This window comes from Bacillus sp. YBsi01, assembly GCF_038406745.1.
GTDB classification, from domain to species: domain Bacteria; phylum Bacillota; class Bacilli; order Bacillales; family Bacillaceae; genus Bacillus; species Bacillus siamensis.
Genome location: NZ_CP151679.1, coordinates 2581289 through 2636788 on the forward strand (window position 1 = coordinate 2581289; position 55500 = coordinate 2636788).

Annotated in this window: 67 protein-coding genes and 1 pseudogene (2 of these 68 only partly in view); 13 read left to right on the top strand and 55 right to left on the bottom strand. The window is 46.5% G+C overall.

Features of this window, described 5'->3' with window-relative positions; all coding sequences use genetic code 11:
- A protein-coding gene (locus AADZ70_RS12910) for an MFS transporter (protein WP_045926374.1) crosses the window boundary here: on the bottom strand, positions 1 to 1068 show its 5' portion. Its footprint begins 297 nt before the window's first position; 1068 of the gene's 1365 nt are visible here — the first part of the coding sequence; the start codon lies at positions 1066 to 1068; the stop codon falls past the left edge of the window.
- The gene (locus AADZ70_RS12915; protein WP_045926373.1) at positions 1065 to 1631 is read right to left on the bottom strand and encodes an isochorismatase family protein; all 567 of its coding nucleotides are present in this window, start codon (positions 1629 to 1631) and stop codon (positions 1065 to 1067) included. Before AADZ70_RS12915 ends, AADZ70_RS12910 begins: the two co-directional genes overlap by 4 nt.
- 252 nt (positions 1632 to 1883) lie before the next feature.
- Between AADZ70_RS12915 and AADZ70_RS12920 the strand changes: the two genes are divergently transcribed.
- Positions 1884 to 3095 carry an ammonium transporter gene (locus AADZ70_RS12920; RefSeq protein ID WP_016937674.1) on the top strand — a complete coding sequence of 404 codons (1212 nt, stop codon included), beginning with the start codon at positions 1884 to 1886 and terminating at the stop codon, positions 3093 to 3095.
- 17 nt (positions 3096 to 3112) lie between these two features.
- Positions 3113 to 3463, top strand: coding sequence for a P-II family nitrogen regulator (locus AADZ70_RS12925; protein WP_003151222.1), 351 nt, complete (start codon positions 3113 to 3115; stop codon positions 3461 to 3463).
- A gap of 53 nt (positions 3464 to 3516) precedes the next feature.
- On the opposite strand, the gene ftsW is transcribed toward AADZ70_RS12925, so the two are convergent.
- Positions 3517 to 4671, bottom strand: a complete 1155-nt coding sequence (gene ftsW / locus AADZ70_RS12930; RefSeq protein WP_045926372.1) for a putative lipid II flippase FtsW — start codon at positions 4669 to 4671, stop codon at positions 3517 to 3519.
- A 164-nt stretch (positions 4672 to 4835) separates the two neighbouring features.
- On the opposite strand from ftsW, the gene AADZ70_RS12935 reads away from it, so the two are divergent.
- Complete coding sequence (locus AADZ70_RS12935) at positions 4836 to 5411, top strand: undecaprenyl-diphosphatase (protein WP_047475852.1); 576 nt, start codon at positions 4836 to 4838, stop codon at positions 5409 to 5411.
- Between the two features lie 16 nt (positions 5412 to 5427).
- Here AADZ70_RS12935 and AADZ70_RS12940 read toward each other — a convergent pair whose 3' ends face one another.
- Together AADZ70_RS12940 and AADZ70_RS12945 are read right to left on the bottom strand one after the other, a co-directional pair.
- Positions 5428 to 5850 (bottom strand): VanZ family protein, encoded by a 423-nt coding sequence (locus AADZ70_RS12940; protein WP_342007149.1) that lies wholly within the window; start codon positions 5848 to 5850, stop codon positions 5428 to 5430.
- A gap of 91 nt (positions 5851 to 5941) precedes the next feature.
- Positions 5942 to 6811 (bottom strand): M23 family metallopeptidase, encoded by an 870-nt coding sequence (locus tag AADZ70_RS12945; RefSeq protein ID WP_016937669.1) that lies wholly within the window; start codon positions 6809 to 6811, stop codon positions 5942 to 5944.
- 137 nt (positions 6812 to 6948) lie between these two features.
- Here AADZ70_RS12945 and AADZ70_RS12950 point away from each other — a divergent pair, with 137 nt between their 5' ends.
- The gene (locus AADZ70_RS12950) at positions 6949 to 7440 is read left to right on the top strand and encodes a GNAT family N-acetyltransferase (RefSeq protein WP_095241277.1); all 492 of its coding nucleotides are present in this window, start codon (positions 6949 to 6951) and stop codon (positions 7438 to 7440) included.
- Entirely contained in the window at positions 7437 to 7889 is a 453-nt protein-coding gene (locus tag AADZ70_RS12955; RefSeq protein ID WP_342007150.1) for a DUF5362 family protein, read from the top strand. The genes AADZ70_RS12950 and AADZ70_RS12955 overlap by 4 nt, the downstream gene beginning before the upstream one ends.
- 31 nt (positions 7890 to 7920) lie before the next feature.
- Here the strand turns inward: AADZ70_RS12955 and AADZ70_RS12960 are convergent, their stop codons facing one another.
- A complete protein-coding gene (locus AADZ70_RS12960) occupies positions 7921 to 8358 on the bottom strand; it encodes a DUF5392 family protein (RefSeq protein WP_016937666.1) in 438 nt (145 codons plus the stop codon).
- 220 nt (positions 8359 to 8578) lie between these two features.
- Here AADZ70_RS12960 and cls point away from each other — a divergent pair, with 220 nt between their 5' ends.
- The 3 genes from cls (at position 8579) to xynA (ending at position 11591) form a co-directional block, all read left to right on the top strand.
- Positions 8579 to 10027 (top strand): cardiolipin synthase, encoded by a 1449-nt coding sequence (gene cls / locus AADZ70_RS12965; RefSeq protein ID WP_342007151.1) that lies wholly within the window; start codon positions 8579 to 8581, stop codon positions 10025 to 10027.
- 137 nt (positions 10028 to 10164) lie between these two features.
- Complete coding sequence (locus AADZ70_RS12970) at positions 10165 to 10551, top strand: DUF5362 family protein (protein WP_045926366.1); 387 nt, start codon at positions 10165 to 10167, stop codon at positions 10549 to 10551.
- A gap of 398 nt (positions 10552 to 10949) precedes the next feature.
- A complete protein-coding gene (xynA, locus tag AADZ70_RS12975; RefSeq protein ID WP_016937663.1) occupies positions 10950 to 11591 on the top strand; it encodes an endo-1,4-beta-xylanase XynA in 642 nt (213 codons plus the stop codon).
- A gap of 286 nt (positions 11592 to 11877) precedes the next feature.
- Here the strand turns inward: xynA and AADZ70_RS12980 are convergent, their stop codons facing one another.
- From AADZ70_RS12980 to AADZ70_RS13055, 16 genes are all read right to left on the bottom strand, one after another.
- Entirely contained in the window at positions 11878 to 12282 is a 405-nt protein-coding gene (locus tag AADZ70_RS12980; RefSeq protein WP_016937662.1) for an Rrf2 family transcriptional regulator, read from the bottom strand.
- Positions 12283 to 12422: 140 nt separating this feature from the next.
- The gene (gene ureC, locus AADZ70_RS12985; RefSeq protein ID WP_016937661.1) at positions 12423 to 14132 is read right to left on the bottom strand and encodes an urease subunit alpha; all 1710 of its coding nucleotides are present in this window, start codon (positions 14130 to 14132) and stop codon (positions 12423 to 12425) included.
- Entirely contained in the window at positions 14129 to 14503 is a 375-nt protein-coding gene (gene ureB, locus AADZ70_RS12990) for an urease subunit beta (RefSeq protein WP_016937660.1), read from the bottom strand. The genes ureC and ureB overlap by 4 nt, the downstream gene beginning before the upstream one ends.
- Positions 14500 to 14817 (bottom strand): urease subunit gamma, encoded by a 318-nt coding sequence (ureA, locus tag AADZ70_RS12995; RefSeq protein WP_016937659.1) that lies wholly within the window; start codon positions 14815 to 14817, stop codon positions 14500 to 14502. The genes ureB and ureA overlap by 4 nt, the downstream gene beginning before the upstream one ends.
- A 351-nt stretch (positions 14818 to 15168) precedes the next feature.
- On the bottom strand, positions 15169 to 15357 hold the full coding sequence (locus tag AADZ70_RS13000; protein ID WP_016937658.1) for a CsbD family protein: 189 nt from the start codon (positions 15355 to 15357) through the stop codon (positions 15169 to 15171).
- A 73-nt stretch (positions 15358 to 15430) separates the two neighbouring features.
- Entirely contained in the window at positions 15431 to 15910 is a 480-nt protein-coding gene (locus tag AADZ70_RS13005; protein WP_016937657.1) for a hypothetical protein, read from the bottom strand.
- 121 nt (positions 15911 to 16031) lie between these two features.
- Complete coding sequence (locus AADZ70_RS13010) at positions 16032 to 17162, bottom strand: tetratricopeptide repeat protein (protein WP_016937656.1); 1131 nt, start codon at positions 17160 to 17162, stop codon at positions 16032 to 16034.
- A 189-nt stretch (positions 17163 to 17351) separates the two neighbouring features.
- Positions 17352 to 18377, bottom strand: coding sequence for a GTP 3',8-cyclase MoaA (gene moaA, locus AADZ70_RS13015; RefSeq protein WP_326351173.1), 1026 nt, complete (start codon positions 18375 to 18377; stop codon positions 17352 to 17354).
- Between the two features lie 17 nt (positions 18378 to 18394).
- On the bottom strand, positions 18395 to 19183 hold the full coding sequence (fdhD, locus tag AADZ70_RS13020) for a formate dehydrogenase accessory sulfurtransferase FdhD (protein ID WP_099744607.1): 789 nt from the start codon (positions 19181 to 19183) through the stop codon (positions 18395 to 18397).
- A gap of 94 nt (positions 19184 to 19277) precedes the next feature.
- A complete protein-coding gene (locus AADZ70_RS13025; protein ID WP_007407587.1) occupies positions 19278 to 19442 on the bottom strand; it encodes a hypothetical protein in 165 nt (54 codons plus the stop codon).
- An 86-nt stretch (positions 19443 to 19528) separates the two neighbouring features.
- A complete protein-coding gene (locus AADZ70_RS13030; protein ID WP_016937653.1) occupies positions 19529 to 20209 on the bottom strand; it encodes a VWA domain-containing protein in 681 nt (226 codons plus the stop codon).
- A 310-nt stretch (positions 20210 to 20519) separates the two neighbouring features.
- Positions 20520 to 21206 carry a VWA domain-containing protein gene (locus AADZ70_RS13035; protein WP_045927230.1) on the bottom strand — a complete coding sequence of 229 codons (687 nt, stop codon included), beginning with the start codon at positions 21204 to 21206 and terminating at the stop codon, positions 20520 to 20522.
- A gap of 263 nt (positions 21207 to 21469) precedes the next feature.
- Complete coding sequence (spoIID, locus tag AADZ70_RS13040) at positions 21470 to 22501, bottom strand: stage II sporulation protein D (RefSeq protein ID WP_342007152.1); 1032 nt, start codon at positions 22499 to 22501, stop codon at positions 21470 to 21472.
- Between the two features lie 202 nt (positions 22502 to 22703).
- A complete protein-coding gene (gene murA / locus AADZ70_RS13045; RefSeq protein WP_016937650.1) occupies positions 22704 to 24014 on the bottom strand; it encodes a UDP-N-acetylglucosamine 1-carboxyvinyltransferase in 1311 nt (436 codons plus the stop codon).
- 33 nt (positions 24015 to 24047) lie between these two features.
- Complete coding sequence (locus AADZ70_RS13050; protein ID WP_064777922.1) at positions 24048 to 24788, bottom strand: YwmB family TATA-box binding protein; 741 nt, start codon at positions 24786 to 24788, stop codon at positions 24048 to 24050.
- Between the two features lie 141 nt (positions 24789 to 24929).
- Positions 24930 to 25160, bottom strand: coding sequence for a DUF1146 family protein (locus AADZ70_RS13055; protein ID WP_007614366.1), 231 nt, complete (start codon positions 25158 to 25160; stop codon positions 24930 to 24932).
- Between the two features lie 171 nt (positions 25161 to 25331).
- Between AADZ70_RS13055 and AADZ70_RS13060 the strand changes: the two genes are divergently transcribed.
- On the top strand, positions 25332 to 25802 hold the full coding sequence (locus AADZ70_RS13060; RefSeq protein ID WP_045927227.1) for a hypothetical protein: 471 nt from the start codon (positions 25332 to 25334) through the stop codon (positions 25800 to 25802).
- A 44-nt stretch (positions 25803 to 25846) separates the two neighbouring features.
- Here the strand turns inward: AADZ70_RS13060 and AADZ70_RS13065 are convergent, their stop codons facing one another.
- The 18 genes from AADZ70_RS13065 to spoIIR all read right to left on the bottom strand — a co-directional run bounded on the left by AADZ70_RS13065 (position 25847) and on the right by spoIIR (position 40027).
- Positions 25847 to 26245 (bottom strand): F0F1 ATP synthase subunit epsilon, encoded by a 399-nt coding sequence (locus AADZ70_RS13065; protein ID WP_013353907.1) that lies wholly within the window; start codon positions 26243 to 26245, stop codon positions 25847 to 25849.
- Positions 26246 to 26268: 23 nt separating this feature from the next.
- Positions 26269 to 27690, bottom strand: a complete 1422-nt coding sequence (gene atpD / locus AADZ70_RS13070; RefSeq protein ID WP_045927226.1) for a F0F1 ATP synthase subunit beta — start codon at positions 27688 to 27690, stop codon at positions 26269 to 26271.
- 25 nt (positions 27691 to 27715) lie between these two features.
- Positions 27716 to 28579 (bottom strand): F0F1 ATP synthase subunit gamma, encoded by an 864-nt coding sequence (locus AADZ70_RS13075; RefSeq protein ID WP_045927225.1) that lies wholly within the window; start codon positions 28577 to 28579, stop codon positions 27716 to 27718.
- 75 nt (positions 28580 to 28654) lie between these two features.
- Positions 28655 to 30163: a F0F1 ATP synthase subunit alpha gene (atpA, locus tag AADZ70_RS13080; protein WP_016937645.1), complete on the bottom strand. Its 1509-nt coding sequence runs from the start codon at positions 30161 to 30163 to the stop codon at positions 28655 to 28657.
- 16 nt (positions 30164 to 30179) lie between these two features.
- Positions 30180 to 30725 carry a F0F1 ATP synthase subunit delta gene (locus AADZ70_RS13085; protein WP_003151169.1) on the bottom strand — a complete coding sequence of 182 codons (546 nt, stop codon included), beginning with the start codon at positions 30723 to 30725 and terminating at the stop codon, positions 30180 to 30182.
- A complete protein-coding gene (gene atpF, locus AADZ70_RS13090) occupies positions 30722 to 31234 on the bottom strand; it encodes a F0F1 ATP synthase subunit B (protein WP_016937644.1) in 513 nt (170 codons plus the stop codon). The genes AADZ70_RS13085 and atpF overlap by 4 nt, the downstream gene beginning before the upstream one ends.
- Before the next feature lie 141 nt (positions 31235 to 31375).
- Complete coding sequence (atpE, locus tag AADZ70_RS13095; RefSeq protein ID WP_003151167.1) at positions 31376 to 31588, bottom strand: F0F1 ATP synthase subunit C; 213 nt, start codon at positions 31586 to 31588, stop codon at positions 31376 to 31378.
- Positions 31589 to 31634: 46 nt separating this feature from the next.
- Positions 31635 to 32369, bottom strand: a complete 735-nt coding sequence (gene atpB / locus AADZ70_RS13100) for a F0F1 ATP synthase subunit A (protein ID WP_016937643.1) — start codon at positions 32367 to 32369, stop codon at positions 31635 to 31637.
- A gap of 7 nt (positions 32370 to 32376) precedes the next feature.
- Positions 32377 to 32760, bottom strand: a complete 384-nt coding sequence (gene atpI, locus AADZ70_RS13105; protein ID WP_013353910.1) for an ATP synthase subunit I — start codon at positions 32758 to 32760, stop codon at positions 32377 to 32379.
- Positions 32761 to 33179: 419 nt separating this feature from the next.
- Positions 33180 to 33809 carry a uracil phosphoribosyltransferase gene (gene upp, locus AADZ70_RS13110; protein WP_016937640.1) on the bottom strand — a complete coding sequence of 210 codons (630 nt, stop codon included), beginning with the start codon at positions 33807 to 33809 and terminating at the stop codon, positions 33180 to 33182.
- 134 nt (positions 33810 to 33943) lie between these two features.
- A complete protein-coding gene (gene glyA / locus AADZ70_RS13115) occupies positions 33944 to 35191 on the bottom strand; it encodes a serine hydroxymethyltransferase (RefSeq protein ID WP_016937639.1) in 1248 nt (415 codons plus the stop codon).
- A gap of 147 nt (positions 35192 to 35338) precedes the next feature.
- Complete coding sequence (locus AADZ70_RS13120; RefSeq protein WP_016937638.1) at positions 35339 to 35881, bottom strand: TIGR01440 family protein; 543 nt, start codon at positions 35879 to 35881, stop codon at positions 35339 to 35341.
- A 13-nt stretch (positions 35882 to 35894) separates the two neighbouring features.
- On the bottom strand, positions 35895 to 36344 hold the full coding sequence (gene rpiB / locus AADZ70_RS13125; RefSeq protein WP_016937637.1) for a ribose 5-phosphate isomerase B: 450 nt from the start codon (positions 36342 to 36344) through the stop codon (positions 35895 to 35897).
- A gap of 133 nt (positions 36345 to 36477) precedes the next feature.
- Positions 36478 to 36933 (bottom strand): low molecular weight protein arginine phosphatase, encoded by a 456-nt coding sequence (locus AADZ70_RS13130; RefSeq protein ID WP_016937636.1) that lies wholly within the window; start codon positions 36931 to 36933, stop codon positions 36478 to 36480.
- A 73-nt stretch (positions 36934 to 37006) separates the two neighbouring features.
- A complete protein-coding gene (locus tag AADZ70_RS13135) occupies positions 37007 to 37564 on the bottom strand; it encodes a manganese efflux pump MntP family protein (RefSeq protein ID WP_016937635.1) in 558 nt (185 codons plus the stop codon).
- Positions 37565 to 37633: 69 nt separating this feature from the next.
- Positions 37634 to 38674 carry an L-threonylcarbamoyladenylate synthase gene (locus AADZ70_RS13140; protein ID WP_342007153.1) on the bottom strand — a complete coding sequence of 347 codons (1041 nt, stop codon included), beginning with the start codon at positions 38672 to 38674 and terminating at the stop codon, positions 37634 to 37636.
- 156 nt (positions 38675 to 38830) lie between these two features.
- Positions 38831 to 39274, bottom strand: a complete 444-nt coding sequence (locus AADZ70_RS13145; protein WP_029575296.1) for a hypothetical protein — start codon at positions 39272 to 39274, stop codon at positions 38831 to 38833.
- 72 nt (positions 39275 to 39346) lie between these two features.
- Entirely contained in the window at positions 39347 to 40027 is a 681-nt protein-coding gene (spoIIR, locus tag AADZ70_RS13150) for a stage II sporulation protein R (protein ID WP_047475866.1), read from the bottom strand.
- Positions 40028 to 40187: 160 nt separating this feature from the next.
- Between spoIIR and AADZ70_RS13155 the strand changes: the two genes are divergently transcribed.
- Positions 40188 to 40562 carry a UPF0715 family protein gene (locus tag AADZ70_RS13155; protein ID WP_045926574.1) on the top strand — a complete coding sequence of 125 codons (375 nt, stop codon included), beginning with the start codon at positions 40188 to 40190 and terminating at the stop codon, positions 40560 to 40562.
- Here AADZ70_RS13155 and AADZ70_RS13160 read toward each other — a convergent pair.
- The 3 genes from AADZ70_RS13160 to prfA form a co-directional block, all read right to left on the bottom strand.
- Positions 40549 to 40827, bottom strand: a complete 279-nt coding sequence (locus tag AADZ70_RS13160; protein ID WP_029575295.1) for a DUF5316 family protein — start codon at positions 40825 to 40827, stop codon at positions 40549 to 40551. The two genes, AADZ70_RS13155 and AADZ70_RS13160, sit on opposite strands and share 14 nt — an antisense overlap.
- A gap of 70 nt (positions 40828 to 40897) precedes the next feature.
- Complete coding sequence (gene prmC / locus AADZ70_RS13165; RefSeq protein WP_198698184.1) at positions 40898 to 41758, bottom strand: peptide chain release factor N(5)-glutamine methyltransferase; 861 nt, start codon at positions 41756 to 41758, stop codon at positions 40898 to 40900.
- Position 41759: 1 nt separating this feature from the next.
- A complete protein-coding gene (gene prfA, locus AADZ70_RS13170; protein WP_029575294.1) occupies positions 41760 to 42830 on the bottom strand; it encodes a peptide chain release factor 1 in 1071 nt (356 codons plus the stop codon).
- A 111-nt stretch (positions 42831 to 42941) separates the two neighbouring features.
- Between prfA and AADZ70_RS13175 the strand changes: the two genes are divergently transcribed.
- Together AADZ70_RS13175 and racA are read left to right on the top strand one after the other, a co-directional pair.
- The gene (locus tag AADZ70_RS13175; RefSeq protein WP_045926575.1) at positions 42942 to 43325 is read left to right on the top strand and encodes a VOC family protein; all 384 of its coding nucleotides are present in this window, start codon (positions 42942 to 42944) and stop codon (positions 43323 to 43325) included.
- Positions 43326 to 43436: 111 nt separating this feature from the next.
- Positions 43437 to 44000: a chromosome-anchoring protein RacA gene (racA, locus tag AADZ70_RS13180; RefSeq protein ID WP_342007154.1), complete on the top strand. Its 564-nt coding sequence runs from the start codon at positions 43437 to 43439 to the stop codon at positions 43998 to 44000.
- 33 nt (positions 44001 to 44033) lie between these two features.
- Here the strand turns inward: racA and AADZ70_RS13185 are convergent, their stop codons facing one another.
- The 11 genes and pseudogenes from AADZ70_RS13185 to spo0F form a co-directional block, all read right to left on the bottom strand.
- Positions 44034 to 44990, bottom strand: a complete 957-nt coding sequence (locus AADZ70_RS13185; protein ID WP_016937625.1) for an AEC family transporter — start codon at positions 44988 to 44990, stop codon at positions 44034 to 44036.
- Between the two features lie 85 nt (positions 44991 to 45075).
- Complete coding sequence (gene malS / locus AADZ70_RS13190) at positions 45076 to 46773, bottom strand: oxaloacetate-decarboxylating malate dehydrogenase (protein ID WP_016937624.1); 1698 nt, start codon at positions 46771 to 46773, stop codon at positions 45076 to 45078.
- Positions 46774 to 47049: 276 nt separating this feature from the next.
- A complete protein-coding gene (locus AADZ70_RS13195) occupies positions 47050 to 47640 on the bottom strand; it encodes a thymidine kinase (protein ID WP_016937623.1) in 591 nt (196 codons plus the stop codon).
- Positions 47641 to 47723: 83 nt separating this feature from the next.
- Positions 47724 to 47924 (bottom strand): 50S ribosomal protein L31, encoded by a 201-nt coding sequence (gene rpmE, locus AADZ70_RS13200; RefSeq protein ID WP_003151132.1) that lies wholly within the window; start codon positions 47922 to 47924, stop codon positions 47724 to 47726.
- 122 nt (positions 47925 to 48046) lie between these two features.
- A complete protein-coding gene (rho, locus tag AADZ70_RS13205) occupies positions 48047 to 49333 on the bottom strand; it encodes a transcription termination factor Rho (RefSeq protein WP_003151107.1) in 1287 nt (428 codons plus the stop codon).
- 100 nt (positions 49334 to 49433) lie between these two features.
- Positions 49434 to 49539, bottom strand: a pseudogene (locus AADZ70_RS13210) (hypothetical protein); the annotation flags it as partial.
- A gap of 203 nt (positions 49540 to 49742) precedes the next feature.
- Positions 49743 to 50708: a class II fructose-bisphosphatase gene (glpX, locus tag AADZ70_RS13215; protein WP_016937621.1), complete on the bottom strand. Its 966-nt coding sequence runs from the start codon at positions 50706 to 50708 to the stop codon at positions 49743 to 49745.
- Positions 50709 to 50741: 33 nt separating this feature from the next.
- Positions 50742 to 52031, bottom strand: coding sequence for a UDP-N-acetylglucosamine 1-carboxyvinyltransferase (locus tag AADZ70_RS13220; protein WP_016937620.1), 1290 nt, complete (start codon positions 52029 to 52031; stop codon positions 50742 to 50744).
- Positions 52032 to 52323: 292 nt separating this feature from the next.
- Positions 52324 to 52962, bottom strand: coding sequence for a fructose-6-phosphate aldolase (fsa, locus tag AADZ70_RS13225; RefSeq protein WP_016937619.1), 639 nt, complete (start codon positions 52960 to 52962; stop codon positions 52324 to 52326).
- A gap of 118 nt (positions 52963 to 53080) precedes the next feature.
- Entirely contained in the window at positions 53081 to 53938 is an 858-nt protein-coding gene (locus tag AADZ70_RS13230; RefSeq protein ID WP_342007155.1) for a class II fructose-bisphosphate aldolase, read from the bottom strand.
- 176 nt (positions 53939 to 54114) lie between these two features.
- Positions 54115 to 54489 carry a sporulation initiation phosphotransferase Spo0F gene (spo0F, locus tag AADZ70_RS13235; protein WP_095241197.1) on the bottom strand — a complete coding sequence of 125 codons (375 nt, stop codon included), beginning with the start codon at positions 54487 to 54489 and terminating at the stop codon, positions 54115 to 54117.
- Positions 54490 to 54653: 164 nt separating this feature from the next.
- On the opposite strand from spo0F, the gene AADZ70_RS13240 reads away from it, so the two are divergent.
- Entirely contained in the window at positions 54654 to 55175 is a 522-nt protein-coding gene (locus AADZ70_RS13240; RefSeq protein WP_045926576.1) for a DUF2529 domain-containing protein, read from the top strand.
- Positions 55176 to 55222: 47 nt separating this feature from the next.
- Here AADZ70_RS13240 and pyrG read toward each other — a convergent pair whose 3' ends face one another.
- On the bottom strand, positions 55223 to 55500 hold the 3' end of the coding sequence (pyrG, locus tag AADZ70_RS13245) for a CTP synthase (glutamine hydrolyzing) (RefSeq protein WP_016937615.1). It continues 1330 nt past the right edge of the window; only the last 278 of its 1608 coding nucleotides appear in the window; its start codon lies off the right edge, out of view; the stop codon is at positions 55223 to 55225.

Below are 55500 nucleotides of genomic sequence, written 5' to 3' on the forward strand. Positions count from 1 at the left end.
CATAGGCGCCTGAAGGAAAAAGAACGTTAACAGCACCGCCCCGATCGCAGTCAGGCAGGTTCCGGCAACAATCGGCTGAAGAACCCCTTTCTTATCTATCCATTTTCCGGTCAAAGGCGACACCAGAATGCTCATGCCTGACATAAACAGCATAATCATTCCGCTTGTCTGGACGGACAAATGCATTTCATCCTGAAAATAGCTCGGAAGTCCGAAAAAGATGCAGTAAAAGAATATATTCAGCAGAATAAATTGAATATACACCGACGATAGTTTCCGATGCGTTTTAAACAGCCTGACATCAATAAACGGCTTCTCCGTTTTCAGCTCGCGCCAGATAAACAGCCCGACAAACAAAAGCCCGAATACGCCTTCTGTATAGTGAGGCTTCGTACTGAAGGACAACAAAAATGACAAAAGCAGAATAATCGCCCCGGCAAACAGGAGTATCCCGATCGTATCAAGCTGGCGGAGCACGGCTTTCAAGCCGCCGATCTCGCGCTTTTCATCTTTCGGAAACATATACATCCCGAGAAAAAAGCTGAGAATGATAAACGGCAGATTGACGAAAAAGATCGCGGGCCACCCTCCCCAAACGATCAGAAAACCGCCGAGTGTCGGACCGAGCGCCGTCATAGCTGATGCAAAGATCGACAGGACGGCAAGCGCCGACGCCTGCTTCTCCTGTATATTCGAACGGATCAACCCGACGCCGGACGGATATATCGCGCTGCTTCCGATCGATTGAAACAGTCTCATCATTAACAACGTCATGAAAGTCGGCGCAAACGGCGCGCCGACGGCCGAGACGGCAACAAGCAGAAGCCCGATCAAAAACAGCTTCTTCCTGCCGAGCATATCACCGAGCTTTCCGGTAACAGGCTGCGCCACCGCACTGGCCAGATAAAAGGACGATATCAGCCAGGACACCGTTGTAAACGACAGGTGAAATTCATGCTGAATACTGTGAAGCGCAAGAGAAATCATCGACGAGTTCAATGGGTTCAGCATTGTCCCCGAAGCCACGGCCGTTAAAAACAGAACGCGGCTTTTTTTGGAGATTGTCATTTGGTCTCTTCGATGAACTCTTCCGTCGTCCGGCTTCTGCCGATTCTCGGGAAGATAAACTTGAGTGTCGCTTCGTGCTGTTCATCGCTGAACGTCGCCATCGCGTCAGTCACGAAAACTTGCTGATACCCGAGCTGAAAAGCTTCCCGCGCCGTGCTTTCCACACCGATGTTTGTCGCAATCCCGCATAATACAATCGTGTCGATTCCCCGTCTTCTGAGCTGAAGATCCAGATCCGTGCCGAAAAACGCGCCCCACTGCCGTTTTGTCACCGTATAATCATCTTCTTTCACTCCGATTTCAGGCACAAATTCAGCCCAATCCGCCGCCGGAGCCGAATGGCCCGCCGCCCCTTCATCCGTCAGCGGCTTCAGCGCATCAGCCCCGTCATGAAAATCAACGTTCACAAAGCTGATAAAACCGCCTTTTTCCCGAAACACATCAATTAATTTTTTCGCGTTTGGCACAACGGCCCCGCTTTTATCCATCGGCACAATGCCTTTTTGTAAATCAATAAGGACCAAAGCCGTTTTTTCAAATTGCAGATTCAATGATGTTGTCATATTCAATTCCTCCTGATGCAGTTAGTGTTTCTCACCCCGATTATTTTACTCTTTCCCGGACAGGATTTCTTCTTCCGTGCTCCGATGCTCTTTTTATGGATACAAAGTCACATGCCATTCATTTGAAAAGCGACATGATGAATGCAAAAAACCATGTCAGATAACCTTACACGAAAATGTTTTATCATTCTTTTTTCTCTATAATAATGAATTAATCACAATTACATTCTGAATGAGACGGAGGAATACAACATGCAGATGGGCGATACAGTATTTATGTTCTTTTGCGCTTTACTCGTGTGGCTGATGACCCCCGGGCTGGCTTTATTTTACGGCGGAATGGTAAAAAGCAAAAATGTGCTCAGCACGGCGATGCACAGTTTTTCTTCCATTGCCATCGTATCCGTCGTTTGGGTTTTGTACGGATATTCACTTGCTTTTGCTCCCGGCAATACATGGCTTGGCGGCATTGAATGGGCGGGGCTGAAGGGAATCGGTTTTGACCCCGGAAGCTACAGTGATACGATCCCGCATTCATTGTTCATGATGTTCCAAATGACATTTGCAGTCCTGACGACGGCGATTATTTCCGGAGCATTCGCTGAACGCATGAGATTCAGTGCTTTTCTTTTATTTTCCTTTTTGTGGGTTTCCCTCGTATATACACCTGTTGCGCACTGGGTATGGGGCGGCGGCTGGATCGGCCAAATGGGCGCCCTTGATTTCGCGGGCGGAAATGTTGTTCACATCTCTTCCGGAGTTGCCGGACTCGTTCTGGCGATTGTCCTCGGGAAACGCAAGGACGGCACGGCGGCTTCTCCTCACAACTTAATTTATACGTTCTTGGGCGGGGCGCTCATTTGGTTCGGTTGGTTCGGCTTCAATGTCGGCAGCGCCCTGACGCTTGACAGTATCGCGATGTTTGCTTTCATTAATACAAACACCGCAGCTGCGGCCGGAATTATCGGCTGGATTTTAATCGAATGGATGCTGAACAAGAAACCGACTATGCTGGGCGCTGTATCAGGCGCTATCGCCGGACTTGTCGCCATTACGCCGGCTGCCGGGTTCGTTACGCCGTTTTCTTCTATCGTGATCGGTTTTATCGGCGGGCTTGTCTGCTTTTGGGGTGTGTATTGGCTCAAAAAGACTTTCGGATACGATGATGCGCTTGACGCTTTCGGCCTGCACGGAATCGGCGGGACATGGGGCGGCATCGCGACCGGTTTATTCGCCACCACTTCCGTCAATGACGGCGGGGCAAACGGGCTGTTTTACGGCGATCCGGGACTGCTTTGGAAACAGATTGCGGCCATTGCGGCAACCTATGTATTTGTATTTATTGTCACTTTCGTTATCATTAAAATTGTAGGTCTGTTCATCCCCCTCCGCGCCAGTGAAGAAGAAGAATCACTCGGGCTTGATTTAACGATGCATGGGGAAAAAGCATATCAGGACTTATAAAGTGAGGAGTGACTTAGATGAGCGGTCAAATGTTCAAGGTAGAAATCGTTACGCGTCCGGCTAAGTTTGAAACATTGAAGCAGGAACTCGGTAAAATCGGAGTCACATCGCTGACTTTCTCCAACGTACACGGCTGCGGCCTTCAAAAAGCCCACACCGAACTGTACCGCGGAGTCAAAATTGAAAGCAATGTGTATGAACGGCTGAAAGTGGAAATCGTTGTCAGCAAGGTCCCCGTTGATCAAGTGGTGGAAACGGCGAAAAAAGTGCTGAAAACGGGAGAGCCCGGCGACGGCAAAATATTTGTCTATGAAATCGGAAACACGATTAATATCCGCACCGGAGAAGAAGGACCAGGAGCTTTATAAACATACAGAACGCCCGGAGACAGCATGTCCCGGGCGTTTTTTTTCGGGCTTCATTAAAAAGAAGAAGCCTTTTTTTCATGCGGGACAGGCCGCTTATGCCGTACGGTTTGTTTTTTTGAATATGTACTGATATTGACCAGTATGCCGCACAAAAACAGCGTCATAATCAATGAAGAACCGCCGTAGCTGATAAACGGAAGCGGCACACCCGTAACCGGGAGGAGTCCGCTCATCGCTCCCAAATTCAATACAACCTGAAACATCAATTGGAACGTAATTCCGATGGCGAGAAGCTTCCCGAACGGGTCATCAGCACGCATGGCTGTTTTTACGCCGAGAAGCATTAACGCGAAATATAATCCCAACACGATCAGAACACCGAATATCCCCAGTTCTTCGCTGATCACAGCCATAATGAAGTCAGTATGCGCCTCAGGCAGGTAATTCATTTTTTCTACACTGTTCCCAAGGCCTCTTCCGAAAAATCCGCCTCCGGAAATGGCGAAATAAGATTGAATCAGCTGATAGCCGTCCCCGTTCGCGTCACCAAACGGATTGGTAAAAGAAACAAGCCGCTTCACACGATAGGAAGCGGAAAATGCGAGATAAACGACTCCCGACACCGCCGTCGCGCCGAGCACGAGCAAATGGCGCTTTTTCAAGCCGGCACATAATAAAATTGACCCACACGCCGCCAGAATTAAGGAAGCCGTTCCTAAATCAGGCTCCGCCAATGTCAGCAGAAAAGCGGTTCCCAAAATGACTAAAGGCGGCAGAACCCCCTTCACAAATTGATGAATGTACGGCTGCTTTTTCGTGTAAATCGCAGCGAAATACAAAATCATCGCGATCTTCGCCAATTCAGACGGCTGTATGACAAGCGGCCCCGCTCCCAGCCATCTGCGGGAAAAATTCCGCTCCAGCCCGATTCCCGGTATCAATACGAGCAGCAGCAACACCAGCGATCCGACCACAAACAGCGGTACAAGCCGGGCATACCGCTTATACGGCAGACAGGCTGCAAATAAAAATAAGCATATTCCGATCAGCAAAGAGGTTCTTTGTTTATGGAAGAAATAGGATGGATCTCCGTATCGCTGAGACCCCATCACATCACTGGCGCTGTACACCATTAACAAACCGAATCCGCAAAGCAGCATGATGACAAACACAAGCGGCAGATCGGCGTTTTTCAAACGTTTCAGCAACGGACAAAACTCCTTCGGCTATTCTTTTCCCTCATACTTGACGCACAGTAATACAGTCACGTTTCATTCTGTTTACTTTTTTATAATTATTTTTAATACCAATTGTGTCTCATAGAAAAAAGCATTACACTGTTCATATAAAATAAAGATAAAAGGTGATATTTGTGAATTACGAACTGTTTAAAGCGATCAATGGTTTGTCGCACCATAGTGCCATTCTCGACTCTATCATGGTATTTATAACGGAATACGCCCTTTACGCCTACGCCCTTTTCCTGCTTGCCATGTGGCTGTTTGGAAACACAAAAGGCAGACAAAACGCTCTGTACGCAGGCTTTACCGGTATTGCAGCGCTTATCGTCAACTACATCATCACAAAAATCTATATCGAGCCGCGCCCCTTTGTCGATCATACGGTTCATACGCTGATCCCTCATGCCGCGGATGCTTCTTTTCCGAGTGACCATACGACAGGCGCTTTGGCCATTTCAATTGCGATTCTGTTCCGCAACAAAAAACTCGGCTGGCCGCTAGTAATTTTCGGCCTTTTGACCGGCTTCTCAAGAATTTGGGTCGGCCACCATTATCCGATTGATGTACTCGGAAGCATTATCGTTTCCCTCGTTGTCGGATTCCTGCTGTTCAGATTTTCAAATGTGCTTCGTCCGATTGTCGACCTGATCGTGCGAATCTACGAAAGCATCGTTCATAAAAACAAATCGACAAACCATCATATATAAAAAAAGCCGGCGTCTTTCACAGACTGCCGGTTTTTGTATGTTTGGCGGTATGTTTTTTCCTTTGTAAAACACAGAATACAGCAATGCCGAGACTGTCAATCAGCACATCACGGAGGCAGCCGTTTCTGCCGAAAAAGAGCTGGACGATTTCTGACAGGAAGGCGGCGGCCAATGCATAGAGCACCGCCCTCTTCATGCGTCTGCGCTCTCTGAAAAACAAACAGGTGAGCACAAAAAAGGAAAACGCGTGCCCGAGCTTTTGAATCGCCGCTTCAGGTACGGTGAGCTCCGCCATATCGAACACAAAGAAACCGGATGCATCCGGATGGGGCGTGAAACGGAAGGCCATCGTCTTCGTCACAATCATATCGTGAAAGCTTTCAGTCAAAGCAGAAATGAAAATAAAGACGAGCCATCCTGCCGCCAGACATTTATTCATTCAGCATCTCCCTCGTTTTCTATTAGTATAAAGGCATATGAGGCAAAATGAAAAGCGCCTATCAGAGCTGATAGGCGCTTAGGGATCACAGTTACTTGCCTGAATCTTTCATTGAACCGTCATCTTTACCATCTGTCTTGTCTTTTGTGCCGTCTTCTTTACCGCCGGGTTTTTCCTCGGTTTCTTGTTTAGGCGTCACATCTTTTTTCTCGGAAGACTGCTGAATGGACCCTTCCGTTTCTTCTGTTACAGCGTTTTTCTCTTCAGCTGCCGCTTTTTCAATAGATGTTACCGGTTTGTCCATAAAGTTCAGCGGATTCATTGCTACGCCGTCTTTGCGGATTTCAAAGTGTACGTGATTTCCGCTTTCTTCACTGTAAAGGTTTTTTCCTGATTTTCCGATAACCTGGTTCTGCTTCACTTTGTCGCCCTGATCAACGCTGACTTCAGATAGAGACTGATAGACAGTAGACAGGCCGTCTGAGTGTTCAATTTCAACCACATATCCCAGTACCGGATCTTTAGCAGCTTTCACAACCGTACCGCTCAGAGAAGCGGAAACGTCAAATGATTTTCCGTCTTTCTCAGCTAAGTCAATTCCTTTACTTAGGCTGTACGTGTTATTATAGTTAACAAGTGCTGCTTCTTTCTCTTTTTTTGCGGCATTCGTTTCATAAAACTTTTTCACAACAGAAACATTTTCAGAATGAGCAGCCGGCATTGCGACGTTTTCCATTGACTTTCCTACTTCGACGGCATCGTCTTTGCCGCTGTCATACGCGGAGTTTCCGCCGTTATTCGTCAGATTGTCCTTCACATCATTTGAAACGGATTGATACCAAAGGACAGCTGTTAAAATGACGGCCGCACTGACTAAGTAAATTGCAGGGAATATCCAGCGTTTGCGAAAGAATCGCTGAAGTTTTTTGACTTGAGAAGTTTTCTTTTCTTCCTCTCTCATTTGTTCATCACCTCAGCAACATTCTGAACACTTTTCTGAAAATATATACACATCATAAAAAAACTTTTTTGAAGTAGTATGTGCAGATTGCTCATAATTATGTAATGAAATGTGAAGGGAGATCCCGGAATATGAATTTGACCCTGCGCAAAGCCGTATTGGAAGATTTAGATGCGGTTGTGGCTATATACAACTCGACGATCGCCTCAAGGATGGTCACGGCTGATACGGAAGAAGTGACGCCCGAAGACCGGATGGATTGGTTTTTGCGGCACACGGACAGGCGCCCGCTGATGGTCGCGGAAGATGAAAACGGAAAAGTGGCGGCCTGGATCAGCTTCGAAACGTTTTACGGCCGTCCGGCCTATGACAAAACGGCGGAGATCAGTATTTATCTGCACCAGGATTGCCGGGGCAAAGGAGCGGGAAGCTTTCTGCTGAAAGAAGCCCTTGAGATGGCTCCGAAGATCGGCATCCGTAATCTGATGGCTTTTATCTTCGGCCATAATGTGCCGAGCATTAAGCTGTTTGAAAAATTCGGTTTTACCGAATGGGGCGTATTCCCGGGTATCGCCGAAATGGACGGAAAACGATATGACTTGAACATTTTAGGGAGAGAACTGTCATGATCAGCATCGATAAAGAAGAAAAAGACGGTAACCAGCCGCTCAATAAAAAAGCCCGTTCCCTTGCCGACATCGCCAAATGGGGAAAGATCACCGCCGTATTTCTGATCATCACGGGCTCTCTTTCCGCTCTGTCAGCCATTGTGACGCTGCTCGGAGCCATACCGGGTGTTTTGCTCATCATTTCCGGCGTCATGCTGATGCGCTCGGCAAAAGCCGCAGCCGCCCTTCAGGAAGAATCAGAAGAAAACGCGGAAGAAAATATGCTCGAACATTACGCATCCTTTATCAAAATGCAGTTTTTTTACGCGGTATCGAGTGTGGCATTGGGCATTATCGCTTTTATTTTATTCGTCATTTTCGCTGTCATCGGAATTGTGGCTTACCACAGCACTAATACGTATGACGCGCCTGATTCATATTACTATGAGAACGACCCTGTGTTTGAATGACAAAAAGAGCTGATCGCGCGTCAGCTCTTTTTTAATACAGCATCTCTTTTTTTCGATCTTCTTCTGTTAAGAATTCAATAAAGCTTTTCATCGCAGACGGCTCCTCCGCTACCAATCGGGTATAGGCGCTTTTCCGTTCCTCGGACAGAATATTGCTTTTTCTGATTCTGTTCAGCATATACAGGCGGATCGTTTTTTGCACCTGTTTCCGCTGGTAGCCGGCTTCTTTAAAAAACGCAAGACCCAGAGCCGCAAGGAGTGCAAAAATGCCGGCCGACACGAGAGCTCCTCTCCCGGAAGGAGCCTGAATCAAAAGCGATGCCAGATGAAACAGACTAAAAGCGGCGAGCGGGAAAGCGAGAAAACGGTAAATGATGCTTTTTTTCATCAGCGGTGCGATGGCGATTTGTATTTTCTGAATTTCTTTTTTTATGAATCCCGGCAATTGTTCCGCATGTTCCAGCTTCATACCCTCTCCCCTTTGCTGTCATTTTTGTCTTCTTTTTCATATATGCTTATTCTACCGCACCCGGAACTTTCTTTGAAAGAAAACTGCATCCATCTTTGATTCCGGCTCTTTATTCTTTTAAATTGTCAATGTTATAATTTGAAATGGGAATCAGATTGCTGCACTTGTCGGAATACTAATGGGCACAGTCTTGATAAATATGATATAGCGGGGTTGCAAAGTGAGCATTTCATTTATTTTATTCGGATTTTTTTTCGTTTTAAATATACTTTTGGCCGTCATCATGATTTTCAAAGAAAGACGCGACGCCAGCGCTTCATGGGCCTGGCTCTTGGTTCTTTTTTTTATTCCCATTTTAGGGTTTATTTTATACCTGTTATTCGGCCATAACCTGAGACGCAAGCACCTGTTTCAATGGGAAGACCGTAAAAAGATCGGGATTGAAAAGCTGCTGAAGTCTCAGCTGAAAGATCTGAAGTCGAGGCAATTCCAATTTAACAACAGGGCGACCGTGGATAATAAAGATCTCATCTATATGCTTGTCATGAACAACCACGCGGTTTTTACAGAGGATAATTCGGTTGAGATTTTAACGGACGGGCGCGATAAGTTCAAACGTTTAATGCAGGACATTTCAAACGCAAAAGATCACATTCACCTTCAATACTATATTTATAAAGGTGATGAGCTGGGAAAAAAATTGCGTGACGCCTTAGTAAAAAAAGCACGGGAAGGCGTAAAGGTCAGAGTGTTATATGATGAACTCGGTTCACGATCACTCAGAAAAAAATTCTTCAAACCGCTTCGGGACGCCGGCGGCCATGTGGAAGTATTCTTTCCTTCCAGGCTTCGGCCGATTAATTTGCGGCTCAATTATCGGAATCACCGCAAGCTCGTGATTATTGACGGCGAAACCGGCTATGTCGGCGGCTTTAACGTCGGAGATGAATATCTCGGCCTGAATCCGAAATTCGGCTATTGGCGGGATACGCACCTCAGGCTTCAAGGTACGGCGGTACATGCCATTCAGACACGGTTTATCCTCGATTGGAACCAAGCCTCCCATCACCATACGCTCACATACGTTCCGAATCATTTTCCGGAATGCGAGCCGAAGGGCGATGTCGGGATGCAGATTGTCACAAGCGGACCGGATTCAGAATGGGAACAAATTAAAAACGGCTATATTAAGATGATCTCAACGGCGAAACGGTCGATCCTGATTCAGACGCCTTACTTTATTCCTGACTCCAGTCTTCTAGACGCCCTCAGGATAGCCTGTCTGTCAGGCATCGACGTCAAAATCATGATCCCGAACAAACCGGATCACGCTTTCGTTTACTGGGCGACTTTATCTTACATAGGCGATCTTTTGAAAGCCGGGGCCTCGGTCTACATTTACGATAACGGCTTTATTCATGCGAAAACGATTGTCGTCGATGATGAGACGGCTTCTGTCGGTACCGCGAATATCGACGTCAGAAGCTTCAGGCTTAATTTTGAAGTCAACGCCTTTATTTATGACGTCACCATCGCGAAAAAGCTCATTTCCTCATTTAAAGAAGATCTGCTCGTCTCCAGAAAATATACGTATGAAGAATATCAGGAGCGTTCGCTGTGGATCCGCATTAAAGAATCGGTTTCAAGGCTTCTGTCGCCAATTTTGTAATTCCCGGGTGTCTCCCGGGAATTTTATCATATAGAAACGGATGCACAGCAGGAAAAAAACACATTTTATATTCAAAAGAATGACCGAATAGTGTATAAATGAAAAGTGAGTATTTTTTTGTAAAGGAGTGCCATGTTTTGAAACCTGAATCAGTGAACCGTTCGCTTATTTCTATTTCGAAATGGGGAAAAGCGACAGGTATTTTATTCATTATTATGGGCGCATTTGCGGCGCTGGGGGGTGCGTTTTTCTTCTTAATCGGAGCCATTCCCGGCGTTTTGCAGATTATTGCCGGCATTTTTCTGATGCGCTCGGCAAAAGAAGCGGGACAGATGGCGGAACAGTTCAATGAACTGACAGAGGAACATATGCTGGAGAATTACGCAAAATTCGTGAAAATGCAGGGGATCTACCTCATTGTAACGATCGGCCTGTCCGTTCTCGGCATCATTCTCTTCATTGTCCTCATGACGTTCGGCATTGTTGACGGTATGTTTGATAACATTGATGCAAATACATATTAAAAATCCCGGCGCGTGAGCCCGGGATTTTTTCTTATACGGCTTGCAGCTCCATTATTGCCTTTTGAAGAGGCTGGCCATTCCTCTGCAGGTATTGGCGATTAAATCCCCTCTTACATCGAATACAAAGTAAAACATGACAGATGACTCCGTCAGATTCAGAAACAAGAATTGTGATTCTGCGAAAAAAGAATAAGGCTATGGCGGAACAGGACCGCCCATAATGTATTTTTTAGGCCTTTGTAATTAAATTACAAATACTCATAATCTTCACTTATGCATTCGTGATATGATATTGAAGGGGCGATCAAAAGCTTTGGCGTTAGTCATTAAGAAGGTTTTAAATCTATACGGGTGCTGCCTCACGTCAAAGTCAGAAAAAATATTATAGGAGGTCACATATGTTTAAATTTAAAAAAAAGTTCTTAGTTGGATTAACGACAGCTTTAATGGGTATTAGCTTGTTTTCGTCAACTGCGTCTGCTGCCGGCACAGACTACTGGCAAAATTGGACTGATGGAGGCGGAATCGTAAACGCTGTCAATGGGTCTGGCGGGAATTACAGTGTCAATTGGTCCAATACCGGAAATTTCGTTGTTGGTAAAGGCTGGACGACAGGTTCCCCATTCAGGACCATAAACTATAATGCCGGAGTTTGGGCGCCGAATGGCAATGGATATTTGACTTTATATGGCTGGACGAGATCACCTCTCATCGAATATTATGTAGTGGATTCATGGGGTACTTACAGACCTACCGGAGCGTATAAAGGTACTGTAAAAAGTGATGGAGGTACATATGACATCTATACAACGACACGTTATAACGCACCTTCCATTGATGGCGATAACACTACTTTTACGCAGTACTGGAGTGTCCGTCAGACAAAGAGACCAACTGGAAGCAACGCTACAATCACTTTCAGCAATCATGTTAACGCATGGAAGAGTCATGGAATGAATCTGGGCAGTAATTGGTCTTACCAAGTCTTAGCGACAGAGGGATACCAAAGCAGCGGGAGTTCTAACGTAACAGTGTGGTAACAGATCATCTTTAATCAGGGGCAGCTAACGGGCTGCTGATCGTTCCTTGAGAAATTTTAAAATCAATATGATTGTGAGTGCTAAGAGGCGACGGTCTTTTAGTTGGACTCCAAATATGGAGCCAAAACCGCAGCCTCTTGATCTTTTACGTTTGATACATGTCTCCGATGGCTGTCATTTCATGCCTGCGTTCCTTCGCTTCTATCATAAAGGCTCTTCCCGCTTTTCCTCCTTATTATCTGTAACCATTTTCATTACACTTGTGACGGCATGAACCCATCTCTTTTTAACAAAAGAGATGATTCATTACATCATAAAGAGATTTGTTCGCCAGTTCATTCTCCATTGCCCGCTGTACGCTTCCGAACGTCTCATCAAGCGCGTGCTGAATATTTTTGCCGACCGGACAGTCCGGATTCGGATTGTCGTGAACCGCAAAAAGCTCTTCCTTATTTTGTACCGCCCTGTAAACCTCTAAGAGGGTAATCTCCGACGGATCTTTTTTCAGGCTGGCTCCCGCAACACCTGCCCGGGATGTCAGAAGACCTGCTTTTTTCAGCTGGCTGATCGTTCTCCGCACTACGACGGGATTGGTGTTTACGCTGTCCGCAATCATATCTGACGATGCCCGTTCATCCGTTGAGATCAGCGAAAGAATGTGAATGGCCACAGCAAGACGGCTGTTAATCATGTTTTTCACCACCGGTGTAACCACTATGGTTACATTTCATTTGTTTTTCAATTATTAATATACACTAAAATACGCGGCAGGATGAAATCAAGTTGACAATTGAGGTGTAAATAGGCCGGCGGAAACCGGCCGGAGAGGGATTAAAATAAGAAATAACGCTGTCCGAGCGGAACATAGCTGACAGGCTGGCATGCCAGTTCTTCACCGTCGGCGAACACCTGATAGGTTTTCGGATCGACTTGTATATTCGGCATCGCGTCATTCAGCTTCATGTCGAGCTTACTCAGCTTGCGGATATTCCGTACGGGGGAAATCATTTTTTCAAGCCCGAGCTTTTCCGGTACGCCGTTTGCGATACCGGCCTGGGACATAAATGTAATAGACGTATTGCGGTTTGCTTTCCCGTAGGATGCGTACATCTGGCGCATAAACACAGGCTCAGGCGTCGGAATGGAAGCATTCGGGTCTCCCATCTGGGCGCGGGCGATCATGCCCCCTTTGAGCACAAGTTCAGGTTTGACGCCGAAGAAAACCGGATCCCACAATACGAGGTCAGCGAGCTTTCCTTTTTCAACGGAACCGACTTCATGACTCAGGCCGTGAGTGACGGCAGGATTGATCGTGTATTTGGCGACATAGCGTTTGGCGCGCACATTATCATTGCCGCTTTCTCCTGAAAGAGCGCCCCGCTGCTTCTTCATTTTATCGGCAACCTGCCATGTCCGGATAATCACTTCTCCCACCCTGCCCATCGCCTGCGAGTCAGATGATGTCATGCTGATCGCGCCGATATCGTGCAGAATATCCTCCGCCGCGATGGTGGCCGCTCTGATGCGTGAATGACTGAACGCCACGTCTTCAGGGACTTTTGAATCTAAATGATGGCAGACCATCATCATATCAAGATGCTCGTCCATCGTGTTGACCGTATACGGAATCGTCGGCGTCGTAGAGGACGGCAGAATATTGGCGTAAGAAGCGAGTTTCATAATATCCGGTGCATGGCCTCCGCCGGCTCCCTCTATGTGATATGTATGGATAACCCGGTCGCCGATCGCATCAAGCGTATTTTCTAAAAAGCCCGCTTCATTAATCGTGTCTGTGTGGATTGCCACCTGAATATCCGCCTCATCCGCGACTTCCATGCATGCTTTAATGGCGCTTGGCGTTGATCCCCAATCTTCATGCAGCTTCAGGCCGATCGCGCCGGCTTCTGTCTGTTCAATGAGAGGCGCTTTATCAGAGGCATTCCCTTTCCCTAAAAAGCCGACATTGATCGGAAACTGCTCAGCCGCCTCCAGCATTCTCGCCATGTACCATGCGCCGGATGTACAGGTCGTCGCTTTACTTCCCGTCGCAGGGCCCGTTCCGCCGCCCAGAAGCGTGGTCACGCCTGAAGAAAGCGCGACTTCCATCTGCTGCGGGCAGATGAAGTGGATGTGCGTATCAACGCCGCCGGCCGTTACGATTTTTCCTTCGCCGGAAATGACTTCTGTTCCGGCGCCGATGACCATGTGCGGGTCCACCCCATCCATAATATCCGGGTTCCCGCTTTTCCCGACACCGACAATCCGGCCGTCCTTCACCCCGATATCCGCCTTGACGATCCCTGTGTAATCCAGAACGACGGCATTTGTAATGACCAGGTCAAGCGCCCCGTCTTTCCCGGTGATACGCCCGTTTTGCCCCATGCCGTCCCGGATTGTTTTTCCTCCGCCGAATATCATTTCTTCTCCGTAATTCGTGAAGTCTTTTTCGACTTCAATCCATAAATCCGTATCTCCGAGTCTGACTTTGTCTCCCGTTGTCGGTCCGAACAGTTCTGCGTATTGCTCACGTGACATTTTCATCGGATCGCTTCCTCCATCCATCCGGCTTTTTTAAGATTCGACAGAGTCTTTTCTTTTCCCCGCTCATCCATATACGTATCGGCCATGCCGTTCAGGCCTCTGACCGTTTTTCGTCCTCCGATTTCCACGAGTGTGACGGTTTTCTCTTCTCCCGGTTCAAAACGGACTGAGGTGCCTGACGGGATGTCAAGACGCATGCCGATTGCTTTCTCCCGATTGAAGGACAGGGCGCCGTTGGCTTCCGCAAAATGAAAATGCGACCCTACCTGCACTGACCGCGTTCCATGATTGGTGACTGATACCTCCAGCGTCTTTCGGCCTTCGTTAATGGTGATGGTCCCCTTTGCGACTTGAATGGCTCCCGGCTTCATGACTTCACCTCCGCTTTGATGGGCTGATGAACGGTGACAAGCTTGACCCCGTCCGGAAACGTCGCTTCCACCTGAATGCTGTCCAGCATTTCCGGAACGCCTTCCATAACGTCTTTTTCCGTCAATACGCTGCGGCCGGATTCCATCAGCTCAGCAACACTTTTTCCGTCTCTGGCGCCTTCCATCAGGTAACAGGTCAAATATGCGGCAGCTTCAGGATAATTCAGCAGAACGCCGCGCTCTTTCCGCTGTTTTGCGAGCTCTCCCGCTGTGAAAATAAGCAATTTTTCTTGTTCAACCGGTGTCAGTTTCATCTGTATTCCCCCTTAGTGATAGTCAAACGCAATCCACATGGTCATACCGAGACGATGCAGGCGGTTACCACCCCCTTCACCTCATGAAATGTTAAGTGATAAAAAGTATTCGACGGTGAACGGCCTGATTCCTTTTGCAGAAATTCCAGATTTCTTATTTTTTTAAAACAAACGTTTAATCAAATGTGAAGAGAGATCACATTCTTTGTGAATATTATAAAGAAATTATCGTAAAATTTATAGAATATTTAAAAAGTTAGTGAATATTAACCAAACGAACTGGAATTTTTGTCATTTCTCATAACAAAAAGCCCAAAATATTTTGGGCTTTTGCTTTGTTTCGATATCAAATTAATCGTCACTGAGTTTATCTTTCGTTTCGCCGACACCCTTTTGCAGGCTGCCTTTCGCTTTGTCCTTCTTCCCTTCCGCTTTTAAGTCGGACTTGTTTGCCATGTCACCTGCTTTGTCCTTCGCTTCCCCTTTCATTTTGTTCATGCCGCCTTTTACTTTGTCTTTTAACCCGTTATCTTGACTCATATCTCTTCAGCTCCTTTTTTGTTCTGTGTACTTGTTTTCTTCCCTTTCAGCATTATCGCAAACATGTAAACTCTCAATTATTGATTTCACAGCGCTCCCCGTAGCGGAGCACTTTGTAAACGGCCAATCCGTCTGACAGCTTATTATCCCCGTGTTTGACCGGCAGAAGGGCAAAGAATACATAATACGTTGAAAAATAGACAAATTGGTAAAAAAATAAATTTGGCTCGAGAACATCTTTCATGATCAGCAGATTTATTATAAAAATAGAAGCGAGATTAAACAGACAGCCTCCGGAATAGACGAGCGCGCTCGTCAGACGGTTATCTATCCGCAATTCGCCGAATTGGCAAAAAGAATCTATAAAGTAGATACGCCGCACCTGAATCGGCCCCACTTTTAAAAAACGTTTCCCCATACCGATATCCAATGACGCTTTGCCTCCGAACAGCATCGCCATAAAGCTGTGGCCTGACACATGGATGACAGACACCATCGGTAAAATGATGAGAAAGGATACGAAAAACTTTATCATATCATTAAATCCGAACAACAAATCCCTCCTTTCAATCGTCCGTTTTTCCCTCTTTTGCGATTTTTCCGATTTCTTCAACGCTCAAACCTCATAATGTGCATAAAAAAATAACCATCTGCCGATCAGATGGTTAGAAAATTTATATATCGTATAAACATTGTTCTTTTTGAATGTTTTCTCTCATGTGAATCACTTTTTCATAAAAATACGCCGCTTCTTTATATTGCTCATGGGCGCTTGTGTATATGGCAGCCTCCAAGGCGAAATCTTCAATATACACATACAGCGATTTTTCATTCATATAGTCAAACACTTCATGGATTAAGTCCATATTGAGGGATTCCAGGTAAAGCGCTTGTAAAAACTTATATTTCTCTAAACTGAATCGGTCGCCGCGTTCCTTCGCGATCGTGACCCCTTTTTCATAATAAGTAAGGGCCGCTTCGTCATCACGCAGCCTGAAAAGGGTGTGTGTTAAGCTGAACAGCGCCTTCGGAAGCTGTTCAAGCTGATGTTCTTCAAAAACGGGCACCGCTTTTCTAAAATAACGGGCCGCTTCAGCCAGATCACGCTTTTCAGAATAACAATTCCCCAGATTGTAAAGCGAAGACCCGATCAGGCGGGGCTGTCCTTCAAGCAAAGAAAGGCGGAGCGCTTCGTCTAAATGCTCAAGCGCTTTGTCGTAGTTTTTGCAGTCGATATAGTTTCCTGAGATGACGAAATGGCACTGTATTCTCCGCACTCTGTAAAAATCGTGTTTCATATATGTATCCAGCGCCTGAATCCCGTGATTCATGGAGAAATGAGTCTGCTTCATGACGTAAAACACTTCAGACATCTTGAAATGGAATTCCGCCCTCTCTATATCATCCTCGACAAATGAAAGGAGTTTTTCCGCTTTCCGGTAAAAAGAAATAGCCGCAACATAGTTATTCTGATCGAATTCATACATTCCTCTGAACAAATGGAAATAATACTCGGACAGTCCCGATATGCTGTCCGTGCTTTCGATCGTCTTCTGCAGCTCGCTGTACTGAATTTGAGATTGTTCGGTGAAATCCGGCTTGACGTAATCAAGCATAATATGATGGCGGTAGCTGATCAGCTGGTAATATAACAGCAGCAGCTGGTCTTCCTCCATACGTTGTATATCCTCATCAATTTCCTCTTTCAGCTTTATGGCATCAGCCGCTTGAAATGCTAAAATGTGCTTGTACCATTTGTTGATCTTGACTCCAACTTGAGATGACGGAATCTCGTATGCGGTCATGCCCCTTTCACAACCTTTTCTAATTTCTATTGGTTATATTTTAACATATTGTATGGCTTTGGAATTGAATAACTTGATCGTCCTGCATCAAAATTCCTATCATATATTTCGGCCGGCATCGGTTTTTTTTGAACAGGCCGGAGCTTCATTTGAATAAAAAAGCCTGCCCTTGTTCGGGCAAGCCTTTATTCATCCGCCTATATACGACATTTCCACTTTCTTTTTCCCATCTGTTTTAGAAAGCGCGCGGTCAATTGAATACTGATCCGTGCGATTTCTCCAGACAGAGGCGATGGATTCCGTCAATTCGTCATCAGTCAGGCCGCCGCGCACAAGCTTCCGCACATCGAAGCCGCTAGAAGCGAACAGGCACGTAAAAAGCTCGCCCCTTGCCGACAGACGCGCTCTGTTGCAGGAGGCGCAAAATGCATCCGAGACGGAGGAAATCACGCCGATTTCGCCGGAACCGTCGAGATAGCGGAATCTGGAAGCGACCTCTCCTCTATAATTCGCTTCTATCGGCTCCGTCGGCATGTGCTGATTGATCAGATCAATGATCTCAGCCTTCGTGATGACGTCTTTTTTATTCCATTGATTTGTATTGCCGACATCCATAAATTCAATAAACCGAAGAATATGACCCTTTTCTTTAAAATAGCGGGCCATCGGCAGGATGTCTTTTTCATTGACGCCCTTTTGAACAACCATATTGATTTTCACACCGAGTCCGGCCGCTTTTGCCGCTTCAATGCCCTCGAGCACCTTGTTCACCGAGACGCCGCGGCCGTTAATGGCCTTAAACCGCTCATCCTCTAAAGAATCAAGGCTGACGGTCACGCGATGCAGCCCCGCCTGCTTCAGCTTTTCCGCATACACGGGAAGCAGAGAGCCGTTCGTCGTCATCGCAATATCGTTAAGCCCCGGGATGCGCGCAAGCTTTTTGATCAATTCAGGCATATCTTTTCTCATCAGCGGCTCCCCGCCCGTCAGCCTGATTTTTTCAACGCCGAAGCGGCCGACAAACAGTTTGGCAAGCCGTTCAAGCTCCTCAAATGAGAGCAGTTCCGTCTTTTGCAGAAATGGATAATCCGGTCCGAACAGTTCGGCTGGCATACAGTACGTGCATCTGAAATTGCAGCGGTCGGTTACAGAGATACGGAGATCCCTGAGCGGCCTCTCCCTTTTGTCTGACACGCGGCGCGTTTCTGTATTCATAAGCCCAAGACCCCTTTCTATTGTTCAACCCGTTCAGGATGTGTGTATACGTTAAACGATCCGTTTCTGACAAAGCCTATCGCCGTCATGTTCAGCTCTTCCGCCATTTGCAGCGCAAGCTCCGTCGGCGCCGATTTTGAAATGACAATCGACACGCCGATTTTTGCGGCTTTCAATAAAACCTCTGAGGAAATCCGTCCGCTGAAGACAATCAGCTTGTCACGGACCGGCACTCCGTTTTTCAGGCAGTTGCCGTACAGCTTATCCAGCGCATTGTGGCGCCCGATATCCGTCCTCATGAAGAGCATCTTTTCCGTATCGCACAGCGCCGCATTATGGACGCCGCCCGTTTCCTGGAATGTGCCGCTTTCGCTTTGCATCTCCTTCATGAGGCGAAGACACGTTTCAGGAGTTATGGTGATGCGGCTGACGGCGGTTTTGGCCGTTTTTACATCCTGCTGAAAGTAAAAATGGCGGCCTTTCCCGCAGCATGAACCGATCACTCTCTTCGTATAGTCTTTTTGCTCAAGCATTTCGGGATTCGTCAGCTCCACATATGCAAATCCGAGACTTTCATCTATCGTAAAACTTTTGATCTCTTTTTCAAAACGAATGACGCCTTCTGACGCGAGAAATCCGATAACGAGTTCCTCTAAGTGGTCGGGCGTGCAGACGAGCGTAACAAATTCCTGCCCGTTCACCATGACAGTCAATGGATACTCTGATACCATCCGATCTGCCGTTTTTGTTAATACCCCTTTTTCATAACGGTATATTTCTCTTACCGCCGTTGTTTTTTCATCCACTGTTTTCCCCTCCGCAGTATCCTTCTCTTTTATTCTTCCATAATCCCTGTATTTTGTCGAATCTGCGGTTTAAAAAAAGAGCCCTCTTCGGACTCTATGTTTCGTTGCGATGATGTCTGCTCAAAATGGTGAATAAAATAACTGCGGCGATAATGGCCAATATACTGACAAATATGAAGGCGGCAAGCTTCAGAAAAATTCCCATCAGTACAAAAACGACTGCCGCCAGCACTAATATAATGCCTGCTCCTTTTAACAACAGCGTTCATCTCCTTTTAGTCGTATCATTCCCGCGGTTCCGTTTTCTAAACAAAAAAGACGCCGCGCGGGCGTCCCTTTTTCAGCCTATTCTTTTGCTAAATCCTTTGCAGCGTCTTCCCAAGCCTGTTTGAACTCGTCCGCGCTGTCAGCTGAGACATACGTCCCGCCTCCTGCTTCCGCCGCTTTTTCAAGGCTTTCGCTTCCTTTCATGCCGAAATTGAAGCCGATGATATTGACGATTGTGTTGACGTTCGCTTTACGGAGCTTTTGAATTTCAGCCTGAGGATTACCGCCGCATGTTTCTTCACCGTCTGTAATCAGGTATACGACGTTTTTCCCTTTAGCGCCGGCCCGCTCAAATTCTTCGCGCGTATCAGAAAGCGCTTTTGCTATCGGTGTCCAACCGGTCGGTTTAATTTTGCTGAGTGATTGCTCAAACGGAGTCACGGCGTACGGCTGGAGTCCGTATAACGTTTCTGTCGCATTACATGATACGGCTTTGCCGGAGTTTTTATTATTGCCCTTATGGCCGAATACCCGAAGCATCAGATTCGTGTCTTCAGGAAGAACCTTCGCAAAAGAGGTGACAGCATCTTTCGCAACATCTATTTTACGTTCTCCCCCCGTTTTTTGTATCATGCTTCCGCTTGCATCAAACAGCACAGCGACGTTGGTTTCCTCTTGCTTTTTCTCAGCCGCAAAAACAGGTGATCCGAGTGAGAGCGTCAAAAGTCCGACAATCCCCGCAGTAAACATTTTTTTCATTTTCTTCATTCCTCTCCATTTGTTTTTTTGCCGATGGGCCCCGGCTCTTCTCTATGCTAGTTTAGCTATTTGGAAAAAGATATAGGGCGTGATGCCTTTTGTAAGAACGGCGATATATGACCAAAAATGAACAGAATTATGCGCATCATCCTAAAAAGATTGGCTAAATGATGACAGTTTTAATGCCTTTTTCGTCCTTTTTGTAATATAAGTCCGGGATCTGATTCTTTTTACAGTTTTCTCTTCATCTCTTCATGAAAATTTTGTTAAATCAAACATAAAAAAAGGGCCGATAAACGGCACCTTTTTCTTATTCCGCTAATGATCTCGCTTCCATTGTAAAGATACGGTTCATATCCTTTTGGCTGTGAGCTTCGTAATATTTTCCTCCGCCCGCTCCGGCAATCGCGTGCAGCTGGCCGTTGAAGCCTTCCTTAAAGTCAAAACCGATCACGTTGACTTTAATATGATGTTTGCGTAGTTCTTTCGCCGTCTTAATAGGATCTCCGCCGCATGTCTCCTCACCGTCTGTCAACAGGTAAACGGATTTAAAGCCGAATTTATGAACACCGTTAAAAGAAGCCTTCGCATCTTCTAATGCTTTTGCAATCGGTGTCCAGCCTGTAGGCCCGATTCCGTTCAAAGAGTTGAGGAAGCTTTGTCTGTCAAACTTTTGGAACCCGTACACACCGCGAATGGCTTCACATGATTGAACTTTTCCAGAATTTTTATTATTGCCTTCCGAACCGAAAACCGTCATTCTGACTTGTGATGTAGACTTAATTCGATCCGCAAAACGGATGATTTCATCTTTTGCCATATTGTATTTAGATACGCCGTCTATCCGTTTCGCCATACTGCCGCTCGCATCAAGTAAAATGGCGGTATTGTTTCTGAATAAAAGAGTGTTCTCGTCTGCTTTCTCAGCAGCAAAAGCAGGAGATGCAGCAGTCAGCATCAATCCGAGCATAAGTATGAGTGAAAATGTTTTTTTCATTGCTTTTTCCCCTTTTCAATAGATTTACGTTCAACGCCGAACAATATTTATCGTAAATGAGATGAAAAGGGAAATAAATAGGACGGGCTTCCTCATTATTTTTGCGTACATTCACATAGAAGCGGCATTTTTATCAGTGATTTTCACCCGGTGCGCAGCCATCTATCCGCAATTGTCAGCCTTTAGCCTTTCGTTATATGAGTCCGTTGGTTGTTTTACCGTTTATGGAAGAGTTTTCCGAAAAAAGACGCTGATGTCAGCGTCTACTTTTTCGCCATATATTTGTTTAAAAATGAAGCGGCCTCGGAAATGTTCACTCCCTGATAGTAATGCTTGACGATGTCCGCCACGGATTTTCCCTGCTCCGCCATGTAATTGGCTCCGTACTGGCTCATACCCACGCCATGGCCGAACCCCTTTGTCGTAATGGTGATGCTGTTCCCGTTTCGTTTCCATTCAAAGTCGGCAGACCGGAGTCCGAGTTTTTCCCGGATGTCTCTGCCCTTCAGCTTCTTGCCGTTTATGACGGCCGTCGCCACTTGATGCCCCGGTGTTCTGGCCGTAATCTGCCCCACCGTGCTTTGACCTGAAAGCTGCACGCCGAGCTTCTGCTGAAACTCAGACACACTGAAGGTCTGGGTGGCGAGATATTTAGGCGATTTCTTATCCCAGGGGCTTTTTACACTCTTTAAATAAGGAATGGCGCTTGTCCAATAGGCTTCCGCATTTTCCGTATAGCCGTTGCTTGTAGAGAAAAAAGATGCCTCAATCGGTTTGTTGTCATACGTTAAAATCTTTCCTTGGGTGCCGGCCACCGCGTTTGTGATTTTCTTAAGGTTTTGTGCGTACTCAGAACCCCATTCTTTTTTCAGCTGGCTCTTGCTTTGATAGACTTGGAACATCTGTGTGTCATCCACCAGCGATCCTTTAGGCGCCTGAACGGCTGAGTCAGCGACCATCAGTCTGACAATAAATGTCCGGGCAGCGAGCGCCTGGGCTTTTAAGGCCTCCGGTTTAAAGTCAACGGGCATTTCGGAAGCTACAACTCCGGTCACGTACTCTTCAAGCGGAATGTTCTCTACAGATTGTTTGGATGTCCGATAAACCGGAATGGATACAGGTGATTCTTTCAATGTTTCTGCTCCTTTTGTCTCTCGTATGGTGTGTGCTGTTTTGTGCCCGGGCTCTTTGTTCGCGGCCGCTCCTTTTTCTGCCTGAAACGGAAGAACGAGAATGGTGGGAACAAGAAGAATAAGTACACATAGCCCAGATAGTAGAAATACAATGGGTTTCATATATCAGCTGCCTCCTGCTTGGGATTCGACTCTACTTCATCTTATGGGCAGGGACAAGCTAATATGACTTCCTTTTGGACAGAATCTTTATTCGATTTTTCACGCCAAAAACGTATTCTTTTTTGAAAATCAGAGCATAATAATGATGATAAACCCTATAAAAAAAACAGTATGCCAGATTGACATACTGTTTTTATAACCTTTATGCGTTTAAGTCAGTAACGGCTTCTTTGCTTTCTTGTTCTGCTGCCGTTTCATCAACGACACGCTCGATGTCAGCGCCGAGAGCCGCAAGTTTTTTATGGAAATCCACATAACCGCGATCCAAGTGCTTCAGTTCCGTAACGCGTGTATGACCTTCAGCCACTAATCCCGCAAGAATCAGCGCCGCGCCCGCACGCAGGTCCGTAGCGGCAACTTCTGCGCCTTGCAGCTGTACAGGACCGTTAATGATCACAGAACGTCCTTCAATTTTAATGTCGCCATTCATCCGGCGGAATTCTTCAGCATGCATAAAACGGTTTTCAAACACAGTTTCAGTAATCATGCTTGTTCCGCTCGCACGGAGAAGGAGCGCCATCATTTGCGACTGCATGTCAGTCGGGAATCCGGGGTGAGGCATCGTTTTGATGTCGATCGGCTTCAGCTGGGCAGGGCCGATGACACGAAGGCCTTCTCCTTCATCCGTAATTTTGACTCCCATTTCTTCCATCTTCGCAATTAAAGACGTAAGATGCTCAGGAACGGCACCTTTTACTAATACATTTCCTTCCGTAATAGCCGCAGCCACCATGAAAGTACCCGCTTCAATACGGTCAGGAATGATATTGTGTCTTACGCCGCGAAGCTTCTCGACACCTTCAATTTTAATGGTGCCTGTGCCGGCTCCGCGGATTTTTCCGCCCATTGCATTGATATAGTTCGCTAAGTCAACGATTTCAGGCTCTTTTGCCACGTTTTCAAGCGTTGTTGTTCCTTCAGCTAATGCAGCTGCCATAATCAAGTTTTCTGTCGCACCCACACTTGGGAAATCTAAATAGATTTTTGCGCCCTGCAGACGGCCTTCCACTTCCGCTTCAATAAAGCCGTTGCCTACTTTGATTTTTGCACCCATTGCTTCAAAGCCTTTTAAATGCTGGTCAATCGGTCTTGAACCGATAGCGCAGCCGCCCGGAAGCGCTACTCTTGAATGACCCGTACGGGCTAATAGAGGGCCCATTACAAGCACTGACGCGCGCATTTTACGCACATATTCAAAAGGTGCTTCTGTTTCTAAAGCGTAAGAAGCGTTTACCGTAACTTCATTATTCTCAAAATGCACATCTGCTCCTAAATGACGCAACACTTCATTAATTGTATATACATCGGAGAGCGTAGGTACATCACATATTACGCTTTTTTCTTCACTTGCTAATAAAGATGCAGCGATAACAGGTAAAACGGCATTTTTTGCTCCTTCAACTTTCACTGTGCCGTTTAACTTCTGACCGCCGCGGACGATGATTTTTTCCAAGGTATTCCCCTCCGCGTCCCTATATTCTCTATATTAATATTCAGTTGTCACGATTGGTGTGCCAACCGTAACGGTATGTTTTTCGCCCATTCCCGCACTTCTAAGCGCAATTTGCACATTCATCTTATGTTTAGATGTCATGATGTAATCTGTCCACTTATATGTAAATGCAGAAACAGAAACGAAATGAGGCTCAACTACATGTTCAACTGGACTTGCTTCAAATTCTTTCATGAGCTGTTCTGCTTTTTTTTGCAAAACAATACTCATATTATCATTTAAATGACCCTTTAGACAAGTAAAAATATATACTTTATTTTGAAATATGTCATGTGCCTGCCGTTCAAACTGTTCATATGTATCATTCCAGTTTTCCGGTTGCTCCGGGCTCATTTGCTCATATAATAAATACGAAGTTGGGTTCTGGTTTTTGAGGGTAGTGACGAGCTGCAGTTTAAAAGTTGTATGATTTTTTTTGTCAGAATACGTGCCGACAGCCTTTACAATCTTATCTTCTTGAGCGGTTTCCCACTGATATTGCGGATTCTGCGTCTTCAGTTCTTTCACCTTGTCATCAAATTCACTCAGTGACAGGTTCAGATTTTCTTTCGCATGAAGCGTCCACTCATCTACAGTGACATGCTGCCGCTCCATTCCTTCGGCAATCTGGGCAAGCGGAGACAGCTCACTTGCATGAATGGAATGAAATACCGCAATTAAGGCGCTTAAAAAAACAAAAAACAAGATGATACGGCCTGCTCTTTTTTTCTTCATATCGATCTCTCCCCCCTACTCCCATTTTTGCCGGAGCCGGGGAAAGCGATACATGGAAAACTTCGTCAAAACTCGCCAAACGGGTGAAGAAAAATTGGTTTCTCCCCCAGCGATTCCCTTCATTTCAACTGACGAAACACCTTAAAACAAGTATGGAAGCTGCTTCGAATAGGTAAGATAATCTAAAAAGAAGTCAGCGACTGCCGTTCCGATCGCAATGGTAAGAAGAATAATCAGCAGCCTTGCCTGCACTATTTTTCCTTTTCGGATCAGCGGATCAAAGTTGACGGCCTGTAGCGCCCACCATGTCACCGCAATGCATACCAGATGAACCAGAATGCTGATTGCGGCCTGCTGCCCCAATACATTCACACATTCCATCTCCTTTCATTTTTCCGCCCCTCATATCCTCTCTTATTATATAAGAAGAAAAGAGAAAGATGATCATTTTCACAGCAGAATTTTTATCCAAAATTAGGGGCAATCCCCGCTTAAATGTCCGTTCTCCCGCATGGTATACTTTTTTGGAAAGGAGATGGGAATATGAATCATTCCTTTTTTCATCCGGAAAAGCAGTATGGAGAATCACTGCCCGTATTTGACCACGAGTGGGAAGCGATAGCATTCTACTATGATTATAGACAGTCTCAAACAGAGGAACTGAAAGAATTATGTCAGTTTTTCAACATTTCTCTTGATTATTCACACGGAAGCCTGAAGAAATTAGAAGCTCTCTACTTCCGCAGCATAAAAGAGCTGCTATTGGCGGACTGGAATCTGCCGATTGACGAATTTGAGAAAATGCTCAGTGTGTATGTCATTGATTGCGCCATCAGACACCATGACGATGCCGAATGGATCGTTAAACCATATCCGTATACGGACGGCGCCTATACGACGGGCGTGCGAAGAGGAAACAAAACGTGGCACACTGACAACTGCTGTGAACATTTATATCTGCAAAAAGAAGAGGATCATCCGCTTATCGGCGTCTATGAATCTCTTATGCGTTAATATAGAAAAAGAATCCTTCTCAGACAGCCGAGAAGGATTCTTTTTTAGTTTCCTGCAACATCCAATCTGTTTACAGCCCGCTGTAACGCAAGCTCAGCCCGACGAATGTCAGTATCATCTGATCGTTTGTTCAAACGGTCTTCCGCCCGCTTTTTCGCAGCAAGGGCGCGCTCTTTATCAATGCTGTCCGCTGTTTCAGCAGCTTGTGCAAGGATAGTGACCTGATCAGGACGGACTTCTAAAAATCCGCCGCTGACAGCCGCCAAGTCGGTCTGTCCGTCTTTTTTAAGGCGGACAGCGCCGATTTTAAGCGGAGCCACGGTCGGAATATGGCCCGGCAAGATACCGAGATCACCGCTCTCGGCTCTTACGCTTACCATTTCAATATCAGCATCATATACTGGGCCGTCGGGAGTAACGATATTGACTTTAACGGTCTTCATGCTTTTACCCTCCTAGGACCAGATTAAACTTCTACACCCATCTCTTTTGCATTCTCAATGACTTCTTCAATGCGTCCCACAAGACGGAATGCATCTTCCGGAAGATGGTCATATTTACCGGAAAGGATTTCTTTAAAGCCTTTAACTGTTTCTTTAACAGGCACGTAAGAACCCTTTTGTCCCGTAAACTGCTCAGCTACGTGGAAGTTTTGAGAAAGGAAGAACTGGATACGGCGTGCGCGGTGAACGACAAGCTTGTCTTCTTCACCCAATTCATCCATACCAAGAATTGCGATAATATCCTGCAGTTCTTTGTAACGCTGAAGCGTTGACTGAACTTCACGCGCCACCGCATAATGCTCTTCTCCGACAATTTCCGGAGCAAGCGCGCGGGAAGTGGAAGCCAGCGGATCAACCGCAGGGTAGATACCCATTTCAGTCAATTTACGCTCAAGGTTAGTCGTTGCGTCCAAGTGAGCGAACGTCGTCGCCGGAGCCGGGTCAGTGTAGTCATCGGCAGGCACGTAGATCGCCTGGATAGATGTAACTGAACCAACGTTTGTAGACGTAATACGCTCTTGAAGCTGACCCATTTCTGTCGCAAGCGTCGGCTGATAACCAACCGCAGAAGGCATACGGCCGAGAAGCGCGGAAACCTCTGAACCCGCTTGTGTGAAACGGAAAATGTTATCGATAAAGAACAGTACGTCCTGTCCTTGTTTATCACGGAAATGCTCAGCCATTGTAAGACCAGTCAGTGCTACACGCATACGTGCGCCCGGCGGCTCGTTCATTTGTCCGAAGACCATGGCTGTTTTCTTGATAACGCCTGAATCGCTCATTTCGTAGAAAAGGTCGTTCCCTTCACGAGTACGCTCTCCTACACCGGCGAATACGGAAATACCGCCGTGCTCTTGCGCGATGTTGTTGATTAATTCCTGGATTAATACGGTTTTACCTACACCGGCACCGCCGAACAATCCGATTTTACCGCCCTTGATGTAAGGAGCGAGCAGGTCAACGACCTTAATTCCCGTTTCAAGAATTTCAACCTCAGTTGAAAGCTGATCGAATGAAGGAGCTGATCTGTGGATCGGGTCCTTTTGAGCATCCGCAGGCAGCGGTTCATTTAAATCAATTTTATCTCCCAGTACGTTAAATACGCGTCCGAGAGTCACATCACCGACAGGAACGGAAATCGGAGCACCTGTATCAACTGCTTCCATTCCGCGCTGAATTCCGTCCGTAGATGCCATGGCAATTGTACGGACTGTATCATCGCCTAAATGAAGAGCAACCTCTAGCGTTAGATCGATGCTTACTTCATTTTCGCCTGTAGCTGGCTGTGAAACTTTAATCGCATTATAAATCGCAGGCAAGTGGCCGTCCTCGAAACGTACGTCGACAACCGGTCCAAGCACCTGACTTACGCGTCCTTTCTTCATCGCTATCCCTCCTGACAAAATCTTTCTATTCTAAAGCGGCTGCACCGCCGACAATTTCGGTAATTTCTTGTGTAATCGCCGCTTGACGCGCGCGGTTATATGAAAGCGAAAGTGAATCAATGAGTTCTTTCGCATTATCAGTCGCATTTTTCATCGCTGTCATTCTCGCAGCGTGTTCACTTGCTTTACTGTCAAGAAGCGCGCCGTAAATTAAGCTTTCCGCATATTGAGGAAGCAGCACTTCGAGCACCTCTTCTTCATCCGGTTCGAACTCGTAAGAAGCCGTGCGCTTCCCGCCGCTCGTTCCGAAATCCGTTAAAGGCAGCACTTTTTTCTCCGTCACTTCCTGTGAAATCGCACTGACGAAATGGTTATACACCAAATACAGTTCATCAAAAGCGCCGTCGATAAACATTTGAACCGTCTGACGGGTCAAATCCTTAATCTGAGCAAAAGTGACCTCGTCGCCAAGCCCTACTAACTCAGACAAAATCGGCATTTCCCGTTTTTTAAAGAAATCGCGGCCGACTCTGCCGATTGCAATCACCGTGTATTCATCTTTAGACTGATGGCGTTCTTGAATGGTGCGGTAAGCGTTTCGCAAAACCGAACTGTTAAACGCACCCGCAAGCCCGCGGTCAGACGTAATGACGAGATACGCCGTCTTTTTCACATCTCTTGAGACAAGCATCGGGTGTTTCGCGTTTTTCGCGCCTTTTCCGACGTTAAACACAACCTCCTGGATCTTATCCATATACGGAGCAAATGACTTCGCGTTGGTTTCCGCACGGTTCAGCTTCGCAGCGGATACCATCTGCATGGCTTTTGTAATCTGGCTTGTTTTTTTCGTTGACGTGATCCTTGACTTAATATCGCGTAATGAGGCCAAAGATTTCACCACCTTTATTCTTCATTTGCGTAAAAAGAGAGAAAAAGAGAACCTTTTTCTCTCATCTTCTAAGGGTTAGTTGCTTGGTGCAAATGTGCGTTTGAAGCCTTCGATTGCAGCTTTGAAGTCTTCATCAGCAGGAAGGTTTCCTGTTTTCGCAATGCCGTCAAGCAGATCTTTATGGTTTTGATCAAGGTACATGTAGTACTCTTCTTCAAAACGTCTGATATCCGCAACCGGAATATCATCAAGATATCCTTTTGTCAGCGCATAAAGAATGGCTACCTGTTTTTCAACCGGAAGCGGCTTATTCAAGTCTTGTTTCAGCACTTCAACTGTACGCGCACCGCGGTTCAGTTTCGCCTGAGTCGCCTGGTCAAGATCAGATCCGAATTGGGCGAATGCTTCAAGTTCACGGTATGAAGCAAGGTCAAGACGCAATGTTCCCGCTACCTTCTTCATCGCTTTGATTTGGGCTGATCCGCCGACACGGGATACGGATAATCCGGCATTGATCGCAGGACGCACGCCTGAGAAGAATAAGTCGGATTGAAGGAAAATCTGTCCGTCAGTAATGGAAATGACGTTTGTCGGGATATAAGCGGAGATATCTCCTGCTTGTGTTTCGACGAACGGCAGCGCCGTAATTGATCCTGCGCCTTTAGCGTCACTCAGCTTGGCTGCGCGCTCAAGCAGACGGGAGTGAAGATAGAATACATCCCCAGGGAATGCTTCACGGCCCGGCGGACGGCGAAGAAGCAATGACAGCTCACGGTAAGCGGCCGCTTGTTTGGATAAATCATCATATACGACGAGAACGTGCTTGCCGTTGTACATGAATTCTTCACCCATTGTCACCCCTGCATACGGTGCAAGGTAAAGAAGCGGAGCCGGCTGTGAAGCAGACGCCGTCACAACAATCGTGTAATCAAGCGCGCCATGCTTACGAAGTGTTTCCACCACGCCGCGTACTGTAGATTCTTTTTGACCGATCGCTACATACACACAGATCATGTCTTGGTCTTTTTGGTTTAAGATTGTATCAATCGCAACAGATGTTTTACCTGTCTGACGGTCCCCGATAATCAGCTCACGCTGTCCGCGGCCGATCGGAATTAACGCGTCGATCGCTTTGATACCCGTTTGCAGCGGCTCATGTACCGATTTACGGTCCATTACGCCTGGTGCCTGGCTTTCGATCGGGCGGGTTTTGCTTGTCAGAATCGGGCCCATTCCGTCTACCGGCTGTCCGAGCGGGTTGACGATACGTCCGATTAATTCTTCACCTACAGGAACTTCCATGATGCGGCCCGTTCTTTTGACCTCATCACCTTCACGGATATCTCTGTAAGGTCCTAAGATAACGATACCTACGTTGGATTCTTCAAGGTTTTGAGCCATACCCAAAACGCCGTTTGAAAACTCAACAAGTTCACCGGCCATACAATTGTCAAGGCCGTGCACACGCGCAATACCGTCTCCGACTTGGATGACTGTACCTACGTCATGAACTTCAATTTCAGATTGGTAATTTTGAATTTGCTGCTTTATCAGCGTGCTAATCTCTTCAGCTTTGATGCTCACTTAGGTTTCACCCCTTCTATCGATTTCCTCCGGCAAGTTGACGTTCCATGCGCTCAAGCTTTCCGCTCACGCTTCCGTCATAAATCCGGTTTCCAATGCGGACTTTAATGCCGCCTATTAAATCCGTCTGCACTTCATTTCTGATTCTGAGCGAAGCGATTCCGGCTTTTTTTGCAAACACTTGAGATAATGATAACATTTCCGCTTCTGACAGCGGTTTTACTGAATAAACAACCGCATCCTCTGTCTGACGGGCCTGATTGGCAAGTTTGATAAACTCGTCTGTGAGATCAGGCACAATCGAAGACCGGCGGCGGTCAATCAGAAGAAAAATCGTATGCAGCACAGACTCAGACAGTGCGCCGAACGATTGCTGAATCAGCTCTTTTTTCTTAGCAGCCGATACCTTCGGATGGCTTAACACTTCCTGTAATCCGGCTTCGTTTCGGAAAACTTCTTTTAGTACGGTAAGCTCTTCTTCGATTTCATTGATTTGAGAAGTCTCAACGGCAATGTCGAAAAGCGCTGACGCGTATCGTTTAGAGACAGCAGATCCACTCATCGGCTCTCTCCTACCTCTTTAAGATAGTCCTGAATCAGTTTCTCCTGGGCTTGTTCATCAAGCTCTTTTTCGATCACTTTCGATGCGATTAAGACAGAAAGTGATGCGACTTGCTCGCGAAGTGCGGAAACCGCTTGTTCTTTTTCTTTGACAATTTCGGTTCTCGCCGCTTCTTTTAATCTTTCAGACTCGGCGCGCGCAGCCTGGATAATATCTTCCTTCTGCTTTTCACCCAGTTTTTTCGCATTTTCAATGAGTGATTGTGATTCCTGTTTCGCTTCTTTTAAAAGAACGCGCTGCTCTTCAATCAGCTTCTGCGCTTCTTTATTTCTTTCTTCAGCGGACGTAATTTCGCCGGTGATATGATCTTCACGCTGTTTCATTATATTTAATAGCGGTCCAAGAGCGAATTTCTTGAGAAGCGCTAATAAAACTAACATAGCTAACAATTGGAATAGGATATCTCCGCCGTTAAACGACAGTCCTAATTCAAGAGGTAATTGAGACATCTACTACGGCAACTCCCTTCTGCAGGTTTTCTCTGCTGATAAAAGCCGTTTCAAGACGGCCTGCTTATCAGACATAAAGCAATGGCGAAGGTTCTCTTAGAGTGATCTTCGCCATTTTTAGTTCATATAAGGCTTTTATGCTTAGCCAAAGAACGCTAAGAACGCGATAACGACAGCGATAATTGGAAGGGCCTCAACCAATGCGATACCCATGAACATAAGAGTTCTAAGTTCTTTTCCTGCTTCCGGCTGACGGGCAATTCCCTCTACCGTACGTGAAACAATCAAACCGTTACCAATACCTGCACCAAGTGCACCTAAACCGATTGCAATCGCAGCTGCTATTAAATTCATGAAAAAGTTCCTCCTTTAAAATGTTATCCGAATTGGATATATGATTTTAATGATCATGACTGATTTTGTGTGACATGTACACCATCGTCAGCATCGTAAAGATAAATGCCTGGATGGTACCGATGAACAAGCTGAACGCCTGCCATGCAAGCATCGGAATAATGGCTCCGACTGTGCCGACCAAACCGAGAAAGAAACTGTTTGAGTAGAAATTCGTCGCCAGATTTGCAAGAAGGCCAAGAAGAATTTCCCCGGCGAAAATGTTACCGTAAAGACGAAGTCCGAGTGTCAGCGTATTCGCAAACTCCTCAATGATCTTCATCGGGAACATAAGCGGAACCGGTCTGAGGTAATCCTTAGAATATTCCTTCAAACCTTTCATCTTCACGCCGTAATAGTGTGTTAATGACACGACCATAACGGCTAGAGTCAGAGTAATAGCCGGATCAGCCGTCGGTGATTTCCACCAAAGCTCGTGTCCGACCGTTACAGAAAACGGCAGCCCCAGCATATTTGATACAAATATGTACATCAGCAAGGTTACACCAAGCGCCAAGAAGTTAGCCCCTGTCTTTAAATCCATTGTACTGCCTATAATATTGCGGACAAAATCAACAATCCATTCCATGAAGTTCTGGGCTTTTCCCGGACGGATGGACAGCGTTCTCGTAGTAAGAATCGCAATCAGCAGCACAATCACACTTGCCACAGTAATCATCAGAATGTTTGTCAGATTAAAAGTAAGACCATACAAATCAATAGTTCTGTAATCGTGATTCAATGGGTTTTCACCTCTCTTCCATTGATGAACGTTTGAGCTGAATAATGGAATCTATCATAATGACGGGATAAATTGTCATTAATCCAATAATCACACTTGCCACACTGACTTTGTCGGGATATTTAAAGGCGATAGCCATCGCAAGTATCGCATTGCACCAACGCGCTGCGCTCCCGAGTGATCGTATGGACTTTCCTTTCGCTACGGCCTTGTCAAAAGCATTCATTCTTCTGGTCAAGAGCCACAGATTAAACAAACTGAAAACAGTTCCCAAAAAGAGGCCTAGAAAAACAGTTTTATACGCCGTAAGACCATATCCCAGCAAATAGATTGCCAAGATCACAAATACATATCTCCGTTGTCTGCTGAATGTAAGATTGGGATCGTCCATCAACTATCTGTCTCCTGATGAAAAAGTAATATAATTCCTGGATACGGCATACATGCGGTTAACCCTTTGCAGAAGGCCTTTTTTGTCCCGCAAAAAAACGGCCTGTTCGAAAAAACCACTCATCCTCCTGATGCGGGATGCTGTTTCATTCGCTTAGATAAATCCTCATATAACGGGTTTTTTTGGAGGATTTAAAATGAGGATGGATACTAGAAATGAAAGGAATGAAAACCTTCTCATAATACCCTCGTTTAGCATACAATAGCCCCTAACATGTGTCAATCTGTTTAAAGTTAAAAAACTTTTTATACCGGAAGCATACACAGAATGTTCACAAATTCACCTATAAATGTATGAACTCTCCCCTTTCAGCAAAAATTTGGATAAAAAAAGAAAACCTCTGAATGAGGTTTTCCGATTTATTTTGTTCCGTACAGTCTGTCACCCGCGTCACCGAGACCCGGAACGATATAGCCTTTTTCATTCAGCTTTTCATCCAGGGCCGCGATGTAAATATCAACGTCTGAATGGTGTTTCTGCAGCTCTTCCACGCCTTCAGGAGCCGCTACGAGACACATGAAACGAATGTTTCTCGCCCCGCGTTTTTTCAGGCTGTTTATTGCTTCAACCGCAGAGCCTCCCGTTGCAAGCATCGGGTCCACGACAATAAAATCACGTTCTTCCACATCAGAAGGAAGCTTAACATAGTATTCCACCGGTTTTAAGGTTTCCGGATCACGGTATAATCCGACATGTCCCACTTTGGCCGCAGGGATTAATTTCAGCATGCCGTCAACCATTCCGAGACCCGCTCTCAGGATCGGCACGATACCGAGTTTCTTACCTGAAATCACTTTGGATGTGGCTGTTTGAACAGGTGTTTTCACTTCCACTTCTTTAAGAGGAAGATCACGTGTAATTTCAAACGCCATCAGTGATGCAACTTCGTCCACAAGGTCTCTGAAATCCTTTGTGCCTGTATTTTCATTCCGAATATATGTCAGCTTATGCTGGATTAAAGGATGATCAAATACGTAAACCTTTCCCATACTGTGTTCAGCTCCTTTTTTGTTGTCCGAGTAACTTTTTCACACTTCTATTGATTCTACAGAAAAAGACAAACAGTTTCAAGAAAATCATAAAAAAACCCGCCGGATTAGGCTTCCGGCGGATTTCTTCCTTATTAATAGTCCAGTTCTTTATATAAAGGAAACTTTTCAGTCAAGGCAGATACACGCTGTCTTGCTTCTTCAAGCTTTGCTTTGTCTTCATGATTTTTCAGCGCAAGGCCGATGATGGCGCCGACTTCTTCAAGTGCGTCACCGTCAAATCCGCGGCTTGTCACAGCTGCCGTACCGAGACGGATTCCGCTTGTGACAAACGGTTTTTCCGGATCATAAGGGATCGCGTTTTTATTAGATGTAATGCCGATTTCATCAAGAACATGTTCAGCGACTTTTCCGGTCAGACCGAGAGAACGGAGGTCGACAAGCACGAGGTGGTTATCCGTTCCGCCTGATACGAGCTGAATGCCCTCTTTGGTCAGAGATTCAGCAAGACGCTTCGCGTTCGAGATGACGTTTTGCGCATATGTTTTGAAATCTTCTTCAAGCACTTCCCCGAAAGAAACGGCTTTGGCCGCGATGACATGCATAAGCGGTCCGCCTTGGATGCCCGGAAAAATGGATTTATCAATCTTTTTGCCGAACTCTTCACGGCAAAGGATCATTCCTCCGCGCGGTCCGCGAAGTGTTTTGTGAGTCGTTGTCGTTACAAAGTCAGCGTAAGGAACCGGATTCGGATGAAGGCCGGCCGCGACAAGACCCGCGATGTGCGCCATGTCGACCATGAAGTAAGCGCCGACTTCATCAGCGATTTCGCGGAATTTTTTAAAGTCGATCGTGCGGGGATACGCGCTTGCTCCGGCAACGATCAGTTTCGGCTTATGCGCCAGCGCTTTTTCACGAACATCTTCATAATCTATATATTGCGTGTCTTTATCGACACCGTATTCAACAAAGTTGTATTGAACGCCGCTGAAATTAACCGGGCTTCCGTGTGTTAAGTGGCCGCCGTGGGAGAGGTTCATCCCGAGCACCGTGTCGCCGTGCTCTAAAATCGTGAAGTAAACAGCCATGTTCGCCTGAGCGCCTGAGTGCGGCTGAACGTTTACATGCTCAGCTCCGAAAATCTCTTTCGCGCGGTCGCGGGCGATGTCCTCGACGACATCAACGTGCTCACAGCCGCCGTAGTAGCGTTTGCCGGGGTAGCCTTCAGCATATTTGTTTGTTAAAACAGAGCCTTGCGCTTCCATTACCGCTTCCGTCACGAAGTTTTCAGAAGCAATTAATTCGATATTAGTCTGTTGACGCTTACGCTCATTTTTAATGGCGTTAAACACTTGTTGATCTTGTGCAGGTAAATGTTTCATCAGCGAAATCCTCTCCTATCCGTTTCCTGTTCTTTATTTTTACCACCCTTATTGTACATGGTTTTTCAGGTGAATGTAACAGCTTATTTAAAAAAAACACAATATTTAATTGGAAAACACGAACATTATATAGGAAAAGCATTTTCATCATTCGCATTCATAAACGGCGCGAATTCCGCCGATCAGCTTCGGCCTTGTCCGGGCCATCGTCACATGCGCTTCTCCGAGCTCACGGCTTGATATCCGGACAGGGACGGCAACGGGTTTTAAATGCATGCCGATGAACGTATCACCGATGTCAATTCCGGCGTCAGCCTGAATCGATTCAGCGAGCACGGGAGATTGCATTTGCCGGTATGCATATGAAGCCATCGCTCCGCCCGCTTTCGGGACGGGGACGGCTGAAACGATGGGGAGCCTGAACCGCTCGGCCGTTTCCGCCTCAATGACAAGCGCCCTGTTTAAATGCTCGCAGCATTGAAAAGCAAGATGAACACCCGTTTTTTCCTTGAACCGGGCAAGTCCGCCGTAAATCAATTCAGCCCAATCGCCGCTCCCCGCGGTGCCGATCCGGCTTCCGGCGGCTTCACTCGTACTGCACCCGATGACCAGCAGACTGCCGTCCTTAAGTTCGGCCTGCTCTTGAAATTCAGTCAGCATGTCCGTCCATTTTCGCTTCATCTCTTCCATTGTCCAGCACCTCTTACAGATTTTTTTCTTCGTAATCTGCGATTTTGCCGATCCGCCGTTCGTGGCGGCCGCCCGTAAATTCAGTCGTCAGCCAGATTTTTGCGATTTCGCGCGCCAGACCCGGGCCGATGACGCGCTCCCCCATCGCAAGAACATTCGTATCATTGTGTTCCCGCGTCGCTTTTGCGCTGAAGGTGTCATGCGCAAGCGCACAGCGTATTCCTTTTACCTTGTTTGCGGAAATGCTCATGCCGATGCCTGTGCCGCAAATTAAAATTCCCCTGTCAACTTCACCGTTCACCACTTTTTCCGCTACCGGAAAAGCGTAGTCAGAATAATCAACAGAACCGCTGCCGCATTCACAGCCCATATCAATGTATTCAATCTGCAATTCATCCAGCAGACTTTTGATTTCTTCGCGGATATGGACGCCGCCGTGATCTGACGCAATAGCTACTTTCATTCATTTACCTCCTAGGTGTGGCTGGGCGAAGACAGAGCCCAGTGTGCTTGTCCTTTTTTACGAAATCCGTTGATTTTATTCTACTCTTTCATATTCGTTTTGCAAATGACCTGTTTGCAGATTTTCTGACAGATTACTTGCTTTTTCCGTCAAGCAATTGGTCAGCCAAAAGGGTCAGCAGTTCCTCCAGTTCGTCCCGCGTCCTTTTATAAACATCAAGCGGACCGCCGAACGGGTCAGAAATATCGCCGTTTTTTCCCGTTACGTATTCTTTAATGGTAAATACTTTACCATGACTGTTTTGATATCGGCTTTCGATCAGCTGTTTATGCTGTTCGGTCATCGTCAGCACCAGATCGGCCGTCTCGATATGTTCTTCCGTTAAGGGAGATGAACTGTGATTGAGAGCGATCCGTTTTTCAAACAGCGCTTCCACGGCATGAGCCGACGCTTTTCCGTTCGGGGACGCGAATACTCCGGCAGAGCTTGCGCTGACGTCCAGCCCTTTCGTTACTGCAATGGATTTAAAAAGAGCCTCAGCCATGGGACTGCGGCACGTATTGCCTGTACAAACAAAGATTATTTTCATATCCGTCACCTCTTACTGCCTATTATAAATGAAGAAAAAAGAAACGGCATCTTCGTTTCTTTTTTACTCAGCCCTATATCGGTAAAAGCAGTTTCAGCCCGAATCCGATCAAAATGGCTCCGCCGAGGGCTTCGCTGTAGGAGCCGAGCCATGATTGCACCTTTCTTCCCGCCAAGAGCCCCGCCCATGTTAAAACGGTGCTGAAGATTCCGAACAGCGCAACGGCCAGCATCGGGTTGGAGCCGTTCATCCCGAGGCTGAGCCCGACAGAAAAACTGTCAAGACTGACACCGACCGCGAATAAGAACAGTCCCGAGCCTGCCGGAGATATGAGCGGCCCGTCCGATTGTTTAAACGAAGCGATGATCATTTGCACTCCTAAAATGAAAAGAAGAGACCCGCCGATGTAAACGGCAAGCATCCCCAGAAAACCGGACAGCAGATGCCCGGCTGCCATTCCTGCCAGCGGCATGATGACATGAAACAGCCCGATGACAATTCCTATATGAAAGATTTGTTTTTTCTTCAGCTGAATCATTCCCATTCCGAGCCCGACGGAAAAAGCATCCGTCCCCAAAGCAAATGCCATGATGCTTAAGGAGACAAGCTCCCCGATGAATAGATTCGACATGAAATAAAAAACCCCCTTGGACGTGCCCGCTTGTTTAGCTTATGCATGTCCGAAAAGGGGTAGAACAAGTTAATGGATAACGGTGCCGCCCGCAGCCTTCATCAGCCTGTTCATAATGGCGAGTCCCACTCCGGTGTCCGGAAAGGATTCAGAAATAATCATATCCACTTTTGCATCATCAAAGCTGCGGAGCGCATCGTACAAGGCCGTCGCCACTGTTTCAAGGTCGGCGCGCCGGCCGCATACCTTAATAAAATCAGCCTCGTACCTACCGGCATTCTCCTCTGTTGTCAGAATGCCGATCCGTTTTCCCCGGCTTTTATATTCGTCAGCCAGCTCTTGAATTCTCAAAGCGCCGCCGTCGGCAATAGCCATCGGCGCAGAAGGCGCATAGTGTGTATATTTCATACCGGGAGAAATAGGAACCTGATCTTCTTCGGTCAGCCCTTTATCCACAAGAACCGGACCGGCTGCGGATTCAATCTGTTCTTTTGTCACGCCGCCCGGACGAAGCAGCACGGGCTGTTTCCCCGTACAGGACAGAACGGTTGATTCCACTCCGATTCCGGTCGCTCCGCCGTCCACAATGCCGGCAATGCGGCCGTTTAAATCATGAGCCACATGCTCGGCCTTCGTCGGGCTCGGTTTTCCTGATAAATTGGCGCTCGGCGCTGCGATCGGCAGTCCGGCCGAACTGATGAGGGCTAACGCCACCGGATGATCAGGCATTCTGACCGCTACCGTCTCAAGTCCCGCGGTGACACGGGGGGACAGCACGCCGGGCTTACACGGCAAGACCAGGGTCAGCGCGCCCGGCCAAAAAAGCGTCATGAGCTTTTTCGCCGTTTCAGGAATATGGCTGATAAAACGATCAAGCTGGCTGATGTCAGATATATGCACAATCAGCGGATTATCGCTCGGCCTTCCTTTCGCCTCATAAATTTTCGTTACGGCTTCCGTATTTTCAGCGTTAGCGCCCAGTCCGTAAACGGTTTCTGTCGGAAAAGCCACAACTTCATTCTGCCGGAGCAATTCCGCGGCTTGTGTAATCTGGGGATCGGTTGTGGATAATTTTGCGGAAGAATCCACAAACCATCTTCTTGTTTTCATGTATAACCAAACTCCTTATTTTAAAGCGGTAAAACTTTATTTTCTCTCATGTATTCCTTTTGAAAGTATAAAAGATGTCCTTTAATAAAACAAGTGTTATCCACAAACTGTGGACAACACTTTTCGATAAGTGGATAACTTTGTGCATAAGTGAGGTTATGCAGAGGTTTTCACCATCAAAAACGAACCTTCTGTGCATAACGAATTGCGGAAATGCTCGGACGTATACAGTTCATCAGGCACATCGGCGCATTCTTCAAATCCCATCACACTCAGAAATTCAGCAGATGAGGGCTGATTGGCGACTAAGTAGACATCTTGAATTTCATGTTTTTTGCACAGCACATCCATACTTTGAAACAGCGTAACGATATGGCTTTGGTTCAGCCTGTCCGACATAACGAGTGAACGGAGAAGCCCTTTTCCGCCGCTGAATTTTTCGATCCCGAGACAGGCGGCAATCTCTTTCTCACTGTCCTCCAGCATGATAAACCGGCTGATCTGCTGATCGATTTCCGCATGTGCCGTATCAGCCTTTTTCAAAAAGGCCTCCAGCGCCTCCGTATCTTGATCTCTTGCCACTCTCAGCTGATAAAACATATATTTCCCCTCCGTTTCGATCAACTCTTTCTTCCAATCTATGAATCGAATCCGGATTTATGCCTTTTTGCTTCAGGAAAACAGATCTGAAATCCAATCGACGAGGAAAAACTTCACTTCAGTATCATCGTCATCTTTATTTTCTTTCTTCGCTTTATCAGCTTTCGCTTTGACGTCATCCATCACTTTTTCTGTCTGTTTTTTCGTTTCTTCCTGCTTCTGTCCGCCGTCTTCCTGATCTTTCACCGCTTCACCGTTTGAAAAATCAAGGAAGCATAGCGGCGGAAACAAGACGCACCACCAGTTGGCGCCCTCGCCATTGCCGAGGGTAATTAAAATCGCTTCATATTTTCCGGCCGGATAGACCATATTGCCGTAAAGCTTTGTCGGAAACGAAATTTTATTGAATTCAACTGAAACGGATTGATGCGCACCTTTTTCTTTCATTGTTTGTTTGGCGATTTCTTTAATTTCAGGAAGCTTTGAACGGATGAGCCGCCGCGCTTCTTCAATAGAAGTGATATCTTTCACCCAGCCCGTGATTTCCTTGTTTACAGCATCTCTGATCTGGCGCTTGAGCGTTTGATCCTCATCGTTATCACTGTTGGCTAAGATCCGAAGCCGTATCGCTTCATCCGGTATGACAACGGGCTCATTGGCTGACGCCCGCGCTGTTTCTTCTTTCGTTAAGCCCGCAAGCGCTCCTGATAATAAAAGAAAAATATATATGCAGATCATCATTGTCTGTTTCATCGGTCCCCACCGTTCCTCTCCGTGCTTTTTTATCTAGTCTCATTATGGACATGACCGAAAAGGTTTAAACCGGCGGGAAGAAAAAAATCTAGCAAGCTGATAATCTGCATTGACAGACTCAGAATATGGTACGATATTATTTTGATAGGAGGGTTTTCAGATGAAATATAATTACACCGTGCTGCTGTCGGCGGCATGTATGTCTGTCATTTATTCTATTTTGTATGTTCATCAATTTATTTTCGCGGCTTTCATTTCGATGGCATTTTATTTTTTGTTTCCCTATTTGATTTTTGCGCTGCCGCTTCAATACTTTTTGAATAAAAAGCCGAAGAGATTTCATCCGCTTTATTTCCTTTATTATTTAGGAACGTCATTTGTCGCAAACGGGATCATCTTCGGTCTGTTGCAGCCGTCAGGCCAATCTCTGTTTTCTAATTCGGCCTTTTATATTTTTGCGGTTTTAACAGCCGCCGTCTATTGGGTGTGGGATTCCGTATTGCTGCAAAGACAAAGTCCGGCTACAGAAGCGTAATCAGCAGACAGACGGCTGAAGGCAGAGCGGCGCAAAAGAAAACGGCTGCCATCTTTAAACGGGCGTGCCGGCCTTCTTTTGTTTCAGAATGATAATTGGCCCGCTGTTCTGCTCCGCTTACGGCCAACCCGGAAACGATGATCGCTGTGATGATAAGAACGGCCGTAACGGCACCGAAAATGCCGTCAAAGCCAAACGGCAGAACAAACCCCGCCGCATAAGCTGCGGCGGCCAGTATACAGCCGAAAGCAAATGCTTTTTTCAAGGCGGATACCCCTTTCATTTTCTTTCCATTGTAACAAAAGCCTGCCGTGTGCGTCACCGGCAGGCTTTTTTCATGATGTGATGACCGCGGATACGGTTCTGTCTTTTCCATTGATGTCCTTTATGACTTCCACTTCCGCATTCGGAAAGGAATGACGGAACAGGTCTTTCACGGCTTTTCCCTGATTATATCCGATTTCAAAGACGACAAGCGCTTTATCTTTCATGACAAGAGGCAGCTCCTCCATAAACCGCTTGTAGAATTTTAAACCGTCTCCGCCGTCCGTAAGAGCATGAAGCGGCTCATGAAAACGGACGATATCGGATAACTCCGCCATCTCTTCTTCAGAAATATACGGCGGGTTGGACACAATAATATCCGCTTTTATTCCTGATGAAATAAAAGGAGTTAAAAGATCTCCCTGCAAAAAGCGGACGTCCGCTCCGAGGTTTTGCGCATTTCTTTCCGCCACCTGAAGCGCTTCTTTTGAAATGTCCGAAGCCGATACTGAAAAATGTCCGCATTCAAGTGCAAGCGTCACCGCAATGGCTCCGCTCCCCGTTCCGATATCAATTACATTCAGGCGTTCTCCCTCAGAAAACACCCGCTTCTGTCTGTCCAGCAGATGAAAGACGACTTCTTCCGTTTCCGGACGCGGAATGAGAACATCGTCATTCACAAAGAATTCCCTGCCGTAAAACTGTTCTTTCCCGATAATATATTGAATCGGAATGCCTTCTTTATGCATTTCCACATGCCGTCTGAAACGGTATAGCTCATCCTCGCCGACAGGCTCCTGCAGACTTGCGAGAAGCTTGCTCCGATCCATTCCCGTATCATTTAACAGCAGCAGCTCGGCCGCGTTTTTTTCTCTTCCCGCTTCGGTTAAATAAGAAGAAGCCCAGCTTAGGGCTTCAAAAACGGTCTTCATCTTAATTTTCCGCCTGCTGGAGCTTGCTTGACTGGTCTTCTACGATTAACGCTTCAACCACTTCATCAAGCTTTCCTTCAAGGATTTGGTCCAGCTTTTGAATCGTCAGTCCGATGCGGTGATCCGTCACACGGTTTTGCGGGAAATTGTATGTGCGGATACGTTCAGAACGATCGCCTGAACCGACGGCTGATTTGCGTGTCTGATCATATTCAGCCTGGGCTTCCTGCTGGAATTTGTCATAGATTCTGGCGCGGAGCACCTTCATCGCTTTTTCTTTGTTTTTAATCTGAGATTTTTCATCCTGACAGGATACGACGACACCCGTCGGCAAATGCGTCAGGCGTACGGCCGACATTGTCGTGTTTACGCTCTGTCCGCCCGGTCCGCTTGATGCGAATGTATCGACGCGGATATCCTTTTCATGGATGTCCACTTCTACTTCTTCCGCTTCCGGAAGACACGCCACCGTCGCCGTAGACGTATGAATGCGGCCGCCTGATTCCGTTTCCGGCACCCGCTGCACGCGGTGCGCCCCATTCTCATACTTCAGCTTGGAGTACGCGCCTTTTCCCGTAATCATAAAGATGATTTCCTTGTAACCGCCCGTTCCGGTCACGTTTGCTTCCATGACTTCGGTCTTCCAGCCTTGGATTTCGGCATAACGGGAGTACATTCTGTAGAGATTTCCCGCAAACAGCGCGGCTTCTTCTCCGCCCGCTGCGCCGCGGATCTCCATGATTACGTTTTTGTCATCGTTCGGGTCTTTCGGGATGAGGAGCACTTTCAAACGCTCTGATAAGGTTTCGGTCTCTCCCTGCAGCTCGGAGATTTCTTCCTTCACCATTTCTCTCATATCGGCATCAAGCTTATCCTCAAGCATTGCTTTCGCATCGGCAAGCTGTTCTGATGCGTCTCTGTATTGTCTATAGACTTCAACAGTTTCCTGTATATCAGATTGCTCTTTCGAATATTCTCTAAGCTTTTTCGGATCGTTGACCACTTCCGGATCACTTAAAAGCTCATTTAATTTTTCGTATCGTTGTTCAATTGACTGTAAACGGTCTAACACGGTCTTCACCTCTGTTTTCCTGTGCGTAACATTCTCATTATAGTATAGGGCTTATCACCAGTCAAAAGCAATCGGCCTCTGCTATACTGAAACAAAAAAGGAGGAGCGGATATGCTGAAATCCATCCACCATATAGCAATCATATGCTCTGATTATGAAAAGTCGAAAGCTTTTTACACCGAAACGCTCGGTTTCGGCATTATAAAAGAAACCTATCGAAAGGAGCGCGGGTCTTATAAACTCGATCTGGCGCTGGACGGCACATATGTGATTGAATTGTTTTCCTTTCCCGATCCGCCCGAGCGGCCGACCCGTCCTGAAGCAGCAGGTCTCCGGCACCTCGCCTTCACTGTAAACGATCTTGAAGCGGCTGTCAGGGAGTTAAAGGAAAAGGGCATCGACACAGAACCGGTCAGAACCGATCCGCTGACGGGGAAACGCTTTACCTTTTTCTTCGATCCCGACAAGCTTCCGCTGGAATTGTATGAAGCGTAACGTTTTTTGAAGAAATGTTGCTTTCTTTGGCGAATTCCTTCTTGTTTTGTCTAACATGAAGGGAACGCCGCCTCATGGTCGAATACCTAGCTGAAAAGGAGGTATGTGATCATGAATACAAACATGGCCGCGAAAGAACTCGGTGTCTCCGCAAAAACGGTGCAAAGGTGGGTCAAGCAGCTGAATCTTCCGGCTGAACGAAATGAGCTCGGGCATTATTCCTTTACGCCTGAGGACCTTGATGTACTGAAATCGGTCAAACGGCAAATTTCTGAAGGCACTGCTCTGCTGGACGTGCAAGTGCCCCGGCAGCCGAAAAAACGGACGGGCTTTATTTTGCAGCGGCCGAAAAACAGCGGCGGCGCCGAACAAAGGTTGGCAGAGCTGGAACGCAAACTGGATATTCTCACGAAAGAGAAACAGGACGGGGACCAACTGCTATCAAGAATAGCTGAGCTGGAACGCCAGCTGAAACAAAAGGCGGATGAAGGTGTGTCTTATCAGCTTCTACAGCACAGACGGGAAATCGACGACCTCAATGCCGAATTGCAGACATTGGCCTCCCGCATCCAGGAACTTGCCCAGACAGCTCCCCTCTCAGAAACAGCCGCTTCTTCAGAACATAAGAAACCCAGAAAAAAAACGAGATTTTCGCCTTTTAAATTTCAATTCTAATTAAAAAAGCTCCCTGAAGCAGGGAGCTTTTCATTATGCAGTCAGCGCAATGATGATCGGCAGTGAGATTAGAGATAAAATCGCACTGATCACGAACGCAGACGCAGTTTCTTCCTCTTGTTTTTCGAAACGTGTGGCAATCATCGCCGCTACCGCAGATCCAGGGAATGCAACAAGCAATACCGCTTTTGTGATCTGGTCAGCCGGAAGTCCGACTGCAAGAGCGATCAAGTACATCAGTGCAGGCTGAACGGCAACTTTTAACAAAGCGATACCGAAAGCCGGCACACTGAGCTTGATGTTGCGGATACCGACAGTTACACCGACGGCGAAGAGCGCAACACCTGATGTTGTGCTTCCGAGCTGCTCAAGCATTTTATCGCCGAGCTCAGGAAGACTTACACCGAACAGCACAAGGATGATACTGATGAGCGGTGCAGCCGCAAGCGGTTCGGAAAGACCGTGAAGAATAGACTTACCAGTCATTTTCCAGAAATTCTCATTTTCACTGTCTTGCTTCTTAGATGACTCACCGACAGTAGCGATAATGATCGCAATCGGATCAAGCATAGCGTTAACCACGATACCCGTTACGGCAATAGGAATCGCTACTTCGTTTGCGCCGAATAAGCTTCCGAGTACAGGAATACCCATAAATGCAAATGTCGGCTGTGCTGAGTTTAAAGAAAATACAGATGAGTTCGTTAAATCATACTTAAAGATGAATTTACAAACCAGCAGAATGACGATATAGAATCCGACGATCCCGATGATCAAAGCGATCATTAAAGGAACCTGTGTTAAAAACGCACTTCTTGAAGTGGTTAAAATACTGGCGATAAAATGCGCCGGAAGCGCGTACTTCGTAACTAAGGTACTTACCCCTTTTGCTGACTTCGCGTCATAACTTCCGAAGCGACCTGCGAACCAACCCAGCACGATCACGAAAAAGATCGGTGCCAGGAGGATTAAAATATCTAAGAAGCTCAAAATATTCTCCTCCAAATCCTTAATGTCCGTATACTTTAGCCTTTATATAAAAGCTTTCCCTCGGACTGTAAAATTAATCGTAAAATTATTTAGCTACAACTTGTTTGTATTGCGGTTTCCACATTGCATCAAGAACGGCTTGTTCTACATTTTCAGGAATGCGGTTTGCCACGCCTTCTTTAATTGCAGTTTCTGCTACGGCGATCGCAACTTTAATTGAAACTTCTTGTAAGTCGCTCATGCTCGGCAGAAGACCTGCACCCGGTGTTTCAAAATCAACGCTTTCTGCGATTGCGTCAGCAGTTGCCGCAAACATTGCAGGAGTAATCACTTTCGCTTCTACAACGATTGAACCGAGGCCAAGTCCAGGGAACGCGAATGCGTTGTTAGATTGTCCGATTTCATGAGAAACGCCATTGTACTCAACATTGTCAAACGGGCTTCCTGTTGCCACAAGAACTTTACCGTCAGTCCATTTGAAAAGATCGCTAGGAACGGCTTCAGCAAGCGGTGTCGGGTTAGACATCGGCATGATGACCGGACGCTCAACATGTTTTGCCATTTCTTTTACGATTTCTTCACTGAATGCGCCGCTTTGGCCTGAAGTACCGATTAAGATCGTCGGTTTTGCTTGACGGATCACTTCAATGAAAGGAATTTGTCCATTTTCATCGCGTTTCCAATCTTTAATTTCTTCAGCTGTGCGCAGGTACGGCTCTTGGAAATCAAGAATGTTTTCCATACCTTCAACTAACAGGCCTCTGTAGTCCATTGTGTAGAATGCTTTGTTGGCTTCTTCTTCAGAAAGACCGGCAAGCACCATAGTGTCGCGGATTTGGTCAGCGATTCCGATTCCGGCAGATCCCGCACCGAAGACAACCACACGCTGATCTTTAATAGAAGCGCCTGTTTTCTTCATCGCTGCAAGCACACCTGCAAGCGTAATCGCACCAGTACCTTGAATATCATCGTTGAAAGTAAGAATTTCATGATTGTATTTCTTCATGATATTGCGCGCGTTTTTGTTTCCAAGGTCTTCCCAGTGAAGAAGAGCTTTAGGGAAATATTTAAGCGCAGCTTTTACATAAGCGTCAATGAAAGCTTCATAACGTTCGCCTTGGATACGTTCATGGCGGTTACCGATGTATAAAGGATCGTTCAGAAGTTTTTCATTGTTCGTACCGACGTCAAGAACGACAGGAATAACACGGCTTGGATCAATACCGGCAGCGGCTGTGTATACAGCTAATTTACCGATGGCGATGTTGATTCCGCCTACACCCCAGTCACCGATTCCGAGGATGCTTTCTGAGTCTGTCGCAACGATCAGATCAATATCGCCGGCAGTGGCATGAAGGTTTTCAAATGCTTCTTCAATGCCTTCCACATTGTCGATAGAAAGGTAAATCCCTTGAGGTCTTCTGTACTCATGGCTGTATTCTTGAATCGCTTCACCTACAGTCGGTGTGTAAACAACCGGCAGCATTTCGCGAAGATGGTTTTGAAGCAATTTAAAGAAAAGAACTTCGTTACGGTTTTGCAAATCATTCAAATATACGTTTTGGCGAAGGCGGTCCGGCTGAGCCTGAAACTGCTCGTATGCGCGTTTAGCCTGCTCATCAAGAGACAGAATTGTCGGAGGAAGCAGCCCGTCTAATCCAAGGCTTTTTCTTTCCTCTGCTGAAAACGCAACGCCTTTATTTAAAGTAGGGATAGATAGAACTTCTTTTCCTCTTAAAGTAGTTTCTAAGTTGCCTTCCTTCGTTACTTTAATATTATTCAAGAAAATCTCCTTCTTTCTTCAAATAGTTAACAAAGTTAAGTAATTACCCAATTTGGCTAATGTGATCGCGATCTGCTATATCTTTTTTTGACAATTATTCGAACAATGTCTCATAACTATTTACATTACTTAGTCATTTTATGCCTGTAAAAATGAAAATTCAAGAGATGAAAATTACTTAATTTTTTCATACTCTTTTTTAAGTTATTTAACTACAATATTTGAAAAAACGTCAAAAAAACACCGGATCTTTTACCGATGTTTTCATGAAAAGGGTTATTTATCAGTCTGTTTTTTCGGCACTTCGTGATGATGCCTGCATCTCGCTTCATATGACTCCGACGCGCCGACTAAAATGACCGGATCATCATAGGAAGCGGGCTTCCCGTCAATTAAACGCTGCGTACGGCTTGCCGGCGACCCGCAGACAGAGCATACCGCCTGCAGCTTCGTTACCGATTCGGCAACCGCCATCAGATTCGGCACAACACCGAACGGCTCTCCGCGGAAATCCATATCAAGTCCGGCCGCGATGACACGATAGCCTTTATCGGCAAGCCGGGATAAGTCGTCAATGATCGATTCGCCGAAAAACTGCACTTCATCTACCGCGATGACGTCCGTGCTTTCACTGATATGATCCCATATTTCAGCCGAAGACGAGATGACGTGGCTTGTCATGGATGTGCCGTTGTGAGAAACGACGGCTTCCTCACTGTAGCGATTATCAATGGCAGGTTTGAATACCTTAACCTCCTGCTTCGCATATGTCGCTCTTTTCACTCTGCGGATCAGCTCTTCTGATTTCCCAGAGAACATGCTGCCGCATATCAGCTCAAGCCATCCGCTTTGCTTCATTATGTACATAGGCTATCCGCTCCCCTTTTTTCCTGTTTATAGACATAAAAAACAGGCAAGAAGCAATTCTTGCCTGCCTGTAAAATCTATTATTACTTAAGACCGTATTTTTTGTTAAAGCGATCAACACGACCATCAGCAGAAGCGAATTTTTGACGTCCAGTGTAGAATGGGTGGCATTCAGAGCAAATCTCAACGCGTACCTCTTCTTTTACTGAGCCTGTTTCAAATTCATTTCCGCAAGCGCATTTAACTGTTGCTTTTTTGAAATTAGGATGAATTCCTGCTTTCATTGTATCCATCTCCTTCCGCCCTGAATCCCATGTGGAAACAGAGTTATTATTCCGGAGCGAATCCGGAACGCATATGAGAGAATTATATCAGTCATTTACTGCATTTGCAAATACATTTTTTATCAGCGGCGGGCTGATGATGACAGGTTCGCCTGCTTCCATTCTTGGTTGATCAGATCGAAGAATTCCTGATTTGTTTTCGTTTTTTTCATTTTTCTCATAAACTTCTCTGCGAAGTCCGGAGAATCAGACATCGACTTGCGGATCGCCCATAAACGGTCAAGATGCTCTTTCGGCACGAGCAGCTCTTCCTTCCGTGTGCCGGAGCGGCGGATATCGATCGCCGGGAAAATCCGTCTTTCCGCAAGAGAACGGTCAAGGTGAAGCTCCATGTTGCCCGTTCCTTTAAATTCTTCATAGATGACGTCATCCATCCGGGAGCCCGTGTCTACGAGTGCCGTCGCTAAAATGGTCAGGCTGCCGCCCTCTTCAATGTTTCTCGCGGCACCGAAAAAGCGCTTCGGACGATGGAATGCAGCCGGGTCAATACCGCCGGAAAGCGTACGTCCGCTTGGCGGGATAACGAGGTTGTAAGCGCGTGCCAGACGGGTAATGCTGTCCATCAGGATGATAACGTCTTTTTTGTGTTCAACGAGACGCATCGCCCGTTCAAGCACAAGCTCCGCTACCTTGATGTGGTTTTCCGGCACTTCATCAAACGTGGAGCTGACGACATCGCCCGCTACGGAACGTTCGATATCCGTTACTTCTTCCGGTCTTTCATCAATTAAGAGCACGATTAATTCAGCGTCAGGCTGATTTGTCGTAATGCTGTTAGCGATTTCTTTTAACAGCATGGTTTTACCGGCTTTCGGCGGCGCCACGATCAGACCGCGCTGGCCGAAACCGACGGGAGCCATCATATCGAGAATCCGTGTTGAGAGATAATTCGGTTTCGTCTCAAGCACCATTTGGCGGTCGGGATAAAGCGGTGTCAGCGCAGGAAAATGAACGCGCTCCTTCGCGGATTCCGGATCATCGCCATTTACCGCTTCAACGTGCAAAAGTCCGTAATAGCGTTCGTTCTCTTTCGGCGGGCGCACCTTGCCGGAAACTTTGTCACCGTTTCTTAAATCAAAGCGGCGGATCTGGGAAGCAGAAATGTAGATGTCTTCTGAGCTTGGCGAGTAATTAATCGGTCTGAGGAAGCCGAACCCTTCCGATTGGATGATTTCGAGCACGCCTTCCATAAACAGAAGATCCTCCTGCTCGGCGTTGGCTTTCAGTATGGCAAAGATTAATTCTTTTTTGGTCAGTTTGCTGTAATAGGAGATTTTATAATGTCTTGCCAGTTCGTACAGTTCTTTTAATTTCATATTTTCCAAAGAGGAAATAGATACGTCTTTCATAAAAAACACCACGCTTTTCATAGTCAATGTATTGCTGTTTTCATTCAAATCGGCTGCTTTGCATGATTCCGCCAAAGCACATTCTTTTATAAAACATTCAGGAACTTCTATCGGTAACACTTCCACCCATGATCGGCGCTTTTTTTAAAAAGGATTGTCTTAATGAGTTTTGAAGGAAGCGAGGACAAAAACTTGAGAAGATCAATATTTATATCGTCTGTATGCGGTAGAATTTGAAAATTTCCCAGTACTCAAAAGAAGGAATGACACAGAAAAATCGCAGCACTCTTTATTTTTACCTCATTTTAAAAAATTATTCAACTTAAATAATGCTTTGACATATAAATGATAGGGTTGACTCTTTTTTGCAAAAGAAAAGCGGGACGGAAAGTCCCGCTTTTTTCTCTATTTATGGCCGGATCACAAGATTTGGTTTTTTCTTCAGGCTGTGTCTTCCGTCAACGAATCGGACTGTTCCTGATTTCGCCCGGATAACCAGACTTTCGGTCGTGCCGACTGTGCCTTTGAACTGAACGCCTTTCAAAAGCTCTCCGTCCGTTACGCCCGTTGCCGCAAAAATGGCGTCGTCTCCCCTCACAAGGTCCTCCATCCGGAGCACTTTGGATACATCAAGGCCCATCCGCTCACAGCGGGCTTGCTCTTCCGCACTTTGCGGCAGAAGCCTGCCGATGATTTCACCGCCGAGCGCTTTTAACGCAACGGCAGACAGCACGCCTTCTGGTGCCCCGCCTGAGCCGAAGAGAATGTCTACGCCCGTATGGTCAAAGGCCGTATTGATGGCGCCCGCGACATCACCGTCGTTGATCAGTTTGATTCTGGCGCCGGCCTCACGCAATTCAGAGATGATTCTTTCATGTCTGTCGCGATATAAAATGGTTGCCACGACATCTTCAATGTCTTTGTTTTTCGCTTTCGCAACAGCTTTTAAGTTATCAATGACAGGAGCTTCGATGTCGATGCAGCCTACCGCTTCAGGTCCGACCGCAATTTTTTCCATATACATATCAGGAGCGTTCAGCAGTGTTCCATGGTCAGCGACCGCGATCACCGTCAGCGCATTCCAGCCGCCGCTGGCTACGATGTTAGTGCCTTCAAGAGGATCGACGGCGACATCGACGCGGGGGCCGTATCCGTTTCCGAGCTTTTCGCCGATGTAAAGCATCGGGGCTTCGTCCATCTCGCCTTCCCCGATAACGACCGTGCCTTTCATCGGCACCGTGTCAAACACGTCACGCATGGCGCTTGTCGCCGCATCATCGGCTTCATCCTTTTTCCCGCGGCCCATCCATCTGGCAGATGCTAAAGCCGCCGCTTCAGTAACCCGAACCAATTCCATTGATAAGCTTCTTTCCATTTCAACACGATCTCCTCTCAAAAGTCCGCATTTCTATGAATTTTGGAGCTGTTCTATCTCTTCGTCCGTCAGCCTCTGCCGCCAGATTGTGGCGCCCAGGCCTTCGAGTTTTTTCTCAAGATTGCTGTAGCCGCGGTCCAAATGCTCAAGACCGGTAATTTCGGTTACGCCGTCGGCCATCAGCCCTGCTACGACCAGACAAGCGCCTGCACGCAGATCGCTCGCCTTTACTTTTGCGCCCTGCAGCTCGGCCGGACCGGTGATAATCGCTGACCTGCCTTCCACTTTCATGTTGGCTCCCATCCGTCTCAGCTCATCAATATGTTTAAATCTGGCCGAGTAGATGGTGTCAGTCACGACACTCGTGCCGCCCGCTCTCGTTAACAAAGATGTCATCGGCTGCTGAAGGTCAGTCGGGAATCCCGGGTAAACAAGCGTTTTTACGTCGACCGGTTTTATCTGCTTCTGCCCGCCGAGCATAAGAAGCTGGTCGTCACTCGTCTCGATGTGAAAACCCATTTCCCTGAGCTTTGCCGTCAAAGACTCCAGGTGGGTCGGTATGACATTATCAATAATGACTTCTTTCCCCATCGCCGCGCCGGCGATCATAAAGGTGCCCGCCTCAATTCTGTCCGGGATGATGGTATGTCTGCACCCGTGCAGCTCTTTCACGCCGTCGATTCTGATCACATTGGTTCCCGCGCCTTTTATCTTTGCGCCCATGCTGGTGAGCAGTGTGGCAACATCAATAATCTCAGGTTCCTTGGCGGCGTTTTCTATCACGGTTTTTCCTTCAGCGAGCACAGCGGCAAGCATGATATTGATCGTCGCCCCGACGCTGACGACATCTAAATAAATCCGTGCGCCTCTCAGCCTTTCGGCGCGCAGATAAATCGCGCCTTGTTCATTGGTGACTTCAGCCCCAAGCGCCTCAAACCCTTTTATATGCTGATCAATCGGCCGAGGCCCGAGATGGCACCCGCCCGGCAGTCCGATGACCGCCTGTTTGAAGCGGCCGAGCATCGCGCCCATTAAATAATAAGAAGCGCGGAGTTTTTTCACTTTGCCGTTGGGAAGCGGCATGCTGATCATCGGTGAAGGGTCCACGACCATTTCTCCTTTTTCAAAATGGACGTTTCCGCCGATTTCTTTCAGCAGGTCACGCAGCGTTTCAATATCTGAGATCTCCGGAAGCCCTTCGATCGTTACTTCGGAATTTGCCAGAATGGTTGCGGGTATCAATGCGACGGCGCTGTTTTTCGCACCGCTGATATGTACGGTTCCGTTTAACGGATCGCCGCCGGCAATATTCAACTTTTCCATGATAGTCTCCTTCCATAAGAAGATAGCTGCGGAGCATAAATAAAATGGCATTTTATTCTGTCTCTGCAAATAAAGCTCTTGTCCAAAATGTAGCCAATTCGAAGAGAAAGAATACAAGGACATTATAAAATAACAGGAAGAAAATAGCGAAGCTTTACGGGGCATTTTTTACACAGGATGCACAGAGACCCGCCGGGTTCACATTCCGGGGAACTTTGATATGAAGGCCCGCCGTCAAACAGGAAATAGGGTGCGGCAAACGGATGCAACCGGTTTGCCGCCCATTACACCCTTATTTATTCCAGTCTGCCAAAAATTGCTCAATGCCTTTATCCGTTAACGGATGTTTTGTCAGCTGGTGAATGACTTTCAGCGGCATCGTACCGATATGTGCACCGCGCAAAGCCGCTTCAGTCACGTGCTGCGCATGACGGATGGAAGCTGCGATGATTTGTGTATCAATGTCATGAAGGTCAAAAATCTGTCTTACTTCTGAAATCAGGTCAAGGCCGTTATGGCCGATATCATCCAGGCGGCCTAAGAACGGAGATACATAAGTCGCTCCGGCTCTTGCGGCTAAAAGCGCCTGGTTGGCGCTGAAGATGAGCGTTACGTTTGTTTTTATGTTCAGGTCGCTCAGCGCTTTTACGGCTTTTAACCCTTCAGACGTCATTGGGATTTTCACCGTGATATTCGGCGCGATTTTCGCCAGTTCTTTACCTTCTTCAATCATTTCTTCAGCATTCAGGGAAATGACTTCTGCGCTTACTGATCCGCTCACGACTTCCGTAATTTCACGAAGTCTGTCATGGAAAGTCACGTCAGCTTCTTTTGCTACTAAACTAGGGTTTGTCGTCACTCCGGCAAGAACGCCAAGTTCGTAAGCTTCTTTAATCTCGTCAATGTTTGCTGTATCAATGAAAAATAACATAAGGAAAGCCTCCCCAGTAATAAGTTTTCAGAACTGTAAAACATGATTGCGCTTTCTAAAGGTAAGACATAAAACCGCCTGTCAATGCTGTCAGGCGGTTTATGGATGTTACACCGGATTAAGCTTGGTTTGAAGAACCGAACTCACGCATTTTACCGATAACCGTTTCTTTGATCGCTTCACGAGCAGGTCCAAGATATTTACGAGGATCGTATTCGTCCGGCTTAGCTGCCAATGTTTCGCGGACAGCTTTTGCAGAAGAAATTTGGTTTTCAGTGTTTACGTTGATTTTAGCCGTACCAAGTGAGATTGATTTTTTAATGTCGGCAGTTGGAATTCCTGTACCGCCGTGAAGTACTAACGGAAGGCCGGTTGATTTGCCGATGTCTTCCATTTCTTTGAAACCGAGGTTCGGTTCGCCTTTGTAAGGGCCGTGAACAGAACCTAATGCAGGTGCAAGGCAGTCGATGCCAGTGCGCTCTACAAGTTCTCGACACTCTTTAGGGTCAGCATAGATTACGCCTTCAGCGATAACGTCATCTTCCTGTCCGCCGACAGTTCCGAGCTCAGCTTCAACTGAAACGCCGTGGAAATGAGCAAGCTCAACCACTTTAGATGTAGTTGCTACGTTTTCCTCAAACGGATGGTGAGATGCGTCGATCATTACAGAAGTGAAGCCTGCATGAATCGCTTTCGCACAAGATTCAAAGCTTGAACCGTGGTCTAAGTGAATGGCAACAGGTACTGTCACTTTGTATTCTTCCATAAGAGCTTTAACCATGGCAACGACTGTTTTGAAGCCGCCCATGTAGCGTCCCGCGCCTTCTGAAACACCTAGAATAACCGGGGATTTTTCCTCTTCTGCTGCTTGTAAAATAGCTTGAGTGAACTCAAGGTTATTTAGGTTAAATTGTCCAACAGCATATCCTTTTTCTTTAGCTGTATTCAACATTTCCGTCATTGAAACTAAAGGCATGTCGAAAGTCCTCCTTATGTAGCCTGATTTGCTTCTTCTCGAAAAAAGCTTTCCACCCTATAGCATGACCATAAAAACCTGTCATATGTAAAACAACAGATCGCTTTTTCTCCATCTCTAGGATACCAACTTTTCGACAAATCGGCAACACAATGACATAATTGTTTCTAATTTTATTAATTCGATTTTAGAGGTAAATATTTTTTCACCGCGTCTCTGATCTCGTCAATGTCGAAAGGTTTGGCAAAATGAGTCAGCGCTCCGAGCTCTTTTGATTCCTTAATCATATCGAGTTCTCCGTAAGCGGTCATAATAATGACGCGGATGGAGCCGTCGATCATTTTCATGCGTTTGAGAATTTCGATTCCGTCCATGCCGGGGATTTTCATATCTAAAAGCACAAGATCCGGCCGTTCTTTCGTTACGATGTCCAGCGCCTGTATGCCGTTGGCGGCCTGAAACGTCTGGTACCCTTCTTTATGAAACACTTCATTGAGCAATATACGTATACCGTATTGGTCATCTACGATTAAAATCTTTTCATTCATCATTTTACACCCCAATATTATCATTTTCGTCAAAAGGAAGCAGTTGTTAATGTATTCTGTTTGATTTTCACATTTCCTTTAATTATAATAGTCTACTTTCCGACATTTTCTGAGCATTTTCTCTTTTGTTGTATACTGTTCTTGTAAGTGTAAAGGAGGTTTCACTCATGTTAAAGATCTTTACGACGCAGCTTGCAGGCATTTTTTCCCGCATTCAGGATAAGGAATCCGAAGCAATAGAAGACGGCGCGCGGCTGCTGGCTCAGGCTGCCGTCAGCGGCCATTCCATCTATTTATACGGCGCAAATGAGATGCAGGGCATTTTGTGCGAGGCGGAACTCGGCTCTGAACCGATGCCTTCGGTCAAGGCGTTTCCGGATACAGCTGATTCGATTACAGAAAGCGACAGGGTGCTGATGTTCTGTTCAGGCCCGGGTACGGCTGAAGAACAGGCGCTGGCAAAAAAACTTTATGAAAAAGGGATCGGCCTTGTGTGCGTGTCTCCCGTCATCAAGGATCAAACCGGGATTGAGGCATTTTGTGATGTTCATATTGACAGCAAATTAAAAATGCCGCTTCTGCCCGATGAAGACGGAACAAGATACGGCTTTCCTTCATTAATGACAGGCCTGTATGTCTATCACGCACTGTCCTTTACATTAAAGGAAATGGTGCAGGAATATAACTGATGAAGAAAAAAGACTTGCCGCTTTTAACGGAGGCAAGTCTTTTTTTATTACTTCTGTTCGGCAGCTTGTACGGAAGCGCCGATAAAGTCTTTGAATAAAGGCTGAGGTCTTGTCGGTCTTGATTTGAACTCAGGGTGGAATTGGCAAGCGACATACCAAGGATGGTCTTTCAGCTCGATAATTTCCACAAGGCGGCCGTCAGGGCTTGTGCCTGAGAACACAAAACCGTTCTCTTCCATTTGCTGTCTGTATTCATTGTTGAATTCATAACGGTGGCGGTGGCGTTCGTATACCACTTCATCCGCATACGCTTCGAAAGCTTTCG

Excerpts from the sequence above, each read along its gene's own strand:
- AADZ70_RS13220 (WP_016937620.1), bottom strand. The coding sequence starts at position 52,031 with ATGGAAAAGTTGAATATTGCCGGCGGCGATCCGTTAAACGGAACCGTA.
- AADZ70_RS12955 (WP_342007150.1), top strand. The coding sequence starts at position 7,437 with ATGATCAGCATCGATAAAGAAGAAAAAGACGGTAACCAGCCGCTCAAT.
- moaA (WP_326351173.1), bottom strand. The coding sequence starts at position 18,377 with ATGAATACAGAAACGCGCCGCGTGTCAGACAAAAGGGAGAGGCCGCTC.
- AADZ70_RS13145 (WP_029575296.1), bottom strand. The coding sequence starts at position 39,274 with ATGTTTTATCAGCTGAGAGTGGCAAGAGATCAAGATACGGAGGCGCTG.
- atpF (WP_016937644.1), bottom strand. The coding sequence starts at position 31,234 with ATGTCTCAATTACCTCTTGAATTAGGACTGTCGTTTAACGGCGGAGAT.
- AADZ70_RS12920 (WP_016937674.1), top strand. The coding sequence starts at position 1,884 with ATGCAGATGGGCGATACAGTATTTATGTTCTTTTGCGCTTTACTCGTG.
- AADZ70_RS13030 (WP_016937653.1), bottom strand. The coding sequence starts at position 20,209 with ATGAAAAAAATGTTTACTGCGGGGATTGTCGGACTTTTGACGCTCTCA.
- spo0F (WP_095241197.1), bottom strand. The coding sequence starts at position 54,489 with ATGATGAATGAAAAGATTTTAATCGTAGATGACCAATACGGTATACGT.
- AADZ70_RS13060 (WP_045927227.1), top strand. The coding sequence starts at position 25,332 with ATGAATCATTCCTTTTTTCATCCGGAAAAGCAGTATGGAGAATCACTG.
- AADZ70_RS12915 (WP_045926373.1), bottom strand. The coding sequence starts at position 1,631 with ATGACAACATCATTGAATCTGCAATTTGAAAAAACGGCTTTGGTCCTT.
- atpD (WP_045927226.1), bottom strand. The coding sequence starts at position 27,690 with ATGAAGAAAGGACGCGTAAGTCAGGTGCTTGGACCGGTTGTCGACGTA.
- AADZ70_RS13240 (WP_045926576.1), top strand. The coding sequence starts at position 54,654 with ATGTTAAAGATCTTTACGACGCAGCTTGCAGGCATTTTTTCCCGCATT.
- upp (WP_016937640.1), bottom strand. The coding sequence starts at position 33,809 with ATGGGAAAGGTTTACGTATTTGATCATCCTTTAATCCAGCATAAGCTG.
- AADZ70_RS13035 (WP_045927230.1), bottom strand. The coding sequence starts at position 21,206 with ATGAAAAAAACATTTTCACTCATACTTATGCTCGGATTGATGCTGACT.
- AADZ70_RS13085 (WP_003151169.1), bottom strand. The coding sequence starts at position 30,725 with ATGAGTGGATCTGCTGTCTCTAAACGATACGCGTCAGCGCTTTTCGAC.
- AADZ70_RS13140 (WP_342007153.1), bottom strand. The coding sequence starts at position 38,674 with ATGAAAACAAGAAGATGGTTTGTGGATTCTTCCGCAAAATTATCCACA.
- AADZ70_RS13050 (WP_064777922.1), bottom strand. The coding sequence starts at position 24,788 with ATGAAGAAAAAAAGAGCAGGCCGTATCATCTTGTTTTTTGTTTTTTTA.
- atpI (WP_013353910.1), bottom strand. The coding sequence starts at position 32,760 with ATGGACGATCCCAATCTTACATTCAGCAGACAACGGAGATATGTATTT.
- rpiB (WP_016937637.1), bottom strand. The coding sequence starts at position 36,344 with ATGAAAGTAGCTATTGCGTCAGATCACGGCGGCGTCCATATCCGCGAA.
- rpmE (WP_003151132.1), bottom strand. The coding sequence starts at position 47,924 with ATGAAAGCAGGAATTCATCCTAATTTCAAAAAAGCAACAGTTAAATGC.
- atpE (WP_003151167.1), bottom strand. The coding sequence starts at position 31,588 with ATGAATTTAATAGCAGCTGCGATTGCAATCGGTTTAGGTGCACTTGGT.
- AADZ70_RS12960 (WP_016937666.1), bottom strand. The coding sequence starts at position 8,358 with ATGAAGCTGGAACATGCGGAACAATTGCCGGGATTCATAAAAAAAGAA.
- AADZ70_RS12980 (WP_016937662.1), bottom strand. The coding sequence starts at position 12,282 with ATGATTAACAGCCGTCTTGCTGTGGCCATTCACATTCTTTCGCTGATC.
- glyA (WP_016937639.1), bottom strand. The coding sequence starts at position 35,191 with ATGAAACATTTACCTGCACAAGATCAACAAGTGTTTAACGCCATTAAA.
- AADZ70_RS13230 (WP_342007155.1), bottom strand. The coding sequence starts at position 53,938 with ATGCCTTTAGTTTCAATGACGGAAATGTTGAATACAGCTAAAGAAAAA.
- AADZ70_RS13000 (WP_016937658.1), bottom strand. The coding sequence starts at position 15,357 with ATGAGTCAAGATAACGGGTTAAAAGACAAAGTAAAAGGCGGCATGAAC.
- racA (WP_342007154.1), top strand. The coding sequence starts at position 43,437 with ATGAATACAAACATGGCCGCGAAAGAACTCGGTGTCTCCGCAAAAACG.
- AADZ70_RS13065 (WP_013353907.1), bottom strand. The coding sequence starts at position 26,245 with ATGAAGACCGTTAAAGTCAATATCGTTACTCCCGACGGCCCAGTATAT.
- fsa (WP_016937619.1), bottom strand. The coding sequence starts at position 52,962 with ATGTTATTTTTCATTGATACAGCAAACATTGACGAGATTAAAGAAGCT.
- AADZ70_RS12940 (WP_342007149.1), bottom strand. The coding sequence starts at position 5,850 with ATGAATAAATGTCTGGCGGCAGGATGGCTCGTCTTTATTTTCATTTCT.
- ureC (WP_016937661.1), bottom strand. The coding sequence starts at position 14,132 with ATGAAAATGTCACGTGAGCAATACGCAGAACTGTTCGGACCGACAACG.
- AADZ70_RS13135 (WP_016937635.1), bottom strand. The coding sequence starts at position 37,564 with ATGTCGAATCTATTCATCGGGGAGCTTGTCTCCTTAAGCATCATGGCA.
- AADZ70_RS13195 (WP_016937623.1), bottom strand. The coding sequence starts at position 47,640 with ATGTACATAATGAAGCAAAGCGGATGGCTTGAGCTGATATGCGGCAGC.
- ureB (WP_016937660.1), bottom strand. The coding sequence starts at position 14,503 with ATGAAGCCGGGAGCCATTCAAGTCGCAAAGGGGACCATCACCATTAAC.
- AADZ70_RS13120 (WP_016937638.1), bottom strand. The coding sequence starts at position 35,881 with ATGGAAGAGATGAAGCGAAAATGGACGGACATGCTGACTGAATTTCAA.
- prmC (WP_198698184.1), bottom strand. The coding sequence starts at position 41,758 with ATGAAGACCGTTTTTGAAGCCCTAAGCTGGGCTTCTTCTTATTTAACC.
- spoIID (WP_342007152.1), bottom strand. The coding sequence starts at position 22,501 with ATGAAACCCATTGTATTTCTACTATCTGGGCTATGTGTACTTATTCTT.
- AADZ70_RS13155 (WP_045926574.1), top strand. The coding sequence starts at position 40,188 with ATGAAATATAATTACACCGTGCTGCTGTCGGCGGCATGTATGTCTGTC.
- spoIIR (WP_047475866.1), bottom strand. The coding sequence starts at position 40,027 with ATGAAACAGACAATGATGATCTGCATATATATTTTTCTTTTATTATCA.
- AADZ70_RS12945 (WP_016937669.1), bottom strand. The coding sequence starts at position 6,811 with ATGAGAGAGGAAGAAAAGAAAACTTCTCAAGTCAAAAAACTTCAGCGA.
- AADZ70_RS13175 (WP_045926575.1), top strand. The coding sequence starts at position 42,942 with ATGCTGAAATCCATCCACCATATAGCAATCATATGCTCTGATTATGAA.
- xynA (WP_016937663.1), top strand. The coding sequence starts at position 10,950 with ATGTTTAAATTTAAAAAAAAGTTCTTAGTTGGATTAACGACAGCTTTA.
- ureA (WP_016937659.1), bottom strand. The coding sequence starts at position 14,817 with ATGAAACTGACACCGGTTGAACAAGAAAAATTGCTTATTTTCACAGCG.
- glpX (WP_016937621.1), bottom strand. The coding sequence starts at position 50,708 with ATGGAAAGAAGCTTATCAATGGAATTGGTTCGGGTTACTGAAGCGGCG.
- AADZ70_RS13010 (WP_016937656.1), bottom strand. The coding sequence starts at position 17,162 with ATGACCGCATACGAGATTCCGTCATCTCAAGTTGGAGTCAAGATCAAC.
- rho (WP_003151107.1), bottom strand. The coding sequence starts at position 49,333 with ATGAAAGACGTATCTATTTCCTCTTTGGAAAATATGAAATTAAAAGAA.
- AADZ70_RS12925 (WP_003151222.1), top strand. The coding sequence starts at position 3,113 with ATGAGCGGTCAAATGTTCAAGGTAGAAATCGTTACGCGTCCGGCTAAG.
- AADZ70_RS13130 (WP_016937636.1), bottom strand. The coding sequence starts at position 36,933 with ATGAAAATAATCTTTGTTTGTACAGGCAATACGTGCCGCAGTCCCATG.